This is a genomic window from Pseudomonas sp. PSE14, from assembly GCF_029203285.1.
GTDB lineage: Bacteria > Pseudomonadota > Gammaproteobacteria > Pseudomonadales > Pseudomonadaceae > Pseudomonas.
Genome location: NZ_CP115669.1, coordinates 3,910,532 through 3,967,215, shown reverse-complemented (window position 1 = coordinate 3,967,215; position 56,684 = coordinate 3,910,532). Strand labels below are relative to the sequence as shown.

The following is a 56,684-nucleotide window of genomic DNA, read 5'->3' as shown; positions in this document are numbered from 1 at the left end:
TTCCTTGTGCATGCGAGCACGAGGCGCCTGGCCGGTGATGCAGAGAATCGGGATGGAGTCGGCAGAGGCCGAGTACAGGCCGGTGACCATGTCGGTGCCGGCAGGGCCGGAGGTGCCGATGCACACGCCGATGTTGCCGGCGGTGGTGCGGGTGTAACCCTCGGCCATGTGCGACGCGCCTTCGACGTGGCGAGCCAGGACGTGATCGATGCCGCCGAGTTTCTTCATGGCCGCATACATGGGGTTGATGGCGGCGCCTGGCACGCCGAAGGCGGTATCGACGCCTTCGCGACGCATTACCAGTACGGCAGCCTCGATTGCTCTCATTCTGGCCATAATTTGTTCCTCGGTTCTTATACTGATTGTGTACAAAAGTTGAGGCGATTCTATGCAGGCTCTGGTGAGAAGGTCAAGACGGGTTGTATACGTCGGACTGACGGGTCATTTTTTATAAAAATACATATAAATCATGTACTTGCATTAAAAGCTGATCTTTGGGTCAAACTATCGTTTGAAAAAATGTATACAAAAATAGGTGCTCATTGTCCTTTTGTGTTGCTTTGATCGGGGCGTTCGGCTACTAGATTGCGTACAGATTTCTGATGCGGATGTGTGCAGGCGAATTGCCGGTGCCGTTCGTGCCCCTGACTTATCAACCTTGAAGAGGAAAACCTCATGAGCACCATCAGTCTGGAAACCGCACTGGACATCACCCGCCAGGCCCTGGTCGCCAGCCGCGAGCTGTCCACCGCGCCGCTGACCATTGCCGTACTGGATGCCGGCGGACACCTGGTGACCCTGCAGCGCGAAGACGGCGCGAGCATGCTTCGCCCGCAGATCGCCATCGGCAAGGCCTGGGGCGCCGTGGCGCTGGGCAAGTCGTCGCGCGTGCTGGCGGCGGACGCGCAGCAGCGCCCGTCCTTCATTGCGGCGGTGAATACCCTGGCGCAAGGCAATGTGGTCCCTGCGCCGGGCGGCGTGCTGATCCGTAACTCGGCCAATGAAGTGATCGGTGCCATCGGCATCAGCGGCGATGCCTCCGATATCGACGAGCAATGCGCGATCCGTGGCGTACAGGCACTGGGCCTGGTCGCCGACGCGGGCTGACAGGCGCGAAGGGCGCGCGGTATTCCGCGCGCCAGATGTTTTACCTGTAGGAGCGAGCTTGCTCGCGAACCTTCGATTACGCCGGAAGTGTCAGGCGTGAAGCGGGTTCGCGAGCAAGCTCGCTCCTACGCGTTTGTGGGGTATGCGTTTCGCAGGGCCGGGCGGACGAAGCGTTTTGACAGGCGAAAGGGCGCGCGGCACTCCGCACGCCAGATGCTTTACCTGGACGTTATGGCCGCGCTGCGCTCAGATCGACAACGGCCGCAGGCGCCCCTGGGGCTTGTGCTCGTTATCGTTGTCCGGGGCGGTGCCGCGTAGCACCAGGCGGGTGATGGTTTCGGTGGCGGCCTCGAAGTCGGCATCGCTGAGGCTGGTCTTGCCGGTGACCATGGAGATCTGCCAGTCGAAATCGGCGTAGGTCTGGGTCGCCGCCCAGATGGTGAACAGCAGGTGGTGCGGGTCCACCGGGGCGAGCAGGCCGCGGTCGATCCAGCTCTGCAGGCAGGCGATGTTGCGCTGGGCCTGGGCGTTCAGCTCGTCGAGGTACTCCCTGGGCAGGTGCGGCGCGCCGTGCATCAGTTCGCTGGCGAACACCTTGGAGGCGTGGGGCAGCTCCTGGGAAATCCTGACCTTGGAACGAATGTAGGCCTTGAGCGCCTCGCCCGGCTCGTCGTCCTCGCGGAACGGCGCGGAGGCCTGTAGCAGGGGTTCGACGACGCTTTCCAGAACGCAGCGGTAGAGGTTTTCCTTGGTCTGGAAGTAGTAATAGACGTTAGGCTTGGGCAGGCCGGCGCGAGCGGCGATGTCGCTGGTCTTGGTCGCCGCGAATCCCTTTTCGGCAAATTCCTCACTGGCTGCGCGCAGGATGAGGCGCCGGTTACGCTCGCGAATGCTGGTCATGGATGCTGGTCTTCTTGTGCTGCTGTTGTTGCCCAACCGAGCCGGGCATGGTAGCACCGGCCTTGTAACCCTCTCAAGGCGAGGGTTTGAGGCAAATTCCTGACTTGTGGGTCGAATTCGTGTATACATCGGCCCACAACTACTGTATTCCTAGCGCACTTTCGTCTGGCCAGCCTGCCAACCGGAACCTCACTGCCCATGCCTGACTCCCAACTGGTCGACCCCTTCGGCCGACGCATCACCTACCTGCGCCTGTCGGTCACTGACCGCTGCGACTTCCGTTGCACCTACTGCATGAGTGAAGACATGCAGTTCCTGCCGCGTGATCAGGTGCTGAGCCTGGAAGAGCTGGAAGCGGTGGCGGATGCCTTCATCGGCCTGGGCGTGCGCCGTATCCGCATCACCGGCGGCGAGCCGCTGGTGCGCAAGGGGCTGACCGGCCTGCTGGCCAAGCTGGGCGCGCGCCAGGAACTGGACGATCTGGCGATTACCACCAATGGTTCCCAACTGCGCGAGCGCGCTGCCGAGTTGCGAGCCGTGGGCGTGCGCCGCCTGAACATCAGCCTCGACTCCCTGCGCCGCGAGCGCTTCGCCGCCTTCACCCGCGCCGACAAGCTGGAGCAGGTGCTCGACGGCATCGATGCCGCGCGCGAGGCCGGCTTCGAGCGGATCAAGCTGAACACGGTGGTGCAGAAGGGGCGCAATGACGATGAAGTCTGCGACCTGGTGGCGTTCGCCCTGAGCAAGGGCATCGACATCAGCTTCATCGAAGAGATGCCGCTGGGCACCGTCAGCAGCCACGAACGCAAACTCACGCTGTGCAGCAGCGACGAGGTGCGCGCGCACCTGGCCGAACGCTGGCAGCTGTTGCCGACGCCCGAGCGCAGCGGCGGACCTTCTCGCTATTACCGCATCGATGGCTACGACAGCCGCATCGGCTTCATCTCCCCGCACAGCAACAATTTCTGCGGCGACTGCAATCGCGTGCGGGTGACCGCCGAAGGCAAGCTGGTGCTGTGCCTGGGGCATGAAGGTGCCCTGGACCTGCGCCGCCTGCTGCGCGAACACCCCGGTGACGTCGCGCGCCTGCGCGCCGCGCTGATGGAAGCACTGCGCCTGAAGCCCGAGCGTCACCACTTCGAAGCCGATCAGCAGGTGCAGGTGCTGCGGTTCATGAGCATGACCGGCGGCTGAGCCCGCCACGGCGGGCTGCCCGGCTCGCCCGACAGAACAACAATGTCACCAGGAGGGTACTTTGAAGCTCAAGGCTTTCTGCTGGGCGCTCGCCAGCATCGTTTCCACCGGGGCCATGGCGCAGACCTATGTGGTCGGCGTCGAGAACCTGCCATTCGCACCGCACTACGTGACCGACGCGCAGGGGCGCTACCAGGGATTCGCCCGCGACCTGCTCGACCTCTTCGCCACCTCCAGTGGCATCACCCTGGAATACCGTCCGCTGCCGGTGGATGCGCTGCTGCCGGCGTTGCTCAATGGCGAAGTCGATCTCAAGTACCCGGACAATTCCAACTGGGCGCCGGAACAGAAGGCCGCCAAGTCTCTGCGCTACAGCCAGCCGGTGACCCAGTACGTCGACGGTGTGCTGGTGGCACCGGATCGCCTCGGGCAGGGCGTGGGCGCGTTGAAGCGCCTGGCGCTGGTGGAGGGCTGGACCCCGCGCGGTTACGAGCAACAGGTGCAGTCCGGGCAGGTCAGCATCACGCCCAGTGCCGATCTGCGCCAGATGATCCATACCGCGCTGAAGAAGCAGGCCGACGGCGCCTACTTCAACGTGGTGGTCGCCACCTACTACCTGGACAATATCCGCGCCCGCCCTGGCGCCCTGGTGTTCGATCCCTCGCTGCCGCACACGCGCAGCACCTTCCATCTCTCCACGGTGAAGCACGGCGAACTGATCGACCGCTTCGACCGCTTCCTTGCTGACCATGCCAAGGAGGTCGCCGCGCTCAAGGCGAAGTACGGGGTCGAGGCGAGCCTGGACTCCGAGCACCTGGGCGTCGAGCAGTGGAAGGTGGACTTCCTCGAACGGCAAAAGGCCAAGCAGAAAGCGGCGGCCTCGCCCTGAGCGCCGTTCTTCCCTAGAATCGCCGCTGCCGTTCGCGCGCCAGCCGTAGGGAGGATGAAGTGCGCCGCGCTTTGTTCATCTGCAGTCGCAACCGCTTGCGCAGCCCCACCGCTGAAACCGTCTTCGCCAACTGGCCGGAGGTCGAGACCGACTCCGCCGGATTGGCGCCGGACGCGGATGTATTGCTGAGTGCCGAGCAGCTTGAGTGGGCCGACCTGGTTTTCGTCATGGAGCGCCGCCAGCGGCAGTCACTGCTGCGTCGTTTCCCGCAGGCGATGCGCGGCAAGCGGCTGGTGTGCCTGGATATCACTGACGATTACGCCTACCTGCAGCCGGAGCTGGTGCTTCTGTTGGAGCGCAAGGCCGGTCCCTTCCTGCGGCAGGAGGGGGCGTGAGCGAGATTCGCATTCCGCTGCGCGAGGGCATCCTGATCTGCCCCGGCTTCCGTATTCAGGCGCAGCCCGAACCCTCGCTGCAAATCGACGGCGACCTGCTCTGGGCGCTGGAGCAGCCGCAGTGGTGCGACCTGGCCGTAGAGCTGGAAGAGCGTGACGGCGCCTGGTGGATTGCGCCGCTGCCACTGAAGCGACAGGCCGGCTTCGATCCGCTGCGGGTGATCAACTGGCGCGACGAGCCAGTGCGCATCGAGCAGCCTGAAGGTATCGACAATGCCGAGGGTGCGATCCACTGGTGGCGCGGCGGTGTTGCCGATGTGCGCGGGCGCATCAGTCATCATCCGTGGGGGCGGCTGCTGCGGGTGGAAGGTGGTGGCTTCGGGCCGGAGCATATTCTCTTTCCCCGTGGCCACGCTTGCGTCTATCTGGGGCATCTAAACGCCAACTGGCGCACATTACGCTTCGAACTCTTTTCCTGACCTAGCATCTTAATAGTTAGCGGCCCAGCGGTTGGCGCCGACATGGCGGGAACGTTGCGGCTTGCCGGCTTTTGCGCCGGGCGGCAGCACGTCGTGCCTTCGTGCAAGTAGTCAGAGATGAGGAAACCCAGAATGACCATAACAAAGCGGGTGAAGAGCCTTGCAGCCATGCTGGTGCTGGCGCAGTTGGGCGTGGTGGCGGAGGTGCCGCTCGCGCAGGCGAGCATGGTTGCCACCGGTGAGGTGCTGCAGGCGCAGCAACAACAGGTCGACCGTGAGCAATTGCTGAAGATGCTCGATGACCAGGGTGTGCAGAAGAAGCTGCAGTCCATGGGCGTTGAGCGAAGCAAGGTCGAGCAACGCATCAAGAGCCTCTCCAATGAGGAGCTGGCGCAGTTCAACCAGCAGCTGGACCAGGCTCCCGCCGGTGGCATCATCGGCATCATCCTGCTGTTCCTGCTGATCTTCGTCATCACTGACATGCTCTGCATCACCCACATCTTCACCTTCGTCAGGTGCCAGCGTTGAGTCGCACGGTCATGGCTGCCGCGTTGGCGGCGGCCATGGCGCTTAGTGGCTGTGCACAGGCACCGAAGTTGCCTTCCAGTGTGGAGGCGCTGCCCGAACGCGTGGAGTTGAGCGATGTGCAGTTCTTCCCGCAACAGGAGTTCCAGTGCGGCCCTGCCGCCCTGGCAACCATGCTCAACCAGCGCGGCGTGCGGGTTACGCCGCGGCAACTGAAGGATCGTGTGTTCCTTCCGGAGCGCCAGGGCAGCTTGCAGGTGGAGCTGGTCGCGGCGGCGCGGGAGAAGGGCATGCTGGTCTATCCGCTGAAGCCGCGCCTGGAGGATGTCTTGAGCGAGGTGGCGGCGGGCAATCCGGTGCTGATTCTGCAGAACCAGGGGCTGGATTGGTTGCCGGTGTGGCATTTCGCGGTGGTGGTGGGCTTCGATCGGCAACGCCACGAGCTGATCCTGCGTTCGGGGATCACCGAGCGGTTGGTGATCGACTTCACCGCCTTCGATGTCACCTGGGCTCGCAGCAAGCGCTGGGCGGTCGTGACCGTGCCGGCGGATCGTCTGCCGGCCACGGCAGAGCCCACTGCCTGGCTGCGCGCCGGGCATGATCTGGAGGAAACCGGCCAGCCGGCCTTGGCTGAGCGGGCATACCTCAAGGCAACGCAGGCGTGGCCGCAGGATGCGTTGGGCTGGTTCGCCCTGGCCAACGCGCAGTACGCGGGTGGGCATCTGCCCGAGGCGGAGTCGGCCTTGCGGCATAGCGTGGGCGCACGCCCCGATTTCGCCGCAGGCTGGTTCAACCTGGGCAATGTGCTGGGTGAGCGCGGCTGCCCGCAACAGGCGCGTGCAGCGGTTAGCTGTGCGGCTCGCTTGGCGCCGGCAGATTCGCGCTTCTCGGTGGTACCCGCTGGCGCTGCGAATTCCGCGGCACGCTGTGAAGCTTTGCCGGCTTGCCCGGGGAGCTGACTGGCTATCCCGGAAAAAGAAAACGGCGCCGTGAGGCGCCGTTTTTCTTCGTGCGGAGCGGAGCGTCAGACGCCCAGCTTGTCGCGCAGGTTGTAGTACCAGGCGCCGATCGCGGAGAACGGAACCTGGAACATGCGACCGCCCGGGAACGGGTAGTGCGGCAGGTCGGCGAAAGCGTCGAAGCGCTCGGCCTGGCCACGCAGCGCCTCGGCCAGCACCTTGCCGGCGAGGTGGGTGTAGGTCACGCCGTGGCCGGAGCAGCCTTGCGAGTAGTAAATGTTGTCGCCGATACGGCCAACCTGCGGCAGGCGGGACAGGGTCAGCAGGAAGTTGCCGGTCCAGGCGAAGTCGATCTTCACGTTCTTCAGCTGCGGGAACACCTTCAGCATCTTCGGACGAATGATCGCCTCGATGTTCGACGGATCGCGCGCACCGTAAACCACGCCGCCGCCAAAGATCAGGCGGTTGTCACTGGTCAGGCGGTAGTAGTCGAGCAGGTAGTTGCAGTCCTCGACGCAGTAGTCCTGCGGCAGCAGGGTCTTGGCCATCTCGGCGCTCAGCGGTTCGGTGGTGATCACCTGGGTGCCGCACGGCATCGACTTGGACGCCAGCTCCGGCACCAGGCCGCCCAGGTAGGCGTTACCGGCAACCACGATGAACTTGGCCTTCACGCGGCCCTTCGGGGTATGCACGACCGGGTTGGCGCCACGGTCGATCTTCACGGCAGGGGACTGCTCGTGAATCACGCCGCCCAGGGATTCCACGGCCGCGGCTTCGCCCAGGGCGAGGTTCAGCGGGTGGATGTGGCCGCCGCTCATGTCGAGCATGCCGCCGACGTAGCTGTCGGTCGCCACGACTTCACGGATGCGCTTGGCGTCCATCAGTTCCAGCTGGGTGTGGCCGAAGCGCTCCCACAGTTTCTTCTGGGATTCCAGGTGGCCCATCTGCTTGGCGCTGAGGGCTGCGAACACGCCGCCGTCCTTCAGGTCGCACTGGATGTTGTACTTGGCGATGCGCTCGCGAATGATGCGGCCGCCTTCGAAGGCCATCTGGCCCAGCAGTTGAGCCTGCTTGGCGCCGACGGTGCGTTCGATGACGTCGATGTCGCGGCTATAGCTGTTGACGATCTGTCCGCCGTTACGGCCCGAAGCGCCGAAGCCGACCTTGGCGGCTTCCAGTACGGTGACCTTGAAGCCGTTTTCCAGCAGGAACAGCGCGGTGGACAGGCCGGTATAGCCTGCACCGATCACGCAGACGTCGGTTTCCACCTCGCCCTGCAGTTCAGGGCGGGCCGGGACCGGGTTGGCCGAGGCTGCGTAATAGGAAGAGGGGTAGGGAGTGTGCGGCATAATGCACCTGTGTTTGTTATTTTTTACGAGATGGGTGGATGCTACCTGAGTCGAATCTGGCCGGCTAGTGCCCGTGCAAAATAATTTACGGACGGTCGAACATAAAAAAATTCACTTTTTCAGTGAGTTAGAGAAAAAAGTGCTTGACGCTCCAAAACCATCGCGTAGAATGCGCCCCACACGACAGGCACATAGCTCAGTTGGTTAGAGCACCACCTTGACATGGTGGGGGTCGTTGGTTCGAGTCCAATTGTGCCTACCAAACATAGCCGCTCCGGCGGCTGCAAAAAGGGTGATCCGAAAGGGTCGCCCTTTTTGTTTGTCCGCAGAAAAGTCGGTGCGCCTGTTATGGTGTCCTCTGGGGTGTGGTCGGAGGTGGTAATGAGCGGTCTACGATCCTGGTTGGTGCTCGGCATGCTGCTGGCGCCGGTGCCGGCGTTGGCGGATATGCGGGTGGTCTGGCCGGAGGGCTGGAGCGTCTCGCGCTTGCCGGAAGATGCGGTGGCTGATGCGCCGCTGATTCGCCAGCGTGGCGTGCGCCTGGCGGAGGATGGCTCCCAGGAATTGATCATGGAGGTGACGCGCAGCCGCCTGGGTGCCGATGCCTCTGTTAATGTGGAGAACGTCATCCTCGAGATGCGCAAGGCGCTGCAGAAGGACTTTCTCCGCCAGGGCTTCCAGGCTGCCTGTAGCAAGCCTCGGGCGGCGAGGCTGGGCGGCCTGGATGGGTTGGAGGTGCGTTGCGGCATCAGTCGGAACGGCACCGAAGTATTGAAGCAGACCCTGCAAGTGGCTCTGGGTGACGGTGCGGCTTACTCGCTGACCTATGCGGCACAGGCGGAGCGCTATGCGGCGCTGGCGGGAGAAATCGAATCGGTGAAGGCGGGGATCAGCCTGCGCTGACGTTCATGCAGGTTGCCGCCTTTATATGGGGGCAGGAAGCAGAAAGCCCCGCTTTGGCGGGGCTTTTCATTTTTCAGATTCAGGCGGCGAGGGTGGCTTGTACGCGCTCGATGACCGCTTGCAGTGGTGCTTCGGCCTGATACTGCTGGGGGTAGAGGCGCTCGGTGTGCTTGGCGATGCCATGCTCGTTCACCAGCGTGAAGCTGAAGCCGTGCTTGCGCTTGGCCTGGATGACGCAGTTCAGAGGGGCGAAGGCTACCGAAAGGGTGCGAATCGCCTCCTGGATATGCGGGGAGGTTTTCATTGTCTTGTCTTTCCAAATAGGTAACGGTCTTATGACCGTTGAAATCGTAAAAAGCTCCGGGTGCAATCTGAGGATGCAGAAAGCGTGTGACCGGAATATGGCAGCGAATGGAAACTTGAGGGTCGGTTCGCGTCAGTCTGCGGTGCTGGGTAAAGGCAGTTGAACTGACGTAGGCGCTATCGCTCGGGCAAACTTTCCTGGCGCGGCTTGACGTGCTCTGGAATCGATGCGGAGGGGCGCTGGCCGTGGCCCTGTAGTGCCCAGCTTCAACCCTGGATCATGGTAGGGGAGTGCTGGGAGGGGCGACCTTGGGTTTGGTACTCGCGTTCGGAATTATATGGATTTCTGTCGGCAATAGCCAGTTGATGCTGTGCCGCTGGTCAGAATCGTTGCGAGTCGGTAAAGAAAGCCGCAGGGCGGGAGCGCGCTGCGGCTTTTTTCTTACTTCTGCAGCCAGGATTCGACGGTTTCAGCGCCGAACTGTTGTTTCCAGGCTTTCAGGGTTTTGTGATTGCCACCCTTGGTCTCGATGACTTCGCCGGAGTTGGGGTTTTTGTAGACTTTCAGCTGGCGGCTGCGGCGCTGCTGGGTCGGTGCCGGTTCGCCGGTAGTCTGCGGGTCGAGAATGTTGATCACATTCCGCAGGTTCATGCCGTACTGGTCCATCAGGGCTTGCAGTTGGTCCTTGAACTCCAGTTCCTTTTTCAGGCTGCTGTCATTCTTGAGTTTTTCCAGCAGGGCGAGTTGTTCTTTGAGCTGGCGTTCGGCTTCACGGAACTCCGCAAGTTTGGACATCATATGCTCCCGTCGGCAGGGGTGAATTGTGGCGGCGATTTTCTGTTCTTGTCGTTATCGGCGTCAACTGTAGATATGAATTGTTGCGATTCGGAAAGTACAGCTTAAATCCATCGAGTGGTTATCCGGGGCGCGGATTAGTTGTTTCTTGAGGGATAATGCACGGAGTAAAGGGGGCGGCTCCTGCCAAGTCCCTCTGAATATTGTGTGCTTTATTGTGGTGCGTTGAGTGTGAGTGCTGGATGAATAGTGAGATTGTGCGGTATCGGGTCAATGATTATGAGCTTGCGTGCCAGGCGGCGGGGCAGGGGGTGCCGCTTGTGCTGGTTCATGGATCGCTCTGCGATTATCGCTATTGGCAGGGGCAGTTCGCCGCCTTGTCGGCTCACTACCATGTGGTGGCGCCCAGCCTGCGCCACTATTTTCCTGAGCAATGGGATGGCGAGGGTGCGGGATTCACGACGGAGCAACATGTGAGCGATCTGCTTGCGTTGCTGGATCAATTGCCCGGCCCTGCGCATCTGCTCGGTCATTCGCGTGGTGGCAATCTCTGTCTGCGAGTGGCATTGGCTGCGCCGCAGAAGTTGCGTTCCCTGATACTGGCCGATCCTGGCGGGGATTTTACGGAGGATGTATTCCGTATGGCGGGGTTGGTCTCGCCAGTATCCCCAGTTGAGCGCAATCAGTTTCGCCAGCAGGCACTGGCCATGATTCGTGCGGGACAGGTCGGCGAGGGATTGCAACTCTTCGTCGATACTGTGAGTGGTGTGGGGGTGTGGGAGCGTTCTTCCCGGCAATTCCGAGAAATGGCCACGGCCAATGCCATGACATTGGTGGGGCAGGTGGCGGATCATCCGCAGCCGATTTCCCATGCTCAACTCGAGCAACTACATTTGCCGGTTATGTTGATCGGTGGGGCGAAGAGTCCGGAGCCTTTCCCACGCATTATCCAGGCGCTGCAGGCGGCGTTGGCGGATGTGCGAACTTCGATGATCCCTGGTGCATCCCACGGCATGAATGTGATCCGTCCGGCGTCCTTCAATCGCACTGTGCTGGAATTTGTCGAGCAATACTGAGCGCAGTCAGGGTGGTCGCTCGTCAGTTAGCCAAAGTTGCAGTAACATCGCACGCCTTGCCCGCTATCGATTGCGGGCGGGTTTTATCCGATTTCTTCCAGTGATCTCCGTCCGCGCGCGAAAGCGCAGGGTGCCGACAAGGCGCCTGCCACTGTGAGGCAGGCAGACCCGGCGGGCGACGCTTACTGGCACATCCCAACCCATGTGGCCTTTCGTAGGGGTCACCACTAGGAGAGGAGGCGCCATGCCCATCATTACTCTTCCCGACGGTAGTCAGCGTTCCTTCGATCATCCGGTCAGCGTGACCGAGGTGGCGCAATCCATTGGCGCGGGCCTGGCGAAAGCCACCCTGGCCGGCAAGGTCAACGGCCGCCTGGTCGATGCCTGCGACATAATCGACAGCGACGCGACCCTGCAGATCATTACCCCGAAGGACGAGGACGGGCTGGAAATCATCCGCCACTCCTGCGCTCACCTGGTGGGCCATGCGGTCAAGCAGCTGTACCCGACCGCCAAGATGGTCATCGGCCCGGTGATCGACGAAGGCTTCTATTACGACATCGCCTTCGAGCGCCCCTTCACCCCTGAAGATATGGCTGCCATCGAAAAGCGCATGGCCGAACTGATCGACAAGGACTACGACGTTATCAAGAAGATGACGCCGCGTGCCGAAGTCATCGAGACCTTCAAGGCTCGTGGTGAGGAGTACAAGCTGCGCCTCATCGACGACATGCCGGACGAGAAGGCCATGGGCTTGTACTTCCACGAGGAGTACGTGGACATGTGCCGCGGCCCGCACGTGCCGAACACTCGCTTCCTGAAGGCCTTCAAGCTGACCAAGATCTCCGGCGCCTACTGGCGCGGCGACTCGAAGAACGAGCAGCTGCAGCGCGTCTACGGCACCGCCTGGGCGGACAAGAAGCAGCTGGCGGCCTACGTCCAGCGCATCGAGGAAGCCGAGAAGCGCGACCACCGCCGCATCGGCAAGCAGCTCGACCTCTTCCACCTCCAGGAGGAAGCGCCGGGCATGGTCTTCTGGCACCCGAACGGCTGGACCGTCTACCAGGTGCTCGAGCAGTACATGCGCAAGGTGCAGCGCGACCACGGCTACGTGGAAGTGCGTACCCCGCAGGTCGTCGACCGCATCCTCTGGGAGCGTTCCGGTCACTGGACCAACTACGCCGAGAACATGTTCACCACTTCGTCGGAAAGCCGCGATTTCGCGGTCAAGCCGATGAACTGCCCGTGCCACGTGCAGATATTCAACCAGGGTCTGAAGTCCTACCGCGACCTGCCGCTGCGCCTCGCCGAGTTCGGCGCCTGCCACCGCAACGAGCCGTCCGGCGCGCTGCACGGCATCATGCGCGTGCGTGGCTTCACCCAGGACGACGCCCACATCTTCTGCACCGAAGAACAGGTGAAGAAGGAAGCGGCCGACTTCATCAAGCTGACCCTGCAGGTCTATTCGGACTTCGGCTTCACTGACGTTTCCATGAAGCTGTCCACTCGTCCGGCCAAGCGCGTCGGTTCCGAAGAACTGTGGGATCGCGCCGAAAGTGCGCTGGCCGATGCTCTGAACGAGTCCGGCCTGGAGTGGGAATACCAGCCGGGTGAGGGCGCCTTCTACGGTCCGAAGATCGAGTTTACCCTCAAGGACTGCCTCGGCCGTAACTGGCAGTGCGGCACCCTGCAGTACGATCCGAACCTTCCGGAGCGTCTGGATGCCAGCTATATCGCCGAAGATAACAGCCGTACCCGTCCGGTCATGCTGCACCGCGCCATCCTCGGCTCCTTCGAGCGCTTCATCGGCATGCTGATCGAGCATTACGCCGGCTTGTTCCCGGCCTGGCTCGCGCCGACCCAGGCCGTGGTGATGAATATCACTGACAAGCAGGCCGAATGGGCTGAAGAAGTGGTGCGTCAGCTCGAGCAAAGCGGATTCCGTGCCAAGTCTGACTTGAGAAACGAGAAAATTGGCTTTAAAATCCGCGAGCATACTTTGCTCAAGGTTCCCTATCTGTTGGTTATCGGTGATAGGGAAGTTGAATCGCAGGCCGTCGCCGTACGTACGCGCGAAGGGGCAGATCTCGGCTCGATGCCGATCGCCCAGTTCGCTGAGCTGCTGGCTCAGGCGGTTTCCCGGCGTGGTCGCCAAGACTCGGAGTAATCATTATTAAGCGTGAAATGAGACAGGATAAGCGGGCTCTCCCGAAACCGCCGATCAACGAGAACATCACCGCCCGTGAGGTTCGTCTGATTGGTGCTGACGGTCAGCAGATTGGTGTGGTCTCCCTCGACGAGGCCCTCCGTCAAGCCGACGAGGCCAAGCTGGACCTGGTAGAAATTTCTGCTGATGCGGTGCCCCCTGTCTGCCGCATCATGGACTACGGCAAGCACCTCTTCGAGAAGAAGAAGCAGGCCGCTGCTGCGAAGAAAAACCAGCACCAGCAACAGATCAAAGAAATCAAGTTTCGTCCAGGGACGGAAGAAGGGGATTACCAGGTAAAACTACGCAACCTGGTACGTTTCCTTAATGAAGGGGACAAGGCCAAGGTATCGCTTCGATTCCGTGGTCGTGAGATGGCCCACCAGGAACTGGGCATGGAGCTGTTGAAGCGGGTCGAAAATGACCTCGCCGAATTCGGCACCGTGGAACAGCATCCCAAGCTGGAAGGACGCCAGCTGATGATGGTCATCGCTCCCAAGAAGCGTAAATAACCTCCCGGGCACTGGCAGGCCTGATGGTTATCAGTTGTTAACGAATGCGGAGTACTAAACATGCCAAAGATGAAAACCAAGAGTGGCGCCAAGAAGCGCTTCAAAGTGACTGCTGGTGGCATCAAGCACAAGCACGCTTTCAAGAGCCACATCCTGACCAAAATGACCACCAAGCGTAAGCGTCAGCTGCGCGGCACTTCGCTGCTCGCTGCTTCCGACGTTCGCCGTGTAGAACGCTCCCTGCGTCTGCGTTGATTTCTGGTAGAGGATAGATAAATGGCTCGTGTTAAGCGTGGCGTGATTGCCCGTCGTCGTCACAAGAAGATCCTGAAGCTCGCAAAAGGCTACTACGGCGCGCGTTCGCGCGTGTTCCGCGTTGCCAAGCAGGCGGTAATCAAGGCTGGCCAATACGCCTACCGTGACCGTCGTCAGCGCAAGCGTCAGTTCCGCGCCCTGTGGATCGCCCGTATCAACGCTGGTGCTCGTCAGAACGGTCTGTCCTACAGCCGTCTGATCGCTGGCCTGAAGAAGGCGGCCATCGAGATCGACCGTAAGGTACTGGCCGATCTGGCTGTGAACGAAAAAGCGGCGTTTACCGCGATTGTCGAGAAAGCGAAGGCCAGCCTGGCTTAAGCCCCACGACAGTTACCGGATCTCGGTCCGGACGTAACGTCACCGATAGGGGAAGAGCCTTACCGCTCTTCCCCTATTTTGTATCTGGAGTTGGTACATGGAAAACCTGGACGCGCTGGTTTCGCAGGCCCTGGACGCCGTGCGAAACACCGAAGACGTCAACGCCCTGGAGCAGATCCGGGTTCACTACCTCGGCAAGAAAGGCGAGCTGACCCAGGTCATGAAGACCCTGGGCGACCTGCCGGCCGAAGAGCGCCCCAAGGTCGGCGCGCTGATCAACGTCGCCAAGGAAAAGGTTCAGGATGTGCTGAACGCCCGCAAGGCCGAGCTGGAGGGCGCCGCCCTCGCCGCCAAGCTGGCTGCCGAGCGCATCGACGTGACCCTGCCGGGCCGTGGCCAGTCTTCCGGCGGCCTGCATCCGGTTACCCGCACCAAGGAACGCATCGAGCAGTGCTTCACCCGCATCGGCTATGAAGTTGCCGAGGGGCCTGAAGTCGAAGACGACTACCACAACTTCGAAGCGCTCAACATTCCGGGGCACCACCCGGCTCGTGCCATGCACGACACCTTCTACTTCAATGCGAACATGCTGCTGCGCACCCATACCTCTCCGGTACAGGTCCGCACCATGGAAAGCCAGAAGCCGCCGATTCGCATTGTCTGCCCGGGCCGCGTCTATCGCTGCGACTCCGACCTGACCCATTCGCCCATGTTCCACCAGGTCGAAGGTCTGCTGGTCGATGAAGATGTCAGCTTCGCCGACCTCAAGGGCACCATCGAAGAATTCCTCCGCGCCTTCTTCGAGAAAGAATTCTCCGTCCGCTTCCGTCCGTCCTTCTTCCCCTTCACCGAGCCTTCGGCGGAAGTCGACATCCAGTGCGTGCTCTGCAGCGGCAAGGGTTGCCGCGTCTGCAAGCAGACCGGCTGGCTGGAAGTCATGGGTTGCGGCATGGTCCACCCCGACGTGCTGCGCATGTCCGGCATCGACCCCGAGAAGTACCAGGGCTTCGCCTTCGGCATGGGTATCGAGCGTCTGGCCATGCTGCGCTACGGCGTGAACGACTTGCGCCTGTTCTTCGACAACGATCTGCGGTTCCTCGGCCAGTTCCGCTAGCCCGCACGACCGTCAACGTATTTAGGAGAGCAGGATGAAATTCAGTGAACAATGGCTGCGGAGCTGGGTAAATCCGCAGGTATCCCGTGACGAGCTGGTGGCTCGTCTGTCCATGGCGGGCCTCGAGGTCGACGCCGTGATCCCGGTCGCCGGCCAGTTCAGCGGTGTGGTCGTGGGCGAAGTGCTGTCGACCGAGCAGCACCCGGACGCCGACAAGCTGCGCGTCTGCCAGGTCAGCAACGGTTCGGAGACCTTCCAGGTCGTCTGCGGCGCGCCCAACGTGCGCCCGGGTCTGAAGATCCCCTTCGCCATGATCGGCGCCGAACTGCCGGGCGACTTCAAGATCAAGAAGGCCAAGCTGCGTGGCGTTGAATCCAACGGCATGCTCTGCTCGGCCAAAGAGCTGGAAATCAGCGAAGAGAACGCCGGCCTGATGGAGCTCGCCGCGGACGCGCCGGTGGGCGCCAGCATCCGCGACTACCTCGAGCTGGATGACGCCTCCATCGAAATCGGCCTGACCCCGAACCGTGGCGACTGTCTGTCCCTGACCGGCCTCGCTCGCGAAGTCGGCGCGCTGTACAGCGCCGAGGTCAAGCCGGTGGTGGTCAACGCCGTTGCCCCGCAGATCGACGAAGTGCGCAGCGTTGAGCTGCTGGCGCCCAAGTCTTGCCCGCGCTACCTCGGTCGCGTCGTTCGCAACGTCGACCTGAGCAAGCCGACTCCCCTGTGGATGGTCGAGCGCCTGCGCCGTTCCGACATCCGCAGCATCGACGCCGCCGTCGACATCACCAACTACGTGATGATCGAACTGGGTCAGCCGATGCACGCCTTCGATCTCGACGAGATCAAGGGCGGCGTACGCGTGCGCATGGCGGAGGAGGGCGAGAAGCTCGTCCTGCTCGACGGCCAGGAAGTCACCCTGCGTGCCGACACCCTGGTGATCGCCGACCACGAACGCGCCCTGGCCATTGCCGGCGTGATGGGCGGCGAGCACAGCGGCGTCAGCGCCAAGACCCGCGACCTGTTCCTCGAAAGCGCCTTCTTCGACAATATTGCCGTCGCCGGCAAGGCCCGCTCCTACGGCCTGCACACCGATGCCTCGCACCGCTTCGAGCGTGGCGTGGACTCGCAGTTGGCCCGTCGCGCCATGGAGCGCGCCACCGAACTGCTGCTGCAGATCGTTGGCGGCGAAGCTGGCCCGATCATGGAAGCAGTCAACGAAGCCGATCTGCCCAAGGTCGCTCCAGTCACCCTGCGCGCTGAGCGCGTCACCCAGATGCTGGGCATGACGCTGGAAAACGCCGAAATCGAGCGTCTGCTCACCGCCCTGGAATTCGATGTCCAGAAAGCCGGTGCCGATGCCTGGACCGTGGGGGTGCCGAGCCATCGCTTCGACGTGTCCATCGAAGTCGACCTGATCGAAGAGCTGGGCCGCCTGTACGGCTACAACCGTCTGCCGGTCCGCTACCCGCAGGCACGCCTGGCGCCGAACACCAAGTCCGAGTCCCAGGCCGAGCTGCCGGCGCTGCGCCGCCTGCTGGTCGCCCGCGACTACCAGGAAGCCATCACCTATAGCTTCATCGATCCCAAGCTGTTCCAGCTGTTCCACCCCGGTGTCGAGCCGCTGATGCTGGCCAACCCGATCTCCGCCGACATGGCCGCCATGCGCGCCTCGCTCTGGCCGGGTCTGGTCAAGTCCCTGCAGCACAACCTCAACCGCCAGCAGACCCGCGTGCGCCTGTTCGAAAGCGGCCTGCGCTTCGTCGGTCAGCTGGATGGGCTGGTGCAGGAAAACATGCTGGCCGGCGTTGTCTGCGGTGCCCGTCAGCCGGAAGGTTGGGCCAATGGCCGCGAGAGTGTCGACTTCTTCGACGTGAAAGCCGACGTCGAAGCGCTGCTGGGTAACGCCGGCGCCATAGATGCCTTCACCTTCTCCCCGGCAGAGCACCCGGCGCTGCACCCAGGCCAGACCGCCAAGATCGAGCGCGACGGCGTGCTGGTCGGCTACCTGGGCGCCCTGCACCCGGAGCTGGCCAAGGCGCTGGACCTGGACCGCCCGGTCTACGTCTTCGAGCTGGTACTGGCCGAAGTGGCCAAGGGGCGCCTGCCGAAATTCAGCGAACTGTCGCGCTTCCCCGAAGTGCGTCGTGACCTGGCCCTGATCGTCGATCTGGATACTCCGGCCGAATTCGTGCTGGCAAATATCCGTGAAACGGCGGGCGAATGGCTGACGGATCTCAGGTTGTTTGACGTCTACCACGGTAAAGGCATTGATCCGCTTAGAAAAAGCTTGGCCGTTGGCTTGACCTGGCAGCATCCATCACGCACTCTTAACGATGACGAGGTGAACGCGACTACGCAGAATATCGTCGCCTCGCTGGAACAAAGGTTCAACGCCACGTTAAGGAAGTAGCGTATGGGGGCTCTGACGAAAGCTGAAATTGCTGAACGTCTGTACGAAGAGCTGGGCCTGAATAAGCGGGAAGCCAAGGAACTGGTGGAGCTCTTCTTCGAAGAGATCCGCCAGGCGCTGGAGCATAACGAACAGGTGAAGTTGTCGGGTTTCGGCAACTTCGACCTGCGCGACAAGCGCCAGCGTCCCGGACGCAACCCGAAGACGGGAGAGGAAATCCCGATCACAGCCCGGCGCGTCGTCACCTTTCGTCCAGGGCAGAAACTGAAGGCCAGGGTTGAGGCTTATGCTGGAACCAAGTCATAACGACGAGCTGCCCCCCATTCCGGGCAAGCGCTACTTCACCATCGGTGAAGTGAGTGATCTCTGCGCGGTGAAGCCGCACGTGCTGCGGTACTGGGAACAGGAGTTCCCGCAACTCAACCCGGTCAAGCGAAGGGGCAACCGGCGCTACTACCAGCGCCAGGACGTGCTCATGATTCGCCAGATCCGCGCGCTGCTCTACGACCAAGGCTTCACCATCGGCGGCGCGCGCCAGCGCCTCACCGGCGACGAAGCACGCGAGGACGCCACTCAGTACAAGCAACTGATCCGGCAAATGATCGCCGAATTGGAGGACGTGCTGCACGTCCTGCGCAAGTAACTGAAAAAAATGAAAAAAGTACTTCTCCGAAGCAATCGCTTGGGGTATAGTGCGATCCGCTTCCAGGGCAACCTGGTCGCAACGTCGGGGCGTAGCGCAGCCTGGTAGCGCACTTGCATGGGGTGCAAGGGGTCGAGTGTTCGAATCACTCCGTCCCGACCAAATTTGAAAAGGCCGGTTCAGCAATGAATCGGCCTTTTTGCATTTCTCTTCCCGAAAAAAATACCTATATAGACCGCCAGCTCGGCGTATCCCTTGGTTCCCGGTCGTCCTGCGTCGTCAGAAATATCGGCAGGTCCCGTCAATCCAGATTTTGCCTTGCTATTTGATGACGCTGATGCATCGGTTGGCTCAGATCATGAAGGCGTGGTGGGGATTGGTGGTTGGGATGTGCTGGGAGTCTTGGTGGGAGGGGGCTTCGTCGCTGAGCCATTGGGTGATGCTGTGGTGTTCGGGGTGCCGGAAGCGGTAGAGGGCTTTGTAGGCGCCAGATTTGCTGATGACTTCCCCTTCCTCGCCTGGCCACGGGATTGATCGCGACGATCGGAGGGTGGTGGGCGGCTTTCCGAGGCGGCAACCTGCAAAGCTCGTAGAAATCTAGGGCGCGCATTGAGGTGCGAGGTCCTGGTGGGTCGTCTCTATATAGAAGAGGTAACTGAGAGGGACGCCGGCTTGGGGCTGTCCGCTGACGATGCTCGTGGCGGCGTGCGGTCGCAGGAAGGGTTTTCTTCTATATAGGAGAGGGAAGGGGGCAGGTATTTGTCATCTTTCTGCAAAAAGTCGTTGACGGGTCTTTTTAAGTCCCTATAATGCGCACCACTCCCAGCGATGAAGCGCTGAAAGGGCTTGAAAATCAAGAACTTACAAAGATTCGAAGCTGAGAGTGGTGGTCCGGCAGGTGAATCACTTGCCACTGTTCATTCGCTGCTCCGGCAGTGAGTCGAAAAGAAGATCATCGAGGTGCTTGACAGTGAGTTTGATCGCTGTAGAATGCGCCTCCCGCTGGTGAGAAGGCTTCCTTCTCCGAAGCGCAAGCGGTTGAGTAGAAAAGAAAATTTTCGAAAACAACGCTTGACAAGATGAGGTGCTGCTGTAGAATGCGCGCCTCGGTTGAGACGAAAGCCTTGACCAACTGCTCTTTAACAAGTCGAATCAAGCAATTCGTGTGGGTGCTTGTGATGTAAGACTGATGATCGACTGATTATCAGCAGCGCAAGTAACACTCGTGAATTCGAGAGTTTTAGCTCTTTAAATAGAGCATGCGATTGCTGAGCCAAGTTTAGGGTTTTCGCAAAACCCAAGCAGTATTGAACTGAAGAGTTTGATCATGGCTCAGATTGAACGCTGGCGGCAGGCCTAACACATGCAAGTCGAGCGGATGAGTGGAGCTTGCTCCATGATTCAGCGGCGGACGGGTGAGTAATGCCTAGGAATCTGCCTGGTAGTGGGGGACAACGTTTCGAAAGGAACGCTAATACCGCATACGTCCTACGGGAGAAAGCAGGGGACCTTCGGGCCTTGCGCTATCAGATGAGCCTAGGTCGGATTAGCTAGTTGGTGGGGTAAAGGCCTACCAAGGCGACGATCCGTAACTGGTCTGAGAGGATGATCAGTCACACTGGAACTGAGACACGGTCCAGACTCCTACGGGAGGCAGCAGTGGGGAATATTGGACAATGGGCGAAAGCCTGATCCAGCCATGCCGCGTGTGTGAAGAAGGTCTTCGGATTGTAAAGCACTTTAAGTTGGGAGGAAGGGCAGTAAGTTAATACCTTGCTGTTTTGACGTTACCAACAGAATAAGCACCGGCTAACTTCGTGCCAGCAGCCGCGGTAATACGAAGGGTGCAAGCGTTAATCGGAATTACTGGGCGTAAAGCGCGCGTAGGTGGTTTGGTAAGATGGATGTGAAATCCCCGGGCTCAACCTGGGAACTGCATCCATAACTGCCTGACTAGAGTACGGTAGAGGGTGGTGGAATTTCCTGTGTAGCGGTGAAATGCGTAGATATAGGAAGGAACACCAGTGGCGAAGGCGACCACCTGGACTGATACTGACACTGAGGTGCGAAAGCGTGGGGAGCAAACAGGATTAGATACCCTGGTAGTCCACGCCGTAAACGATGTCGACTAGCCGTTGGAATCCTTGAGATTTTAGTGGCGCAGCTAACGCGATAAGTCGACCGCCTGGGGAGTACGGCCGCAAGGTTAAAACTCAAATGAATTGACGGGGGCCCGCACAAGCGGTGGAGCATGTGGTTTAATTCGAAGCAACGCGAAGAACCTTACCTGGCCTTGACATGTCCGGAACCTTGCAGAGATGCGAGGGTGCCTTCGGGAATCGGAACACAGGTGCTGCATGGCTGTCGTCAGCTCGTGTCGTGAGATGTTGGGTTAAGTCCCGTAACGAGCGCAACCCTTGTCCTTAGTTACCAGCACCTCGGGTGGGCACTCTAAGGAGACTGCCGGTGACAAACCGGAGGAAGGTGGGGATGACGTCAAGTCATCATGGCCCTTACGGCCAGGGCTACACACGTGCTACAATGGTCGGTACAGAGGGTTGCCAAGCCGCGAGGTGGAGCTAATCCCACAAAACCGATCGTAGTCCGGATCGCAGTCTGCAACTCGACTGCGTGAAGTCGGAATCGCTAGTAATCGTGAATCAGAATGTCACGGTGAATACGTTCCCGGGCCTTGTACACACCGCCCGTCACACCATGGGAGTGGGTTGCTCCAGAAGTAGCTAGTCTAACCGCAAGGGGGACGGTTACCACGGAGTGATTCATGACTGGGGTGAAGTCGTAACAAGGTAGCCGTAGGGGAACCTGCGGCTGGATCACCTCCTTAATCGAAGATCGCAGCTTCTTCATAAGCTCCCACACGAATTGCTTGATTCACTGGTTAGACGATAGGTTTGCTGCTCGGTTGGTTTGAGCGCGCCCCCGGCTCTTGGATAGAGAGCGGGTGAGGTCGACAAGCTGCCAAAGCCCGAACGATTGGGTCTGTAGCTCAGTTGGTTAGAGCGCACCCCTGATAAGGGTGAGGTCGGCAGTTCGAATCTGCCCAGACCCACCAATTGTTGTGGTGTGCTGCTGATCCGATGGGGCCATAGCTCAGCTGGGAGAGCGCCTGCTTTGCACGCAGGAGGTCAGGAGTTCGATCCTCCTTGGCTCCACCATCTCTAAATCGTCGAAAGCTCAGACAGGAATGTTCGGTGTAACGAACCTTGCTGTCTGGACTTTGTGCCAGAACTGTTCTTTAAAAATTTGGGTATGTGATAGAAGTAGACTGAATGATCTCTTTCACTGGTGATCATTCAAGTCAAGGTAAAATTTGCGAGTTCAAGCGCGAATTTTCGGCGAATGTCGTCTTCACGTTCGAGACTGTAACCAGATTGCTTGGGGTTATATGGTCAAGTGAAGAAGCGCATACGGTGGATGCCTTGGCAGTCAGAGGCGATGAAAGACGTGGTAGCCTGCGATAAGCTTCGGGGAGTCGGCAAACAGACTTTGATCCGGAGATCTCTGAATGGGGGAACCCACCTAGGATAACCTAGGTATCTTGTACTGAATCCATAGGTGCAAGAGGCGAACCAGGGGAACTGAAACATCTAAGTACCCTGAGGAAAAGAAATCAACCGAGATTCCCTTAGTAGTGGCGAGCGAACGGGGACTAGCCCTTAAGCTTCTTTGAATCTAACAGAACGCTCTGGAAAGTGCGGCCATAGTGGGTGATAGCCCCGTATGTGAAAGGTTCTTTGAAGTGAAATCGAGTAGGACGGAGCACGAGAAACTTTGTCTGAATATGGGGGGACCATCCTCCAAGGCTAAATACTACTGACTGACCGATAGTGAACCAGTACCGTGAGGGAAAGGCGAAAAGAACCCCGGAGAGGGGAGTGAAATAGAACCTGAAACCGTATGCGTACAAGCAGTGGGAGCCTACTTGTTAGGTGACTGCGTACCTTTTGTATAATGGGTCAGCGACTTATATTCAGTGGCGAGCTTAACCGTATAGGGAAGGCGTAGCGAAAGCGAGTCTTAATAGGGCGATTTAGTCGCTGGGTATAGACCCGAAACCGGGCGATCTATCCATGAGCAGGTTGAAGGTTAGGTAACACTGACTGGAGGACCGAACCCACTCCCGTTGAAAAGGTAGGGGATGACTTGTGGATCGGAGTGAAAGGCTAATCAAGCTCGGAGATAGCTGGTTCTCCTCGAAAGCTATTTAGGTAGCGCCTCACGTATCACTCCAGGGGGTAGAGCACTGTTTCGGCTAGGGGGTCATCCCGACTTACCAAACCGATGCAAACTCCGAATACCTGGAAGTGTCAGCGTGGGAGACACACGGCGGGTGCTAACGTCCGTCGTGAAAAGGGAAACAACCCAGACCGTCAGCTAAGGTCCCAAAGTTGTGGTTAAGTGGTAAACGATGTGGGAAGGCTTAGACAGCTAGGAGGTTGGCTTAGAAGCAGCCACCCTTTAAAGAAAGCGTAATAGCTCACTAGTCGAGTCGGCCTGCGCGGAAGATGTAACGGGGCTCAAACCACACACCGAAGCTACGGGTGCATCGTAAGATGCGCGGTAGAGGAGCGTTCTGTAAGCCTGTGAAGGTGAGTTGAGAAGCTTGCTGGAGGTATCAGAAGTGCGAATGCTGACATGAGTAACGACAATGGGTGTGAAAAACATCCACGCCGAAAGACCAAGGGTTCCTGCGCAACGTTAATCGACGCAGGGTTAGTCGGTCCCTAAGGCGAGGCTGAAGAGCGTAGTCGATGGGAAACAGGTTAATATTCCTGTACTTCTAGTTACTGCGATGGAGGGACGGAGAAGGCTAGGCCAGCTTGGCGTTGGTTGTCCAAGTTTAAGGTGGTAGGCCGAACACTTAGGCAAATCCGGGTGTTCAAGGCCGAGAGCTGATGACGAGTCGTCTTTTAGATGATGAAGTGGTTGATGCCATGCTTCCAGGAAAAGCTTCTAAGCTTCAGGTAACTAGGAACCGTACCCCAAACCGACACAGGTGGTCGGGTAGAGAATACCAAGGCGCTTGAGAGAACTCGGGTGAAGGAACTAGGCAAAATGGCACCGTAACTTCGGGAGAAGGTGCGCCGATGAGGGTGAAGCATTTACTGCGTAAGCCCATGTCGGTCGAAGATACCAGGCCGCTGCGACTGTTTATTAAAAACACAGCACTCTGCAAACACGAAAGTGGACGTATAGGGTGTGACGCCTGCCCGGTGCCGGAAGGTTAATTGATGGGGTTAGCGAAAGCGAAGCTCTTGATCGAAGCCCCGGTAAACGGCGGCCGTAACTATAACGGTCCTAAGGTAGCGAAATTCCTTGTCGGGTAAGTTCCGACCTGCACGAATGGCGTAACGATGGCGGCGCTGTCTCCACCCGAGACTCAGTGAAATTGAAATCGCTGTGAAGATGCAGTGTATCCGCGGCTAGACGGAAAGACCCCGTGAACCTTTACTGTAGCTTTGCACTGGACTTTGAGCCTGCTTGTGTAGGATAGGTGGGAGGCTTTGAAGCGTGGACGCCAGTCTGCGTGGAGCCAACCTTGAAATACCACCCTGGCATGCTTGAGGTTCTAACTCTGGTCCGTCATCCGGATCGAGGACAGTGTATGGTGGGCAGTTTGACTGGGGCGGTCTCCTCCTAAAGAGTAACGGAGGAGTACGAAGGTGCGCTCAGACCGGTCGGAAATCGGTCGCAGAGTATAAAGGCAAAAGCGCGCTTGACTGCGAGACAGACACGTCGAGCAGGTACGAAAGTAGGTCTTAGTGATCCGGTGGTTCTGTATGGAAGGGCCATCGCTCAACGGATAAAAGGTACTCCGGGGATAACAGGCTGATACCGCCCAAGAGTTCATATCGACGGCGGTGTTTGGCACCTCGATGTCGGCTCATCACATCCTGGGGCTGAAGCCGGTCCCAAGGGTATGGCTGTTCGCCATTTAAAGTGGTACGCGAGCTGGGTTTAGAACGTCGTGAGACAGTTCGGTCCCTATCTGCCGTGGACGTTTGAGATTTGAGAGGGGCTGCTCCTAGTACGAGAGGACCGGAGTGGACGAACCTCTGGTGTTCCGGTTGTCACGCCAGTGGCATTGCCGGGTAGCTATGTTCGGAATAGATAACCGCTGAAAGCATCTAAGCGGGAAACTAGCCTCAAGATGAGATCTCACTGGGAACTTGATTCCCCTGAAGGGCCGTCGAAGACTACGACGTTGATAGGTCGGGTGTGTAAGCGCTGTGAGGCGTTGAGCTAACCGATACTAATTGCCCGTGAGGCTTGACCATATAACACCCAAACAATTTGTGTGTTCGATGGTGAAGTCGACGAACCGAAAGTTCGTGTGAACCGCAAATGACTGTCACATACCCGAATCTGGATGAGCGTGTGCGAATGCCACGAGCGTCCTAAAGAATTGCTTGACGACCATAGAGCGTTGGAACCACCTGATCCCATCCCGAACTCAGCAGTGAAACGACGCATCGCCGATGGTAGTGTGGGGTTTCCCCATGTGAGAGTAGGTCATCGTCAAGCTCCTATCCCAAAGCCCCTGGTTAGCGAAAGCTGGCCGGGGGCTTTGCTTATTAGTGTAAGCAACCCGATTTCGGATGAGCGCCACGGCGATCATCCAGCCGAATTGCTTGACGACCATAGAGCATTGGAACCACCTGATCCCATCCCGAACTCAGCAGTGAAACGATGCATCGCCGATGGTAGTGTGGGGTTTCCCCATGTGAGAGTAGGTCATCGTCAAGCTTCTAATTCCAAAGCCCCTGATCAGCGAGAGCTGGTCGGGGGCTTTGTTTTTTGGGGAGCAAAAAAGCTGCTGCACGGGCATTGGTGGTAACCGGAGATCCTGGCGTGCGCCGTGTGCAAGGCTTTCGCGGACAAGGTCCGCTCCTACGAGAGCTGTAAGCGGTCATGGCGGAGCGACGCGGTTCGCGAGCAAGCTCGCTCCTACAAGAGCATGAGTGACTTGGTCATGATGATCGTGCGTTCTTCTCCGTAGAGCTGTTCGCGTACGACGCTGTAGCCCAGGCGGGCGTAGAAGGATTGGGCGGTGAGGGAGGAGGGGATCAGCAAGGCCTCCACGCCACGCTCCAGTGCGGTTTCTTCGATTTGGGCCATCAGGGCCTGGCCGATGCCTTTGTTCTGCTGTCGCGGCGCTATGAAGAGGCTGCGCACGACGTTGCCGTCCAGGGCGCCTGTGCCGACGATCTCGTCGCCCAGCAGGGCGACGAAGACCAGACGCTGCTCCAGCAGCTCGATCAAACGTTCGGGCGAGAAGTTCGCCGCTACTGACTCGATGACATTCGCCGGGTAGTCCTGGCCATTGCTCTCCCTGACAGTCGTCACAATCACCTGGCTGATGGCTGCAGCATCTTCGCTGCGGGCCTTTCGAATCATCAGCGCCATCTGCATGCTCCCTGTTATCCAGCTTTCCCAATCCTGACCTGATTGGGGATGCGAGGCAAAGCTGAAGGGCAGGTGGCCAGGAACTGCAGGCAACAAAAAAGGCGCCCTGGGGCGCCTTTCTTGTTTGGATCACTGATCAGCCATTGTGGCGTTTCAGGACCAGGGTGGCGTTGGTGCCGCCGAAGCCGAAGCTGTTGCTCATGACGGTGTCGAGCTTCGCGTTCTCGCGAGTCTCGCGCAGGATCGGCATGTCGGCGACTTCCGGGTCCAGCTCGTCGATGTTGGCCGAGCCGGCGATGAAGTTGCCTTCCATCATCAGCAGGCAGTAGATGGCCTCGTGAACGCCGGCGGCGCCCAGGGAGTGGCCGGACAGGCTCTTGGTGGAGCTGATGGCCGGGGCGTTGGTGCCGAACACTTCGCGGATACCACGGATTTCAGCAACGTCGCCGACCGGGGTGGAGGTGCCGTGAGTGTTCAGGTAGTCGATCGGGGTGTTCACGGTCGACAGGGCCTGCTGCATGCAGCGGATGGCGCCTTCGCCACTCGGGGCGACCATGTCGTAACCATCGGAGGTCGCGCCGTAGCCGACGATTTCGGCGTAGATCTTGGCGCCGCGCTTCAGGGCGTGTTCCAGCTCTTCGACAACGACCATGCCGCCGCCGCCGGCGATGACGAAACCGTCACGCTTGGCGTCGTAGGCGCGGGAGGCCTTTTCCGGGGTCTCGTTGTACTGGGTGGAGAGGGCGCCCATGGCGTCGAACAGGCAGCTCTGGCTCCAGTGCTCTTCTTCACCGCCACCGGCGAAGACGACGTCCTGCTTGCCCATCTGGATCTGTTCCATGGCCTGGCCGATGCAATGCGCGCTGGTGGCGCAGGCCGAGGAGATGGAGTAGTTCACGCCCTTGATCTGGAAGGGAGTGGCCAGGCAGGCGGAAACGGTGCTGCCCATGGTGCGGGTGACGCGGTATGGGCCGATGCGCTTGACGCCTTTCTCGCGCAGGGTGTCGATGGCTTCCATCTGGTTCAGGGTGGAAGCGCCACCGGAACCGGCGATCAGGCCGGTGCGCGGGTTGGAGATCTGCTCGGGGCTGAGGCCGGAGTCCTTGATCGCCTGTTCCATCGCGAGGTACGCGTAGGCAGCGGCGTCGCCCATGAAGCGGAAGACCTTGCGGTCGATCAGCTCTTCCAGGTTCAGGTTGACCGAACCGGAAACGTGGCTGCGCAGGCCCATCTCGGCGTAGCTGGGGTTGTGGCGGATGCCAGCACGGCCTGCACGCAGGTTGGCGGAGACGGTGTCTTTGTCATTGCCCAGGCAGGAAACGATGCCCAGACCGGTGATCACGACGCGACGCATGCGGATACCCTTAGAAGCTGTCAGTGGAAGTGAACAGGCCGACGCGGAGGCCTTCGGCGCTGTAGATTTCGCGGCCATCGACGCTGACGCTGCCGTCGGCGATAGCCAGAACGAGCGATCGATTGATCGTACGCTTGATGTGGATGTTGTAGGTGACTTTCTTGGCGGTCGGCAGGACCTGGCCGAAGAACTTCACTTCACCCGAACCCAGGGCGCGGCCACGGCCGGGGTTGCCCTGCCAGCCGAGGTAGAAGCCGACCAGCTGCCACATGGCGTCGAGGCCCAGGCAGCCCGGCATGACCGGATCGCCTTCGAAGTGGCAGGCGAAGAACCACAGGTCGGGGTTGATATCCAGCTCGGCGACCAGTTCGCCCTTGCCATACTTGCCGCCGGTTTCGCTGATGTGAGTGATGCGGTCGATCATCAGCATGTTGGGGGCGGGCAGTTGCGCATTACCCGGGCCGAAGAGCTCGCCGCGGCTGCAACGCAGCAGGTCTTCTCGGGTGAAGGCGTGTTGTTTGGTCATGCGAGCTCCTCAAAAATCTTGGATGGCAGGCGGTGTTGGCTTCTGCCTGCGGCGCCGCGTTCCGTTGTTATTGTCACGGTACTCACGCGGCAGCCTAGTCATAGACTATTGCCTTTAAGTGAAAGTCACAGCGTCCGGCGAACGCTTGTTCACTTTTCGTCGGCGCCGGTTTTTTGTCAGGGGCAGATGCCCGTGGTCGGTCCGCAGTTTGGTGCATGCCAGCGCGCGGATCAACGGCCTGGAGCAACCCAACGCTGCAGAATCCGCTGCAGTTCGGCCCGCTTGAACGGCTTGGCCAGGTAGTCGTTCATCCCTGCCTCCAGGCAGGTTTCCCGGTCGCCCTGCAGGGCGTTGGCGGTCAGCGCGATGATTGGCACCTGTTCGCCGCCGGGTCTTGAGCGGATCTGCCGGGTGGCCTCGTAGCCGTTGAGCACCGGCAGCCGGCAATCCATGAGGATGACCGCGAACTCGCCGCGCTCGGAGGTACGGACCGCCTGGACGCCGTCACCCACCAGCGTGACGCGATACCCCAGGCTGCGCAACATAGCTTCTATGACCGTTTGATTCACCGGGTTGTCCTCGACGAGCAGAACGGACTGACCAGCGGCAAGCAAATCGGTACCCGCTTCGTCTTCCTCCGAGGCGGCTTGGCGCTCGCGGAAGGGCAGGGGGATTTCCAGGGTGAAGGTCGAGCCGCAGCCTTCCTCGCTGCTGGCTCGGAGGGTGCCGCCCATGCGCTCGGCCAGCGTCCGGGCGATGGTCAGGCCCAGGCCGGTGCCGCCGTAGCGGCGCGAGGTGGAGGAGTCGGCCTGTTGGAAGGCATCGAACATGTGTTCCAGGCGCTCGCGGGAGATACCGATGCCGCTGTCCTGTACCGAGCAGCTGAGCCACAGGACTTCATCGTCCAGCGCCTGCCAGGTGGCTTCTAGGCGCACGCCGCCTTCTTCGGTGAACTTCAGGGCATTGCCCAGCAGGTTCACGAGAATCTGTCGGATCCGGGTCGGATCGCCCTGTACTTCGAGCGCATTCAGGCCGTCCTGCACCGCCAGGTCCAGCGTCAGGCCGCGCTGGTGCGCGCTGTGCTGGAAGACCTGCACGGAGCTCTGGATCAGCTCCAGCAGGTTGAACGGGATGCGCTCCAGCTCCAGCGCGCCGCGCTCGATGCGGGAGAAATCGAGGATGTCGTTGATCACCTTGAGCAGGTGCTCGGTGGATTCGGTCGCCAGCGCGCTGTACTCCGCCTGCTCCTGGTTCAGCTCGGTGGTTTCCAACAGCTGGAGCATGCCCAGTACGCCATTCATCGGCGTCCGCAGTTCGTGGCTCATCATTGCCAGGAAGTCGGACTTCGCGCGGTTTGCCTCTTCGGCCTCTTCGCGGGCGGCCACCAGTTGGGCGATGCTGCGTTCCTGCTCCAGGGCTGCCTGCTGCAGGCCGCGGGCCAGGTTGTTGATGTGCCGGGCGAGGTCGCCGACTTCGCCGTCATCGGGGACCGGCAGGGTGGTGTGGTAGTCGCCGCTCTGGATCGCCTGGACTGCGCGGCCCATGGTGCTGATCGGCGCGGCCAGTCGTTGCGCCAGGCGCCGGGCGAGAAGATAGGTCAGTACCAGCGCGAAGAGCGCCAGCAGGCTGGCCTTGAAGAGAATTTCCTGTTGGCGTTCGCTGAAGGCGTCGCTGGCCATGCCGACGACTACCCGGCCCAGGTAGTCGTTGCTGGAGACAGAGGTTGCGGCGTTATCGAGGGCAACGCCTAGGTTGCCGTCGTTGAGCTGGATGTTCTCGCGCTGGATCGCGGCGTGGAAGATTTCCACCTTGGTGCTTGCCTGGGCTGGATCGGCGGGATGTTCGACGTAGACCAGGATGTTGTCGCTGCGGTCGCGTACTTCGATGAAGCGCACGTGGGCGGTGCCCAGGGTGGCCCGCAGCAGGCTTTGCAGCACCGGCAGGTTGCCGGAGATGACGCCGTACTCGGCGGCCGGCGCCAGCTGGTTGGCGATCAACTGGCCGGTGTGGTTGGACTCCTGCCGCAGGTCCTGCAGGCGCGAGTAGGTGAAATAGCCGGTGAGCAGCAGTGTCAGCAATAACGCCGGACCGAGGCTGATGGCCAGCATGCGCGTCTGGATATTCCAGCTCTTGCGGGCGCTCATGGGGATTCTCCTTCGGCAAGACGATGCGCGAGCGAGGCGTCGTCCGGCAGATCGATGCCCAGCGAACGCGCCACCTGGCGGTTGCTTTGCACCTTGAAGCGTTCAGGGTAGAGGCTCTGCGGCCATTGCGACGGCGGTTGGTCGAGCAGCGGATCGAGAGTGTCCAGCCAATCGCTCTGGTCGCTGTAAGTGCTGGCCAGGCTGCCGGCCCTGACGAACGCCACGGTGGGGCCGATCAGGGCGTGATTCTCGGCGTAGGCGCTGAGCAGGATGCCTTTGACGGTACGCGGGTTGTAAAGCAGTTTGTCGTCCAACCCGAGCAGCAGGTCACTGCTGTCGAGCAATTCACGCAGTGGGCGGGGATCGTCGCTGCGGTCCTGCTCTTGGGGGACCAGCTCGACGCCGAGCCGCTGTGCGTGTTCCGACAACTCGCTCAGAAGGAATTGGCTCGCGGGGCTGAAGAGTACGCCGATGCGCTGTGGCTTGGGGCGCAGTTGCAGAGCCAGTTGCAGTTGCCGGGCGGGCGGTGGATCGCTCCAGAGCAGGCTGATGCCGTCGGGATGGCGACCGTCGAGTAGCTGCTGTGCTTCCACACGGCTGACCAGCAGCGTCAGCGCCGGCGGGCCTTGGTCGCTGGCCAGGCGCCAGTTCAGCGCAGCGGTCCCCAGCAGCAACAAATGGGTTTCAGGGGAGAGCGCCGAGGCAGGAGGCAGTTGCGCGGGCGATTCCAGGCGGATCTGGTCTTCCGGACGGCGTTCGGCGAGCGCCTGGCTGAATGCCTGCACGGCCGCGCCCTGTTCACTGCTGACCAGCAGCAGCTCGCGTGCCTGTGCTGGTAGCGCCAGCAGGCAGATCAGGCTGAGCAGCAAGGACCTGACCTGATGTCCGAGGCTCATCCCTGAGCGGCGGGCCACCATGCTAGAAATCCACCTCGGCGCTGAAATACAGCAGATGACGGTCGTCGTAGCGGTTTTCCGGCCAGGTCAGCGGTTCGTCGTCCAGGCGCTGCTGCAGCACGCCCGCCAGTTCCAATGCGGCGGTGCCCAGGGGAATGCGCTTGGCTACGCGCAGGTCCACGCGTTCGAAGCGGTGTTCGTTCAGCGCGTCATCGCCGTAATAGAACACCGCGCTCGACCAGCCTCGTCCCCAGTCGCGCATCCAGCCCGCCGAGCCGCTGTTGCGGGCGGTAAGGCGCTGGTCATAGCGGCTGCTGGCGTCATAGTCGACATAGGCGTAGGTGAAGCGCAGGCGATCCCGGAGGCTGACGCGCCAGTCCAGTTGGGTCTCGGCGCCGCTGAAGCGGATTTCGTTGTCGTTGGTGGGCTCGAAGTCGGTCAGCTTCAGCGGATCGCTGATCAGGTCGTGGATCTCGTCGTGGTACGCCTTCACGTCCAGCGCCAGGCCGATCTCGTCGAACTGCCCGTTGTAGCCGACTTCCCGCGAGCGCATGCGCTCCTGATCCAGGTCCCCGGGCCCATGGGCGCGGGCGAAATAGTAGCCTGTGCTCTGGCCATAGGGGGCCGGGGTGAGGCGGCGCGCGCGATAGCTCCAGTTCACGTCGTTCTCGTACATATCCGGCGAGCGTACGGCTTCGGAGTACACCGCTCGCAGGCTGTGTCGTGGCGTGATCAGGTAGTTCAGGGCGATACGCGGGCTGACGGAGCTGCCGGAAGTCTGGTCGTCTTCCAGCATGGCGCCGCCCTGCAGCAGCCAGTGGGGCGTCAGGTGCCATTCCAGCTGGCTGAACAGCCGCCAGATTTCGTTGTTCACCGTGCCGTTGAAGTAGGTCTCGGAGGTCGCTTGATCGTGGCGGTAGCTCATGCCGGTGAGCAGCCGCACGCCGTCGGTCAGGCTGAGCGTGTCCTGTATTTCCAGATCGTAGCGGGTCTCCCGGATGTTCTGGTTCACCCAGCCGCAGGCCGGTGCACCGGCTCCGCCGACGATCTGCTGCAGCACCTGGTTCGCCAGGGCCTGCTCCTGGGCGGTGCCCTTGGGGATACGCGGCAACGCATCGCCCAGCTTGTTCACATATCTCGGGTTGAGTGCCCAGAGTTGCGCCAACTGCGGGCTGAACACGATCTGTGCCTCGCAGGCGCGGAAGTCCTGAAGGCGCTCCCAGTGCTCGGCATAACCCTGGACGTAGAAGCTGTGCTGCGGATTGGCGTCGAAGGTCCAGCGCAAGGAGCCTGCGTAGTCACGGGCGGTCAGGTCGGAGTCGCTGTCGCCGGCGGGGATGCCGTCGAACACCGGGCGGTAGTTGTAGGGGCGCTGGTTGCTGCCTTCCTTCGCGGCGATCTGCCAATCCAGGCTGTTGCGCAGGTCGAGGCTGTGGTTGGCCACCAGGTTGAAACGGGACAGGCGGCGGCCGTCGCGGTAGTCGCGGCCGAACTGGTCGTGGTCGAAGCCATCGTCCGCCTGGCCGGAGAGCGACAGGCGATAGTCGCTGGACTCGCCCCGCAGCCCCTGGCTGGCGTACCAGTCGCGGATGCCGTTCTGCCCGGCGGTGTACTTCAGGCGTGTGCCTTGGCTGTCGGCGGGGTGGCGGGTGAGGATGTTGATCACGCCCATCAGCGCGTTGGCGCCGTAGCTCACGGCGTTCGGCCCACGGAAGACCTCGATGCGGTCGATGTCCTCGATGGCCACCGGTATGTCGCTCCAGTCCACCGTGGCCAGGCCCGGGCGGTACACCGAGCGGCCATCCACCAGTACCTGCAGGCGGCGCGCCTCGGTGACGTTGGTGCCGTGGTAGTTGACCGTGGCCTGGTTGCCGGACAGGTAGCCGACCATCATGCCCGGCACCAGGCGCATCAGCTCGGGGATGTCGCGGGCGCCGGAGGCGCGGATCAGGTCGCGGTCGAGCACCGTCATGCTGCCCGGCACCTCGGCGGGCGACTGCTTCAGCCGGCTGGCGGTGAGTACGTCCGGCACTTCCACGCGGTCGACGAAGAGATCGCCGGCGACTGCCTGACCTGCCAGTAGCGCGGCAAGCAGAGAGAGCGGCAGGGGAGCGCGGGGGGAAATCTGCACGGAACGGCCTTGTTCTCGATTTCTACTTCAATAGACGGATGTTAAACGAGGCGCCGTTGTTTGCCAGTCCTGCGATCCGGACTGGCCGCAGGGCGACAGGGCCTTATAATGCCTCAATCGCCGCCCCGAGGCGGCCCGTGATGGAAAAGACATGACTGAGCAGCAACCGATCGCCGTTCTCGGCGGTGGCAGTTTCGGTACCGCGTTCGCCAATCTGCTGGCGGAGAACGGCCAGCGCGTTCGCCAGTGGATGCGCGATGAGGAACAGGCCGAAGCGATCCGCACCCTGCGGGAGAACCCCCGTTATCTGAAGGGCGTGAAGATTCACGCGGGTGTCGAACCCACCACCGACCTGCCGGCGACTCTGGCCGCGTGCGAAATGATCTTCGTCGCCGTGCCGTCCAGCGCGCTGCGCAAGGTGCTGGAAGGGCGCAGCGAGGAGCTGGCGGGCAAGATGCTGGTCAGCCTGACCAAGGGCATCGAGGCGCAGACCTTCAAGCTGATGAGCCAGATCCTCGAGGAGATCGCGCCGAAATCCCGTATCGCGGTGATCTCCGGCCCGAACCTGGCGCGCGAGATCGCCGAGCATGAACTGACCGCCACCGTGGTCGCCAGCGAGGACGAGGAGGTCTGCGAGCGCGTGCAGGAGGCGCTGCACGGCCGCACCTTCCGTGTCTACGCCAGTAGCGACCGCTTCGGCGTCGAGCTGGGCGGCGCGCTGAAGAACGTCTACGCCATCATTGCCGGCATGGCCGCCGCGCTGGGCATGGGCGAGAACACCAAGGGCATGCTGATCACCCGCGCCCTGGCGGAGATGACTCGTTTCGCCGTCAAGCTGGGCGCCAACCCCATGACCTTCCTCGGCCTGGCCGGGGTGGGCGACCTGATCGTCACCTGTTCGTCACCCAAGAGCCGTAACTATCAGGTGGGCTTCGCCCTGGGCGAAGGCCTCAGCCTGGAGGACGCAGTGGCGCGCATGGGCGAGACTGCCGAGGGCGTGAACACGCTGCGGGTACTCAAGGCCAAGGCCGACGAGCTGCAGGTCTACATGCCGCTGGTGGCGGGCCTGAACGCCATCCTGTTCGGCGGCCGCACCCTGGCGCAGGTCATCGAGGCGCTGATGAATGGCGAACCGAAGACCGACGTCGACTTCATTCCCACCACCGGTTTCTGAGAGAGGCAACCCATGTCCGCTGAACGTATGGAAAAAGAGTCCCTCGTCCTGCGAGTCGTCTGGATGCTGGTGTTCGCCCTGGTCTGGTTCGTCGCTGAGATCATTCTCGGCGTCGTGGTCGTGGTCCAGCTGATCTATCGGATCATCTACGGCGCCCCGAGCGGCAGCCTGATGGCCTTTGGCGACAGCCTGAGTCAGTACTTCGCGCAGATCGGCCGCTTCGGCACCTTCCAGACCGAGGAAAAGCCCTGGCCGTTCGCCGACTGGCCGGCCGCCCGCGGGCCCGAGGGCGAGCAGCCGCACAGCGTGCCGCCAGCCGAGCATCCGGCGCGCGACGAAGAGCCGAAGCTGTGAAGCTCTGGCTGTTGCGCCACGGTGAGGCCGAACCGCAAGCCCGCCGCGACTCGGAACGACGCCTGACCGCCCACGGCCGCAAGGAAGTGCTCAAGAGTGCAGCCCAGCTCGCCGGCCAGCCGATCGACGGCATCCTCGCCAGCCCCTATGTGCGGGCCCAGGAAACCGCCGAGCTGATTCGCGAGGCGCTGGGCTTCGATGGCTCTGTCGGGACCGCGCCCTGGCTGACCCCGGACGACGACCCCAAGGACGTCCTGCGTTTCCTGGACGGCCGCACCGAGCGCAATCTGCTGCTGGTCAGCCACCAGCCGCTGATTGGTTCCCTGGCCGGTCTGCTGGTCCACGGCAGCCGCAACGACGCGGTGCCCTTCAGCACCGCCTCGCTGGCGGAACTTGAGGGCGAGTGCCCGGTGGCGGGGTTGATGGAACTGGTGTCGCTGCACCATCCACGGCACAACTGAACGCACTGACTGCTCCGTGAACAAGGCCCCGAAAGGGGCCTCGTTCATTTCTGCGGATCATCGTCGTCGGTCAGGGTGGGTGGCGGTTTGCGGAAGCGGGCGTCGATATGGTGCTCCAGCCAGCTGCCGAGGCTGAGGACCACCAGCGTCAGTACCACGCCGAAAGCGGCGGTGAGGGCATGGCCGCTGCCGCAGGCGATGCCGATCATGGACGATACCCAGATGGTGGCGGCGGTGGTCAGGCCTTCCACGCGGTAGCGGTGTTCGTGGTGGACGATGACACCGGCGCCGATGAAACCGATACCGGTCAGCACGCCCTGGACCACCCGGCTGGCGGCATCGGGACTGGTCGGGTGCAGCTGCAGGATGACGCCCACCGCCAGCGCGGCGGCCAGAGAGGTCAGGGCGTGGGTGCGCAGGCCGGCGGGGCGGTTGTGCAGTTCGCGGTTGAGGCCGACCAGGCCGCCGCAGATGGTGGCGATCAGCAGGTTCAGCAGTAGGTCGAGCTGGCCTGGGTGGATCTGGAAGGCTTCCGGCATGGCGGATATCCGTCGGGGTGTTCCCGAAAGGGTAGTGCGCCTTCGCTCGCCAGGTACTGTCGCCGGGCAAATCGTCGCCGGATGTTTCGCCGCAAACCACCGTGATAGAGCGACTGCGCGCAGTCTGAAGGGTGCCCCCTACAAAAGTTCACACGATCAGCCTTGTCTGACGTGTCCGTGCATGGAATATTCGACCAAGCAAGTGCTTGGTTGATCTATCGCTATACCCCTGAGCTACACCTCTGAAAAAGAACAACAAAGGAGGGGCACGTGGTTAAAGCAGTCCGATTACCGCTTGATCTGTTCTATCAGCGCGAGGCCAGTCACCCGAACAAGCCTTATCTCGTCCAGCCGCTGGGCAGCGGCGAGGTGGAAACCCTCACCTGGGGCGAAGTGGGCGATCAGGCGCGCCGCGCCGCCGCCTGGTTGCGCAGTCTGCAGCTACCCGCAGGGAGCCGGGTGGCGATCATTTCCAAGAACTGCGCGCACTGGGTCGTCGCCGATATCGCTATCTGGATGGCCGGCCACGTGTCCGTGCCGCTGTATCCCAACCTTACCGCCGACTCCGTGCGCCAGGTGATGACCCATTCCGAGGCGGCGGTGGCCTTCGTCGGCAAGCTGGACGACTGGCCGTCGATGGTCGATGGCATTCCGCCGAGCGTGCCGACCGTGGCACTGCCGCTGCATCCGCCAGGGCGCTTCGACCATCAGTGGGCCGACCTTCTGAAGCAGCCGCCGCTGCGCGACGATTCGCGTCCGGACGCCGCCACTCTGGCGACCCTCATCTACACCTCCGGCACCACGGGCACGCCCAAGGGTGTGATGCACACCTTCGGCAACTTTGCCTTCGCCGCCAGCCACGCCATCGAGCTGTTCGGCGTGGGGGAGCAGGACCGCCTGCTGTCTTACCTGCCGCTGTGCCACGTGGCCGAGCGCATGTTCGTGGAAATGGCGTCGATCTACGCCGGCCAGACGATCTTCTTCGCCGAGAGCCTGGACACCTTCGTCGCCGACATGCGCCGTGCGCGGCCCACGGTGTTCTTCGGCGTACCGCGTATCTGGACCAAGTTCCAGATGGGCGTTTATGCGCAGATGCCGGCGCAGAAGCTGGACCGCCTGCTGCGCCTGCCCATCGTCGGTCGTCTGGTCGGCCGTAAGGTGCTCGCCGGCCTTGGCCTGGATGCCGTGCGCTACGCCCTGTGCGGTGCCGCGCCGGTGCCTGAAGCCCTGCTCGACTGGTACAAGCGCCTTGGCCTGAACGTGCTGGAGGTCTATGGCATGACCGAGAACTGCGGTTATTCCCACGTCTGCCGCCCCGGCGAGCAGAAGAAGGGCTGGATCGGCCGTAACAGCCCCGGCGTGGAAGTCCGCATCAGCGATGAGGGCGAGGTGCAGGTGCGCAGCGGCGCGACCATGCTCGGCTACTACAAGGACCCGGAACGCACTGACGAGGCGATCACCCGGGACGGCTTCCTGCGCACCGGTGACAAGGGCGAACAGGACGCTGAGGGCAACCTGCGCCTGACCGGGCGGATCAAGGAAATCTTCAAGACCGCCAAGGGCAAGTACGTGGCGCCGGCGCCCATCGAGAATCGTCTGGCGGTGCACTCGCGCATCGAGCAGATCTGCGTGGTCGGTGATGGCCTGATCGCGCCCCTGGGGCTCTGCGTGCTGTCGGAGATCGGCCGGCAGGAGGCGGCCAATGGCGCCCGTGGCGAGCTGGAGCAGAGCCTGAAGGCGCTGTTGGATGAGGTGAACGACGCCTTGGACAAGCACGAGCGGTTGGCCGGGCTGGTGCTGGTCAAGGATGTCTGGACGGTGGACAACGGCTTCCTCACGCCAACCCTGAAGATCAAGCGCAATGTGGTGGAAGGCACCTACGGCCAGCGCTTCAATGAATGGGCGGAGCGCCGCGAGGCGGTGCAGTGGCATGACTGAACAAGGGGGACAGCAATGATCTGGCGTAACACGCCCAATCTGGAAAAGCTCAATGCGAACCTGAAGAACACCATCGGTGAAGTGCTCGACATCCGTTTCGAGGCCTTCGACGACGACTCGATCACCGCCAGCATGGTGGTGGATTCGCGCACCCATCAGCCCTACGGCCTGCTGCATGGCGGCGCTTCGGTGGTGCTGGCGGAGACCGTCGGCTCCACTGCCAGCTACCAGTGCCTGGATACCAGCCAGTACTACTGCGTTGGCCTGGAGGTGAACGCCAACCATCTGCGCGGCCTGCGCAGCGGGCGGGTGACGGCGGTGGCGAAGGCAGTGCACATCGGTCGCTCGACCCATGTCTGGGAAATCCGCCTGCACGGGGATGACGGCAAGCCGAGCTGCATTTCGCGATTGACCATGGCCATCGTGCCGCTGGAGCGCTGAGTGGTTTGCTTTTTGTAGGAGCGAGCTTGCTCGCGAACAATGCCGGGCACCAAGGCATCAGGCGGTTCGCGAGCAAGCTCGCTCCTACAGGTCCGGCGCCGCTTGGCACCCCTCGCAATTTTGTCCAAGACCCAGGGTTCCCGCGTCGGTAAAGTGGGCCCATGGAACGCATCGAACATCACAGCAGCGGCTTGCCCGGCGTCCGCTTCATCGACGCCGAGTACCGCCGTTTTGCCTTTCCCCGGCATTTTCATCTCGACTATCACGTCGGGCTGATGCTGGACGGTTGCCAGCGCTACACCCATCGCGGTGAGCGCTCGCTGGCCGGGAACGGCGACATCCTGTTGATGACTCCCGAGAGCATTCATGACGGCGCCAGCGAGGGTGACGACGGCTATCGCATCCGCGTGCTCTCCATCGACCCGCAATGGCTGGATGACGCCTGCCGCGCCTTCAGCGATGGCCGCCAGGGCGCGCCGCGCCTGACCGCCGCGCAGCTGCGTGATCCGTCGTTGCAGGCCGAACTGCAGCGCGCCCACTCCCTGATGCTGGGCGGCGAGCGCCTGGCGCAGGAAGGACAGCTCTGGCAGGCGCTCGCCGCGCTGCTGGAGCGTGCTTCCAGTTTGCGCATCCGCGAGCCGGGGCAGGGCTTCGATGCCCTGACCTGGGCGCGCATTCGCGAATGGCTGGAGTCGCGTCTGGAGACGCCGCCGACGCTGGAGGAGATTGCCGGGTTCTGCGACCTCAGCCCCTGGCAGGTGCTGCGTCGCTTCCGCCACCAGTGCGGATTGCCGCCGCACCAGTGGCTGACCCAACTGCGCCTTGAGCGCGCCTTGCCACGGGTGATCAAGGGCCAGCCGTTATCGGAAATCGCCTTGGACCTGGGCTTCTACGACCAGGCCCACTTCAGCCGCTTGTTCCGCCGCACCTACGGATTGCCGCCCGCGCGACTACGCCAGCGCTGATCGATTCCACTCCCGCTTCCTTTCCCACTGGAGAATCCCGCCATGCAGGAGGTTCACGTCTTGCTCATGCTCACCGCCGTGTTCGCCGTCGCCCTCGTCAGCCCCGGGCCGGACGTCGCGCTGGTGGTACGCACTGCCCTCCACCAGGGCCGCCGCGCCGGCGTGCTCAGCGCGTTGGGGCTGGCCTGCGGCATCCTGGTTCACGGCACGCTGGTGTTGACCGGCGTGTCACTGCTGCTCAGCCGTTCGCCGCTGCTGTTCAGTGCGCTGCAACTGGTGGGCGCGGCCTATCTCGGTTGGTTGGGGATCGGCGCGCTGCGCGCCTTGCGCCAACCCGGCGGGGCAGGGCGGATCGATGGCGAACTGGCGGATTCGAAACTCGGGCCCTGGCTGCGCGGGCTGGCTACCAACCTGTTCAATCCCAAGGCGCTGGTGTTCTTCCTGGCGCTGCTCAGCAGTCTGATCCCGGCGGATATGTCGGCAGCGGGCAAGGTTGCGGTGGCGGTGATGCTGTTCGGCACCGGTTTCGCCTGGTTCAGCCTGCTCAGTGTGCTCCTCACCCAGCCGCTGTGGCAGCAGCGACTGCTGCGCGCCGTGCCGGTGATCGATGGCGCCTGCGCGCTGGTGTTCCTGTTGGTGGCAGGAGGGATTCTGTTCAGCGTGGTCAATCACGCGGTGCAGTGGGTTTGAGGTGGAACGGCGGATAACGTGTTCCGCGTTATGCGCCCTGCGAAAAGCTCCATGTAGGGCGGATAACCGTTGACAGTTATCCGCCGAAGTCGTGCTGCACGAGGCGCAGAGCAGGGCAAATCCGCCGGAGCGCCATGGACTTTGGCCGTAGTGCCGTCATTCGCGGCAGCGCGGGTCATTGCCGCGCTTTCTGTGCTGTCGGAAAATTCAGACTGTTATTCGCCAGAGTTCGCCGGCATGTCGCAATCGGTCTTCTTCGCCCACGCCAACGGGTTTCCATCGGGCACCTACAGCAAGCTGTTCGACGCCTTGGAGCCGGACTACCGGGTTCATCGGCTGGACATGCACGGCCACGACCCGCGCTTCCCGGTGAACGCCAACTGGGAAAACCTGGTGGAGGAGTTGCTGCATCACCTGGACACTCTGGACGAGCCGGTCTGGGGCGTTGGCCACTCCCTGGGCGGCGTGCTGCATTACCATGCCGCGCTGCGCCGTCCGGAGCTGTACCGGGGCGTGGTGATGCTCGATTCGCCGTTGCTGACCGTCGCCGATCAACTGGTGATCCGCGTCGCCAAGCGTTTCGGCTTCATCGACCGACTGACACCCGCCGGGCGCACCCTGGGCCGGCGCGAGGACTTCAACGATTTCGCCGAGGCCCTGGAGTATTTCGCCGGCAAGCCACTGTTCAAGCGCTTCGACCGCGACTGCCTGGAAGCCTACGTGCGCCACGGGTTGGCGCAGTCGGCGGCGCAAGGGCTGCGGCTGAAGTTCGACCCGGCCACCGAGATCAGTATTTACCGCAACGTCCCGCACACCAGCCCCGGCCGGCCGAAGCAACTGGCCGTGCCGCTGACCCTGGTGCGCGGCCGCCACAGCCGCGTGGTGCTTCCGCATCATGCACGGTTGGTGAGCCACATTCCGCAGGGGGAGAGCCTGTCGCTGCCGGGCGGGCACATGTTCCCGCTGGAGCGCCCACAGGACACCGCCGCATTGCTCAAGACTGTATTCGCCCGCTGGCAACAGCGCGAAAATCATAAGGAATCGCCATGACCGCCCACGTCCAGGAAATCCGCCTGAACCTGCCGCACATCGAACTGGCGGCGCACCTGTTCGGCCCGGAAGACGGCCGCCCGGTGATCGCGCTGCACGGCTGGCTGGACAACGCCATGAGCTTCGCCCGCCTGGCGCCGAAACTGCCCGGCCTGCGCATCCTCGCCCTGGACTTTGCCGGCCATGGACTCTCGGCGCACCGCGCGCCGGGCGCCAGCTACCTGTTGTGGGACTACGCCTTGGACGTGCTGATGGTGGCCGACCAGATGGGCTGGGAGCGCTTCACCCTGCTCGGGCACTCCATGGGCGCCATCGTCTCGGTGCTGTTGGCCGGCGCCATGCCCGAGCGCATCGAGCGTCTGGCGCTGATCGACGGCCTGGTGCCCTACACCGGCGAGGCGGAAACCTCGCCGCAGAAACTGGGCGAGGCGCTGCGCGCGCAAATCGCGTTGTCGAACAAGCGCAAGCCGGTGTACGAGGCGATCGACCGCGCCGTGGAAGCGCGCATGAAGGGGGTTGGCGCGGTCAGCCGCGAGGCGGCGGAATTGCTGGCCTCCCGTGGCCTGATGCCTGTGCCCGGTGGTTACACCTGGCGCAGCGATGCGCGCCTGACCCTGCCATCGCCGCTGCGCCTGACGCGTGCCCATGCACGGCAGTTCGTCCAGGCTATCCAGTGCCCGACCAGCCTGGTGCTGGCGCAACAGGGGTTGCTGATGGCGGAGCCGGCGACCCACGAGCTGCTCAAGGATCGCCCCATCGAGGTCCACGCACTGCCCGGTCAGCACCACCTGCACCTGGACGACGAGGCCGGCGCGGAGGCGGTGGCGGCTCTGTTCCGGCCGTTCCTGCTGGGGTAAGCGTCTGCTCAAGGTCTTGCCGTGCGCAGCGCAGGCATTGAGCCGATGCTGAGGGAAACACCCCGTAGTGCCCTTTGGCTTGACTAAACCGGGGCCTGCCGCGAGTCTGCACGGATCGCTTCAGGGAGATTGTGCATGCTCGACATCCAAACCGCCGCGCGCCCGTGCTGCAAAGGGACTTTCCAGGCCGACGCGCAGAGCACCCGGATGCCACGGCTGTTGTACTCCCTGTTGTTTGGCGGTCTGCTCGCCGCCAGCACTGGCGGTTTCGCCGCCGACCTGCCTGACAGCCATGACCTTGAAATCCTGCCGCGCTTCCCGCGCTCGGAAATCGTCGATTTCAACCAGGCGGCCAGCCAGGAACGGACCTACCCACAGGGTTCGATCAGCCGCATCAGCGGACGCCTGCGCATGGAAGGGGAGGTGCGCGCCATCGGCAGCCTGACCTCCGTGACCTATCGCCTGCCCGACGAGGACTCTAGCCAGAGCGCTTTCGCCGCCGCGCGCAAGGACCTGCTCAAGGCCGACGCCACGCCGCTGTTCTGGTGCGAAAGCCGTGACTGCGGCTCCAGCAACCTGCTGGCCAACGCGGTATTCGGCAACTCCAAGCTCTACGGCCCGGACGACCAGCAGGCCTACCTGCTGGTGCGCCTCGCGGCGCCCCACGAGAACAGCCTGCTGGCCGTCTACACCATTACCCGCGGCAACCGCCGCGCCTACCTGCACGCCGAACAGCTGGACAGCGGCGTCGCCCTCGGCGAACTGCTGCCCAGCCCGTCCACCTTGATGCGCCTGCTCAAGGCCAACGGCGAGCTGACCCTGAGCCATGTCCCCGAGCAACCCGGCGGCGCCTGGCTCGACCTGCTGGTGCGCACCTTGCGCCTGGACACCGGCGTGCGCGTCGAGCTGGCCGGCAAGCACGCCGGCGACTGGCGCACCGCGCTGACCGCCCAGGGCGTGCTCGATGCGCGCCTGGAGCAGGGCAAGGACGACAGCGACGGCCTGCACCTGACCTGGCTGCGCTGATTCGCCTACGCTGAATTCTGGCGCTCTGGAAAGGGCGTCTCACCGTTCCCGATATCCCGGAGTCTCGATGTTCGACAATGATCGCCTGCTGCTGCGCCTGCTGCTCCTGGTCCTGCTCGCCGCCAGCGTCTGGGTGCTGCTGCCGTTCTGGTCGGCGCTGGTCTGGGCGGCCGTGCTGGCCTTCGCCAGTTGGCCGCTGATGCGTCTGCTCACCCAGTTGCTGCGCGGCCGGGAAGCCGCCGCCGCCGGCCTGCTCACCTTCTGCTGGATCGTGCTGGTGGCGCTGCCGCTGGTGTGGCTGGGCTTCGGCCTGGTGGACCGGGTGCGCGAGGGCGTCGAACTGGTGAAGAACCTACAGGTTTCCGGCCTGCCGCCGCCGCCGGCCTGGATGGCGCGCGTTCCCCTGGTCGGCGATCGCCTGATCGGCTGGTGGTACCAGGCCGACCAGCAGGGCGTGGCGATGTTCTCCGCGCTCAAGCCGTACATGGGCGAGGTGGGCAACTGGGTGCTGGCGCGCAGCGCCAAGCTCGGCACGGGGATCTTCGAGCTGGTGCTGAGCCTGGTGCTGATCTTCTTCTTCTACCGCGACGGCCTGCGCCTGCAAGCCTTTGCCCACGCCATGCTGCAACGCCTGATCGGCAATACGGCTTCGCAGTACATGGAGATCATCGCCGGCACAGTGCAGCGCGTGGTCAACGGCGTCATCGGTACCGCCGCCGCGCAGGCGGTGCTGGCTACCATCGGCTTCCTTATCGCCGGCGTGCCGGGGGCCTTCGTACTGGGGCTGTTGACCTTCGTCTGCAGCCTGCTGATGGTCCCGCCGCTGATCTGGGGGCCGGCGACGATCTGGCTGTTCTACCAGGAGAGCTACGGCTACGCCCTGTTCATGGCGATCTGGGGGTTCTTCGTGATCAGCGGGGTGGACAACATTCTCAAGCCGTACCTCATCAGCCGTGGCGGCAACCTGCCGCTGGTGGTGGTGCTGCTGGGGGTGCTGGGTGGGTTGCTCAGCTTCGGCTTCATCGGACTGTTCCTCGGGCCGGTGCTGTTGGCGGTGATGTACAACCTGATCAGTGCCTGGATCGACAGTTCGAGTCGGTTGCCGCCGGCGGCTTGAGGGGCGGTGCGGCGCCCTGTGCGGGGCGCTGTCTTGCAGTGCTACCTCGGAGGGGCGGACAAAGCCCGCTCCTCCAGGGAAACTCCGCGCGTATGAGCAGACTCCGGCGCGATCAGCCAAGGTTCACGAGCGAAGCGCCAGCCACCTCAGACATGCTCGCTCTTCACCCGCACCAACCGATCCCGCCCGGCCCCGAGGCCGAAGGCGATCGCCCCGACCGAGACCACCACGAAGATCACCCCGGACGCACTCCAGCCGCCGGTGACGTCATGCACCACGCCGACCAGGAAGGGCCCGCAGGCCGCCAGGGTGTAGCCCACGCCCTGGGCCATGCCCGAGAGGTTGGAGGCGACGTGGGAGTCCGGCGAGCGCAGTACGATCAGCGCCAGGGCGATGGCGAAGGTGGCGCCCTGGCCGAGGCCGAGCACCACCGCCCAGCCCCAGATGCCCGACAGCGGCGCGTAGAGCAGGCCGAGCAGGCCCGCCAGGGTCAGGCTCATGACGATCACCACCGCCAGGCGCTGGTCCTTGCCACGGGTGGCAAGCCAGGGGCCGGCCAGGGCGCTGAACAGTTGCACCATCACCGAGCCGGACAGCACCAGACCGGCTTCCGTGGGGCTCAGGCCGCGGTCGATGAGGATCGACGGCACCCAGCCGAAGACGATGTAGGCCAGGGACGACTGCAGCCCCATGTACAGGGTGACTTGCCAGGCCAGCGGATCGCGCCACAGGCCTTTCACCTTGTACACCGCACGGTGGGCGTGGTGGTTCTGCCGGGTCTGCGGCAGCCACACCAACGCGGCAAGGATCGCCGGCAGCGCCCAGAAGGCCAGCGCCAGTTGCCAGCTGTCGCCCATCAGTCCGGCCAGCGGAACGGTGGCGCCGGCGGCGGTGGCGGCGCCCAGGCACAGCGCCATGGTGTAGACGCCGGTCATGGTCCCGGCGATGTGTGGGAAGTCGCGTTTGACGATGCCCGGCAACAGCACGCCGATGATGCCGATGCTGGCGCCGGCCACCAGGCTGCCGAGGAACAGCCCGGCCACCGGAAACAGGCTGCGCAGCACGATGCCGGCGGCCAGGCTGAGCAGGATCAGCAGCACCGTACGCTCGGCGCCGAGGCGGCGGGCGAGCATTGGCGCCAGCGGCGCGAACAGGCCCAGGCAGAGCACCGGCAGGGTGGTCAGCAGGCCGGCGGAGGCCGCCGACAGGCCGGTGCCGTCGCGTACGGTGTTGAGCAGCGGGGCGAGGCTGGACAGCGCCGGACGCAGGTTCAGCGCCACCAGCACCAGGCCCAGGAGCAGCAGCCAGGGGCGCGCTGGGTGTGCCGGGGGCGTCGGTTCGTCATTGGCTTCGGCGTCGACCAGCAACTCCTCCGGGGGGCAGGAGCGCTTGTGTTCGGCGTCGCGTGGATCGTGGGGCAGGGACATGGTGGGCATTCCGGCAAAAGACAAAAAGTCAGATCAGCAGGGCGCGATTGGCGCGGGCGGCGGCCTCGGCATCGCCGCGCTCGATGGCGTCGAGCAGCTCGCGGTGCAGTTCGAAGCTCGGCTGCGGTCGGCTGGGGTCGCTGATGGTGCGTTCCAGGCCGGCGCGGATCACCTGTGAGAAGTAGCGGTACAGCTCGCTGAGCACCGGGTTGTGGGCGCTGTCCACCACGCGCTGGTGGAAGATCAGGTCATGGGCGATGTAGTCGTCCAGGGCGCCGCCATGGCGAATGGCGGAGGCCTCCAGGGCCTCGCGCAGGGCCAGGATGTCCGTCTCGGTGCGGCGCTCGGCGGCCAGCCGGCTGGCTTCCACCTCGATGATGCCGCGTGCTTCCAGGGCCTGCTCCACCGAGCTGCGTGCCAGCACCAGCATGGTGTCCAGCGGATTGGCGCAGGCGCGCACGTAGGTGCCGTCGCCCTGGCGCACTTCCAGCACGCCGGAGAAGGTCAGCACCCGCACCGCTTCGCGCACGGTGTTGCGGCTGATGCCGAGGGATTCGGCCAGTTCGGGTTCCGGCGGCAGGCGCTGGCCCAGGGGCCAGGTGCCGTCATCGATACGCAGGCGGATCTGCTCGAGGGCGATATCCACCAGCGAGCGCTTCTGAATGGGGCTGGGCACGGAAACATCCAATCATCGGATGAATTTACAAGTGCCAAGCCTAGGGCATGAGCGGGGCGGCTTGCAAACCTGGGGAGACCGCTGGGATGTGTGCCCCGGCGGCCGGTTTCGCCGCGCGGATCAGGCGGCGATGTTCACCACAAAGGGCCTCTCCAGCAGTTTTTACGGTTTCTTTATGCCCCGCCGGCACCTCGGGAATCGCTCCTTTACGCCTTCCGTGCGGAAAATTTCCGTCAAGCGGCAAAAGCCGCGCAAAGCGATGGAGTCGCCCGCGTGAGGAGAGAGAAATCATGAGCGTGCTCGACGGTGTGTCCCTGGTCCTGGCCACGGCACTGTTCATTTATCTGCTGGTGGCGCTGTTGCGCGCCGACCGTTCCTAGGAGACGTCATGAACAGTCATGACATTCTGCTGATTGTCGCCTTCCTGGCGCTGGTGCTGGTGCCGGCACCCTTCCTCGGGCGTTTCTACTACACGGTGATGGAAGGGCAGCGTACCTTCCTGAGCCCCGTCTTCCTGCCGGTGGAGCGGGCTATTTATCGCGCTTGCGGCATCCATCCCGAGGACGAGCAGGACTGGAAGAGCTACACCGTCGCGCTGCTGGCGTTCAACCTGGCCGGGCTGGCGCTGCTATTCGCCATCCTCATGCTGCAGGGCACGCTGCCGCTCAATCCGCAGCACCTGCCGGGCCTGGAGTGGACCCTGGCGTTCAACACCGCCGTGAGCTTCGTTACCAACACCAACTGGCAGGCCTACAGCGGCGAAGCGTCGCTCAGCTACCTGAGCCAGATGCTCGGCCTGACCGTGCAGAACTTCGTCAGCGCCGCCGTCGGTCTGGCCGTGCTGGTGGCGTTGGCCCGTGGCATCGCGCGCAAGTCGACGAACAACCTGGGCAACTTCTGGGTCGACCTCACCCGCGCCACCCTCTACGGGCTGATCCCGCTGTGCCTGCTGCTGGCGCTGCTGCTGGTCTGGCAGGGCGTGCCGCAGACTTTCCTGGATTACGCCCACGCCCTGACCCTGCAGGGCAGCGACCAGTCCATCCCTCTGGGCCCGGCGGCCAGCCAGATCGCCATCAAGCAGCTGGGCACCAACGGCGGCGGCTTTTTCGGCGTGAACTCGGCGCACCCGTTCGAGAACCCGACCATCTGGAGCAACCTGTTCGAGGTCGCCTCGATCATCCTGATCCCGGCGGCGCTGGTGTTCACCTTCGGCCACTACGTGAAGGACCTGCGCCAGAGCCGCGCCATCCTCGCCTGCATGCTGGTGCTGTTCACCCTGAGCCTGGGGGTGTCGCTGTGGGCCGAGTACCAGCCCAACCCGGCGCTCAGCGCGCTGCCGGTGGAGCAGGTTGCTCCGCTGGAAGGCAAGGAAAGCCGCTTCGGCACCACCGCCAGCGTGCTCTGGGCGGTCACCACCACCTCGGCCTCCAACGGCTCGGTGAACGCCATGCATGACAGCCTCAACCCGCTGTCGGGCATGATGGCGATGATCAACATGATGCTTGGCGAAGTGATCTTCGGCGGTGTCGGCGCGGGCCTCTACGGCATGCTGCTGTTCGTCCTGATCGCGGTGTTCCTTGCCGGGCTGATGGTCGGCCGCACGCCGGAATACCTGGGCAAGAAGCTCGAAGCCCGCGAAGTCCGCCTGCTGGTGGCAACTCTGCTGGTGATGCCGGTGGGCGTGCTGGTGCTCGGCGCCATCGCTGCCAGCCTGCCGGGGCCGGCTGCCGCGGTGACCAACCCGGGGCCGCACGGCTTCAGCCAGCTGCTCTACGCCTATACCTCGGGCACCGCGAACAACGGCTCGGCCTTCGCCGGCTTTGGCGCCAACACGCCGTTCCACAACCTGATGATTGCCCTGGCCATGCTGATCGGCCGCTTCGGCTACATCCTGCCGGTGCTGGCGATCGCCGGCAGCCTGGCGGCGAAGAAGGCCACCCCGGTCGGCCCCAACAGCTTCCCGACCCACGGCCTGCTGTTCGTCAGCCTGCTGACCGCGACCATCCTGCTGGTCGGCGGCCTGAACTTCCTGCCGACCCTGGTGCTTGGCCCGGTGGCCGATCACCTGACGCTCGGTTTCTGAGGAGCTTTCGCAATGAATGCGCAAACCCAGGATCTCGCCCTGAAGAACTCGTCGAGAGCCGCTGACAAACGCCCGACCACCACCTTCGCCGCGCTGTGGAAGCCGGCCCTGGTGCAGTCCTTCTTCAAGCTCGACCCGCGCCAGCTGCAACGCTCGCCGGTGATGCTGGTGGTGGCCCTGACGGCCGTGCTGACCACCGTGCTCTGCGTGGTCGGCGGCGAGGCGGTGCCGACCTTCGTGGCCGTGCAGATTGCCGTATGGCTGTGGTTCACCGTGCTCTTCGCCAACTTCGCCGAAGCCCTCGCCGAGGGCCGCGGCAAGGCCCGCGCCGACAGCCTCAAGGCCGGCACCCAGGGCCTGCAGGCGATGCGTCGCAGCGCCAGTGGCCACTTCGAGAAAGTGACCGCCAGCACCCTGCGCAAAGGTGACGTGGTACGCGTCGAAGCCGGCGAGCTGATCCCCGGCGATGGCGAGGTGATCGAAGGCGTGGCAGCGGTCAACGAGGCCGCCATCACCGGCGAATCCGCGCCGGTGATCCGCGAATCCGGCGGCGATCGCTCGGCGGTGACCGGCAACACCCGGCTGGTGTCCGACTGGCTGCTGGTGAAGATCACCGCCAACCCCGGCGAATCCACCCTTGACCGCATGATCGCCCTGGTGGAAGGCGCCAAGCGCCAGAAGACCCCCAACGAAGTGGCGCTGGACATCCTGCTGATCGGCCTGACCCTGATCTTCCTGCTGGTGGTCGTGACCCTGAAACCCTTCGCCCTGTTCGCCGGCGGCAACCTGCCGCTGGTGTTCCTGGTGGCGCTGCTGGTGACCCTGATCCCCACCACCATCGGCGGCCTGCTCTCGGCCATCGGCATCGCCGGCATGGATCGCCTGGTGCGCCTGAACGTCATCGCCAAGTCCGGCCGCGCCGTGGAAGCCGCCGGTGACGTGCATGTGCTGATGCTCGACAAGACCGGCACCATCACCTTCGGCAACCGTCGCTGCAGCGCCCTGCATGCCGCGCCTGGCGTACAGCAGCTGGAGCTGGCCGAGGGCGCGTTCCTCGCCTCGCTGGCGGATGACACGCCCGAGGGCAAGTCCATCATCGAGTTCCTCCGCGCGCAGGTCATCCTGCCGGAGCCCGAGCGCAGCCGCGTGACGCCGATTGCTTTTAGCGCCGAGACGCGCCTGTCGGGCATCGACTTCGACGGCCACGTGTACCGCAAGGGCGCGGTGGACGCCGCGCTGGCCTTCATCGGCCTGGACCGAGCGCAGATGCCGGAAAGCCTGGCCAAGGAAATCGAGCGCATTGCCCAGAGCGGCGGCACGCCCCTGCTGGTGGTGGCCGACGGCAAGCTGCTGGGGGCGATCCACCTGAAGGACGTGGTCAAGCCGGGCATCCGCGAGCGCTTCGCCGAGCTGCGTCGCATGGGCATCCGCACCGTGATGGTAACCGGCGACAACCCGCTGACCGCCGCCGCCATCGCCGCCGAGGCGGGGGTGGACGACGTGATCGCCGAAGCCACGCCGGAGAAGAAGCTGGCGCGCATCCGCCAGGAGCAGGGCGAGGGCCGCATGGTCGCCATGTGCGGCGACGGCGCCAACGACGCCCCCGCGCTGGCCCAGGCGGACGTCGGCATGGCCATGAACGACGGCACCCAGGCCGCTCGCGAAGCCGCCAACCTGGTGGACCTGGACAGCGACCCGACCAAGCTGCTGGATGTGGTGCAGGTGGGCAAGGAACTGCTGGTGACCCGCGGCGCGCTGACCACCTTCTCGGTGGCCAACGACGTGGCCAAGTACTTCGCCATCCTCCCAGCGCTGTTCGCCGGCATCTACCCGCAACTGGGCGTGCTTAATGTGATGAAGCTGGCCAGCCCGCAAAGCGCCATCCTCTCGGCCATCGTGTTCAACGCGCTGATCATCGTCGCGCTGATTCCCCTGGCCCTGCGCGGCGTGCGCGTACAGGCCAGCGACGCCTCGCACCTGCTGCGGCGCAACCTGCTGATCTACGGCGTGGGCGGGCTGGTCGCGCCGTTCGTGGGAATCAAGGTGATCGATATGGTTTTGGTCGCCGTGGGCCTGGCTTGACGGGCTTCTTTGATCGACTGACGGGAGGCGTTGGTGCCGTGCGCCCTCTCCCTAACCCTCTCCCTGAAGGGAGAGGGGACCGTCCGGTGGTATCGGGAAATGTGGAGCTCGCCGGATGCTCCGAACAACTCCCTCTCCCTTCAGGGAGAGGGCGGGGGAGAGGGTAGACAGCCCCGCTCCTAACCCAACAGAGGAACACGAACATGCTCAACCAACTCCGCCCCGCCATCGCCTCGCTGGCCCTGCTCAGCGTCGTCACCGGCGTTGCCTATCCGCTGGCCGTCACCGCCGTCGCCCAGGTCGCGTTCCACGACCAGGCCAACGGCAGCCTGGTGCGTGACGACCAGGGCAATGTGCGCGGCTCTGCCCTGATCGCGCAGAAGTTCGACGGCGCCCAGTGGTTCCAGTCGCGCCCTTCGGCCGGTGACTTCGCTACCGTCTCCAGCAGCGCCAGCAACCTCGCGCCCGGCAACCCGGCGTTGGCCGAACGCATCGCCAAGGACGCTGCCGCCCAGCAGGTTGGCGGCCAGCCGGTGCCGCTGGCGCTGGTCACCACCTCCGGCAGCGGCCTCGACCCGCAACTGCCGCCGGCCGCCGCGCTATACCAGGTGCCGCGCATCGCTCTGGAACGCGGTGTGCCGACGGCCAGCCTGGAACGACTGGTGGAGGCCAACACCGAGCGCCCGCTGATCGGCCCCGCGGTGGTCAACGTACTGGCGCTGAACATGGCCCTGGCCAGTCTGCCTCGTTAGACTCCAGCGCCAGTACCGGGGTCTGCCACGGTATGAGGAAAAGATGCCGTGTCGTCCATTGGCAGAGGACGGCTCCCTCTCCCTTCAGGGAGAGGGCTGGGGAGAGGGGCCTTTGGCCTCGCTCTCGTGTTGAAACGAGCGCCGCGAGCGCTCCGAGGATAACGCCATGACCGACTCCAACCGCGCCGACGCCCTGCTTGCCGAATTGCCACGCATGGGCCGTGGCCGCCTGAAGGTCTTCCTCGGTGCCGCGCCGGGGGTCGGCAAGACCTACGCCATGCTGCTGGCCGCGCAGAGCCAGCTGCGTCAGGGCGTGAACCTGCGCGTGGGCATCGTCGAGACTCACGGCCGCGCCGAAACCGAAGCGCTGCTCGCGGGCCTGCCGCAGCAGGCACTCAAGCGCACCGAATACCGTGGCATCAAGCTGGTGGAAATGGATCTCGACGGCCTGCTGGCCGATCCGCCGCAGCTCGCCCTGGTGGATGAACTGGCCCACAGCAACGCCCCCGGCAGCCGCCACGCCAAGCGCTGGCAGGACATCGAGGAGCTGCTGTCGGCCGGCATCGACGTCTACACCACGGTCAACGTGCAGCACCTGGAAAGCCTCAATGACCAGGTGCGCGACATCACCGGCGTGCAGGTGCGCGAAACCGTGCCCGACTGGGTGCTGCAGGAAGCCTATGAACTGCTGCTGGTGGACCTGCCGCCGCGCGAACTGCTGGAGCGCCTGCGCGAAGGCAAGGTCTACGTGCCCGAGCAGGCGCGGGCCGCCATCGACGCCTTCTTCAGCCAGACCAACCTGACCGCCTTGCGCGAGCTGGCCATGCAGACGGCAGCGGCGCGGGTCGACGCCGACCTGGCCCATCGCTACCGGCAGCAGGGCAGCGAAGCGCCGGCGTTGCGCGGGCGCCTGCTGGTCGGGGTGGACGGCGAGCGGAACGCTGAACGCCTGGTGCGCCACGCCAGCCGCGTGGCCGAGCGGCGTCATCTGCCCTGGAGCCTGGTGCACGTCGATACGGCGGAGCCGCGCAGTGAAGAGTCGCGCATGCAACTGCAGAGTGCCCAGCAACTGGCCGAGCGCCTGGGCGGCGACGTGGTCGAGCTGCGCGGCGGTGAAGTGGCGATGACCCTGATCGAGCACGCCAAGGAGCGCCGCGCCAGCCTCGTGCTGGTGGGCCGCTCGCGGCAGCGCTGGTATCGCCGGCTGTTCGGCGGCGGCCTGGCGGCGCGCCTGCTGCGCCTGGGCGACGGGCTGGAGATCAGCGTACTCGACAGCGAGGCTGACCTGGCGCCGCCGAAGGGGCGTCCGCAAAGCCCTTGGCCGTGGGGCGACTACCTGCTGTCGGCAGTCGCGGCGGCAGTGGCCAGCGCTGTGGCCTGGGGGGTCGCCAGCGTGCTGGAGCTGCCCAACATCTCCCTGGTGTTCCTCGCCGCCGTATTGCTGGTCGCGGTGCGCAGCAGCCTGGGGCCGGCGCTGGCCTGCGCGGTGCTGTCGTTCCTGGCCTACGACTTCCTGTTCATTCCGCCGCATTTCTCCTTCGCCATCCAGCGCGAAGAGGACGTGCTGACCCTGCTGTTCTTCCTGCTCATGGCCGGCCTCACCGGTAACCTCGCCGCGCGCCAGCGCCGGCAATTGCAGGCCCTGAGCGACACCCAGGAGGAAACCAGCCAGATGCTCGACCTGTCGCGCAAGCTCACCGCCGCCACCGACCGCCAGGCGGTGATGGCCGCCGCCGCGCAGCAGCTGGGTGGCTGGGAGGGGCTGGATATCTGCCTGCTCGGCCAGCGGAACCGCGAGTGGAAGGTCGAAGGCGGCCTGAACCGTCCCTTCGACGATCAGGAGCGCGCCGCCGCCGATTGGGCCTGGCAACACGACCAGCCCGCCGGCCTGGGCACCGGCACCTTGCCGGGGGGGCGCTGGTGGTGGTGGCCGCTGTCCGGCGAGGACGGCCCGCTGGCGCTGCTGGGCGTCAGCCCGCGCGATGGCCAGCCGTTGCCGGGTTCGCGCCGCCGCCTGCTCGCCGCCCTCGGCCAGCCGCTGGGCCAGGCGCTGGCCCGCGCGCGTCTGGCCGAAGACCTGGAAGCCGCGCGCCTGCACGGCGAAACCGAACAGCTGCGCAGTGCGCTGCTGGCCTCGGTCAGCCACGATTTGCGTACGCCGCTGACCTCCATGCGCGGCGCCATCGACAGCCTGCTGGCCCTCGGCGATGCGATTCCACCCGACGACCGTCGCGAACTGCTGGAAAGTACCCGCGACGAGGCCGAGCGCCTGGACCGCTACATCCAGAACCTGCTGGACATGACCCGTCTGGGTCACGGCGGCCTGAAGCTGTCGCGCGACTGGGTCTCGCCTGGCGACATCGTCGGCAGCACGCTCAACCGCCTGCGTGCGGTGGTCGCCCCGTATCGTGTGGAAACCCGCGTGCCGCCCGAGTTGCCGCTGCTTTACGTGCACGCCGCGCTGATCGAGCAGGCGCTGGTCAACGTGCTGGAGAACGCCGCGCGCTTCTCGCCGCCGCAAGGCCGCCTGCGCGTGGCGGTGGAGCAGGGTGAAGAGGAGCTGCGCTTCCTGGTCAGCGACGAAGGGCCGGGCATTCCGCAAGCCGAGCGGGAGAAGATTTTCGACATGTTCTACACCGCCGCTCGTGGCGATCGCGGAGGGCAGGGTACCGGGCTGGGGCTGGCGATCTGCCAGGGCATGGTCGGCGCCCATGGCGGACGGATCACCGTCGAGGACGGCATCGATGGGCGCGGCACGACCCTGGTATTGCACCTGCCGTTGCAGCAGCAGCCGGACATGGAGCAGCTTGATGCCGCTGTCTGAAAGGCTCAAGCTGGACGGCCCCGCCAGCCAGCCCAGTTCCCCGATGAACGCCAGCGCCGCCACCATCCTGGTCGTCGACGACGAACCGCAGATCCGCAAGTTCCTCCGCATCAGCCTCAGCGCTGGTGGCTACAAGGTGCTGGAGGCCGGTACCGGCGAGGAAGGCCTGGCCCAGGCCGCGCTGGGCCGCCCGGACCTGGTGGTGCTCGACCTCGGCCTGCCGGACAAGGACGGCCAGGACGTGCTGCGGGAACTGCGCGAGTGGTCGCAGGTGCCGGTGCTGGTGCTGTCGGTGCGCGCCAGCGAGAGCGAAAAGGTGCTGGCGCTGGACGGCGGCGCCAACGACTACGTGACCAAGCCCTTCGGCATCCAGGAGTTCCTCGCCCGCATCCGTGTGCTGCTGCGTCAGGGCGCTGGCGGCGAGACGCAGGAAGCGGTGGTCGCGGTGGGGCCGCTGAGTGTGGATTTTTCCTACCGCCGGGTGCTGCTGGACGGCGCCGAAGTCTCGCTGACCCGCAAGGAATATGCGGTGCTCTCGACCCTGGCGCGGCACCTTGGGCGGGTGGTGACCCAGCAGCAGTTGCTCAAGGATATCTGGGGGCCGACGCATACCGAGGACACCCACTACCTGCGTGTCGTCGTAGGCCACCTGCGGCAGAAGCTCGCCGATGACCCGGCCAGCCCGCGCTTCATCGTTACCGAAGCGGGTGTTGGCTATCGCTTGCGCGAGAGTTGATGGCACGGCGCTCCTGCAGGCTGACTCCGGCACCGCGCCCTGCGTAGGAGCAACTGTCTTTTGGTCTCCCGCGTTCGCGGGAGTGACGGGGAGATTCGCATTCCTCTGCGTCATCCCCGCGAACGCGGGGACCCAGAAAACAACGTAGGAGCGGACTCCGTCCGCGATGCTGTTGCTTTGGAGTTGGGTGTTTCTGCGCCGCTACGGCATGTGCTGAGAGATTTTGTTTCGCCCCCTCGGGCGAGTTACTTTGCCAAGCGACGCAAAGTAACCAAAGGTCTTGCCCCATCATCCGGGTCCCGCTTCGCGGGACTCCCCTCGCTCCATCGAAGTTTCAGGGGCACGAACTAGGCGTCCCCCCACGAAGGGCCATCCTTGGCCCATCGCGGCTCTCGCGACATCCATGTCGCTCAACCCCTGAAACTCCGCTTCAACGAGGCCTCCTGAACGGGGCGGTTCGGAGTGTGCCGATATTTCTCTGGAAGTCTTTAAGAGCCAGAGCGGAGCACCCTTCCGTAGCGGACCTTGTCCGCGAAATCCATCGCGACGAAATCCGCGCTAACAGGGATACGCCTGGGTATGTCGCCGATCTGTAGGACCGAGGGGGACGCCCAGTCCTTGCTCGCGAACCACACAACACCGGCGGTCAATACCGATTCTCTTCCTCATACCGATCCAGCGTATCGCTGGCGATCTGCCGGCCGAGGGCGATGAGTTCCGGGGCCTTGTAGAACTCGAAGAAGCGGCACACGCGCTTGGGTACGTTGATCAGGATGTCCGGCGGGTAGCCGGCGATCTTGTACTGCGCCAGCGACGTCTGCATCACTTCGAAGCTCTGGTTCACCAGTTCCAGCAGGGACGCCGGGCTGCTGCTCTCGATCACCCGGCTGCCGGTGGCCGAGCGCGGCGAGCCCTTGCCCCGTGGGGCCGCGGCGGGCTGCTGCATCTCCGGTTCGGCGGGTTCCTCCGCGGTGGCCGGTATCGGGTTGAGCAGGGCGTCGGGCAGCAGTTCCGGTGGTGCCTCGCTGTCGCCGCGCCGGAAGAAACTCAGCTTGTTGGACAGGCCGGAAATCACCGCGTCGAAACGGCCCATGATGGCGGCCGGCCGCTCGATCACCGGCAGCGAATACTGGCGCTGGTTGGTGGCGTTGAGGTTGACTGCGACGATCAGGTCGGCGTGGGTCGAGACCACCGGGACGATCGGCAGCGGGTTGAGCAGGCCGCCGTCCACCAGCATGCGGCTGCCCTGCATGACCGGGGTGAACAGACTGGGGATCGCCGCCGAAGCGCGCATGGCTTGGTGCAGGCAACCTTCCTGGAACCAGATTTCCTGCTGGTTGGTGAGGTCGGTGGCCACGGCGGTGTAGGGAATCGGCAGGTCTTCGATGTCGATCTCGCCGAGCATTTCATGGATCTTGCCGAACACCCGTTCGCCACGGATGGCGCCGAGGCGGAAGCTCACGTCGAGCAGGCGCAGCACGTCCAGGTAATCCAGGCTTTCCACCCACTCGCGGTACTCTTCCAGCTTGCCGGCGGCGTAGATGCCGCCGATCACCGAGCCCATCGAGCAGCCGGCGATGCAGACGATCTCGTAGCCGCGCCGTTCGATCTCCTCGATCACGCCGATATGCGCGTAGCCGCGCGCGCCACCGGAACCGAGCACCAGCGCAATCTGTTTGGACATCGGGAATTCCCCCTTGCGAAACCTTTCGACGATACGCCCGGGGGCAAGCGCCGCCAAGGTCGGCTTTGCTAGAATCGTCGTCTGTTTTTCTTTCGCCGGAGTCCGCGATGAGCGAACCGATCCGCCTGACCCAGTACAGCCATGGTGCCGGCTGTGGTTGCAAGATTTCTCCCAAGGTCCTGGAGGTCATCCTCGCCGGCAGCGGCGCGCAGAACCTCGACCCGAACCTGTGGGTCGGCAACGCCTCGCGCGATGACGCCGCTGTCTATGCTATCGACGCCGAGCGTGGCGTGGTGTCCACCACCGACTTTTTCATGCCGATCGTCGACGATCCCTTCGACTTCGGTCGCATCGCCGCCACCAACGCCATCAGCGACATCTATGCGATGGGTGGCGACCCGCTGATGGCGATCGCCATCCTCGGCTGGCCGGTGAACGTGCTGGCGCCGGAAATCGCCCGCGAGGTGATCGCCGGCGGTCGCAAGGTCTGCGATGACGCGGGCATCCCGCTGGCCGGCGGCCACTCCATCGATGCGCCCGAGCCGATCTTCGGCCTGGCGGTCACCGGCATGGTCGAGAAGCGCTTCATGAAGCGCAACGACACCGCCACTGAAGGCTGCAAGCTTTACCTGACCAAGCCTCTGGGTATCGGCATCCTCACCACCGCCGAGAAGAAGGCCAAGCTGCGCGCCGAAGACGTCGGCGTCGCCCGCGACTGGATGTGCACCCTGAACAAGCCCGGTTCGCGCTTCGGCAAGCTGGAAGGCGTGAAGGCGATGACTGATGTCACCGGCTTCGGCCTGCTCGGCCACCTGGTGGAAATGGCCGACGGAAGCGGCCTGACCGCGCGCATCCGCTACGACGCCGTGCCGCGCCTTTCCAGTGTCGAGTACTACCTGGAGGCCGGCTGCGTGCCCGGCGGCACCCTGCGCA

Annotated in this window: 50 protein-coding genes, 4 tRNA genes and 4 rRNA genes (2 of these 58 running past the window's edge); 43 read left to right on the top strand and 15 right to left on the bottom strand. The window is 63.4% G+C overall.

The genetic code is table 11. From position 1 onward, the window contains the following. Window positions 1–336 carry the 5' portion of a glyoxylate carboligase gene (gcl, locus tag O6P39_RS18120; protein ID WP_275607848.1) on the bottom strand. The gene continues 1,440 nt to the left of window position 1, outside the view, so 336 of the gene's 1,776 nt are visible here — the first part of the coding sequence; its start codon is at window positions 334–336; the stop codon falls past the left edge of the window. 339 nt (window positions 337–675) lie between these two features. Between gcl and O6P39_RS18115 the strand changes: the two genes are divergently transcribed. Continuing rightward, the gene (locus O6P39_RS18115; RefSeq protein WP_275607847.1) at window positions 676–1,107 is read left to right on the top strand and encodes a heme-binding protein; all 432 of its coding nucleotides are present in this window, start codon (window positions 676–678) and stop codon (window positions 1,105–1,107) included. A gap of 246 nt (window positions 1,108–1,353) precedes the next feature. Here the strand turns inward: O6P39_RS18115 and O6P39_RS18110 are convergent, their stop codons facing one another. Further along, the gene (locus O6P39_RS18110) at window positions 1,354–2,007 is read right to left on the bottom strand and encodes a TetR/AcrR family transcriptional regulator (RefSeq protein ID WP_275607846.1); all 654 of its coding nucleotides are present in this window, start codon (window positions 2,005–2,007) and stop codon (window positions 1,354–1,356) included. Between the two features lie 198 nt (window positions 2,008–2,205). Between O6P39_RS18110 and moaA the strand changes: the two genes are divergently transcribed. The 6 genes from moaA to O6P39_RS18080 all read left to right on the top strand — a co-directional run bounded on the left by moaA (window position 2,206) and on the right by O6P39_RS18080 (window position 6,448). Continuing rightward, complete coding sequence (gene moaA, locus O6P39_RS18105) at window positions 2,206–3,201, top strand: GTP 3',8-cyclase MoaA (RefSeq protein ID WP_275607845.1); 996 nt, start codon at window positions 2,206–2,208, stop codon at window positions 3,199–3,201. Between the two features lie 61 nt (window positions 3,202–3,262). Beyond that, complete coding sequence (locus O6P39_RS18100) at window positions 3,263–4,090, top strand: transporter substrate-binding domain-containing protein (RefSeq protein WP_275607844.1); 828 nt, start codon at window positions 3,263–3,265, stop codon at window positions 4,088–4,090. Between the two features lie 59 nt (window positions 4,091–4,149). Next, the gene (locus tag O6P39_RS18095) at window positions 4,150–4,485 is read left to right on the top strand and encodes a low molecular weight protein tyrosine phosphatase family protein (protein ID WP_275607843.1); all 336 of its coding nucleotides are present in this window, start codon (window positions 4,150–4,152) and stop codon (window positions 4,483–4,485) included. Then, complete coding sequence (locus O6P39_RS18090) at window positions 4,482–4,964, top strand: hypothetical protein (protein ID WP_275607842.1); 483 nt, start codon at window positions 4,482–4,484, stop codon at window positions 4,962–4,964. The genes O6P39_RS18095 and O6P39_RS18090 overlap by 4 nt, the downstream gene beginning before the upstream one ends. A gap of 132 nt (window positions 4,965–5,096) precedes the next feature. After that, window positions 5,097–5,492 carry a PA2779 family protein gene (locus O6P39_RS18085; RefSeq protein WP_207886974.1) on the top strand — a complete coding sequence of 132 codons (396 nt, stop codon included), beginning with the start codon at window positions 5,097–5,099 and terminating at the stop codon, window positions 5,490–5,492. Window positions 5,493–5,527: 35 nt separating this feature from the next. After that, window positions 5,528–6,448: a PA2778 family cysteine peptidase gene (locus O6P39_RS18080; RefSeq protein WP_275611978.1), complete on the top strand. Its 921-nt coding sequence runs from the start codon at window positions 5,528–5,530 to the stop codon at window positions 6,446–6,448. A 65-nt stretch (window positions 6,449–6,513) separates the two neighbouring features. Here O6P39_RS18080 and O6P39_RS18075 read toward each other — a convergent pair whose 3' ends face one another. Beyond that, window positions 6,514–7,797, bottom strand: a complete 1,284-nt coding sequence (locus O6P39_RS18075; protein ID WP_275607841.1) for an FAD-binding oxidoreductase — start codon at window positions 7,795–7,797, stop codon at window positions 6,514–6,516. Window positions 7,798–7,982: 185 nt separating this feature from the next. Between O6P39_RS18075 and O6P39_RS18070 the strand changes: the two genes are divergently transcribed. Together O6P39_RS18070 and O6P39_RS18065 are read left to right on the top strand one after the other, a co-directional pair. Beyond that, a tRNA-Val gene (locus O6P39_RS18070) sits at window positions 7,983–8,059 on the top strand. 119 nt (window positions 8,060–8,178) lie between these two features. After that, window positions 8,179–8,700: a DUF4946 domain-containing protein gene (locus O6P39_RS18065; RefSeq protein ID WP_275607840.1), complete on the top strand. Its 522-nt coding sequence runs from the start codon at window positions 8,179–8,181 to the stop codon at window positions 8,698–8,700. 79 nt (window positions 8,701–8,779) lie between these two features. Here the strand turns inward: O6P39_RS18065 and O6P39_RS18060 are convergent, their stop codons facing one another. Then, window positions 8,780–9,004, bottom strand: coding sequence for a hypothetical protein (locus tag O6P39_RS18060; protein WP_275607839.1), 225 nt, complete (start codon window positions 9,002–9,004; stop codon window positions 8,780–8,782). A gap of 441 nt (window positions 9,005–9,445) precedes the next feature. Further along, window positions 9,446–9,799: a histone-like nucleoid-structuring protein, MvaT/MvaU family gene (locus tag O6P39_RS18055; protein WP_275607838.1), complete on the bottom strand. Its 354-nt coding sequence runs from the start codon at window positions 9,797–9,799 to the stop codon at window positions 9,446–9,448. A 242-nt stretch (window positions 9,800–10,041) separates the two neighbouring features. Here O6P39_RS18055 and O6P39_RS18050 point away from each other — a divergent pair, with 242 nt between their 5' ends. The 16 genes from O6P39_RS18050 (at window position 10,042) to rrf (O6P39_RS17975) (ending at window position 25,164) form a co-directional block, all read left to right on the top strand. Beyond that, entirely contained in the window at window positions 10,042–10,875 is an 834-nt protein-coding gene (locus tag O6P39_RS18050) for an alpha/beta hydrolase (protein WP_275607837.1), read from the top strand. A gap of 244 nt (window positions 10,876–11,119) precedes the next feature. Continuing rightward, the gene (thrS, locus tag O6P39_RS18045; protein WP_275607836.1) at window positions 11,120–13,042 is read left to right on the top strand and encodes a threonine--tRNA ligase; all 1,923 of its coding nucleotides are present in this window, start codon (window positions 11,120–11,122) and stop codon (window positions 13,040–13,042) included. Next, window positions 13,042–13,593, top strand: coding sequence for a translation initiation factor IF-3 (infC, locus tag O6P39_RS18040; RefSeq protein WP_275611977.1), 552 nt, complete (start codon window positions 13,042–13,044; stop codon window positions 13,591–13,593). The genes thrS and infC overlap by 1 nt, the downstream gene beginning before the upstream one ends. A gap of 60 nt (window positions 13,594–13,653) precedes the next feature. Next, window positions 13,654–13,848, top strand: coding sequence for a 50S ribosomal protein L35 (gene rpmI / locus O6P39_RS18035; RefSeq protein ID WP_205334978.1), 195 nt, complete (start codon window positions 13,654–13,656; stop codon window positions 13,846–13,848). A gap of 21 nt (window positions 13,849–13,869) precedes the next feature. Beyond that, window positions 13,870–14,226, top strand: coding sequence for a 50S ribosomal protein L20 (gene rplT / locus O6P39_RS18030; RefSeq protein WP_003099086.1), 357 nt, complete (start codon window positions 13,870–13,872; stop codon window positions 14,224–14,226). Window positions 14,227–14,323: 97 nt separating this feature from the next. Next, complete coding sequence (gene pheS, locus O6P39_RS18025; RefSeq protein ID WP_017516492.1) at window positions 14,324–15,340, top strand: phenylalanine--tRNA ligase subunit alpha; 1,017 nt, start codon at window positions 14,324–14,326, stop codon at window positions 15,338–15,340. A 34-nt stretch (window positions 15,341–15,374) separates the two neighbouring features. Then, complete coding sequence (gene pheT / locus O6P39_RS18020; RefSeq protein WP_275607835.1) at window positions 15,375–17,753, top strand: phenylalanine--tRNA ligase subunit beta; 2,379 nt, start codon at window positions 15,375–15,377, stop codon at window positions 17,751–17,753. A gap of 3 nt (window positions 17,754–17,756) precedes the next feature. Then, window positions 17,757–18,059, top strand: coding sequence for an integration host factor subunit alpha (gene ihfA, locus O6P39_RS18015; protein ID WP_003090661.1), 303 nt, complete (start codon window positions 17,757–17,759; stop codon window positions 18,057–18,059). Continuing rightward, complete coding sequence (locus O6P39_RS18010) at window positions 18,040–18,396, top strand: MerR family transcriptional regulator (RefSeq protein WP_015476661.1); 357 nt, start codon at window positions 18,040–18,042, stop codon at window positions 18,394–18,396. The genes ihfA and O6P39_RS18010 overlap by 20 nt, the downstream gene beginning before the upstream one ends. Window positions 18,397–18,481: 85 nt before the next feature. Next, window positions 18,482–18,558, top strand: a tRNA-Pro gene (locus tag O6P39_RS18005). Between the two features lie 1,147 nt (window positions 18,559–19,705). Continuing rightward, a 16S ribosomal RNA gene (locus O6P39_RS18000) occupies window positions 19,706–21,241 on the top strand. Between the two features lie 151 nt (window positions 21,242–21,392). Next, a tRNA-Ile gene (locus O6P39_RS17995) sits at window positions 21,393–21,469 on the top strand. Window positions 21,470–21,496: 27 nt separating this feature from the next. Beyond that, window positions 21,497–21,572, top strand: a tRNA-Ala gene (locus O6P39_RS17990). 232 nt (window positions 21,573–21,804) lie between these two features. Then, window positions 21,805–24,695: ribosomal RNA gene (locus O6P39_RS17985) — 23S ribosomal RNA — on the top strand. Between the two features lie 131 nt (window positions 24,696–24,826). Then, window positions 24,827–24,942, top strand: a 5S ribosomal RNA gene (gene rrf / locus O6P39_RS17980). Between the two features lie 106 nt (window positions 24,943–25,048). Continuing rightward, a 5S ribosomal RNA gene (gene rrf / locus O6P39_RS17975) occupies window positions 25,049–25,164 on the top strand. The 16S, 23S and 5S rRNA genes sit together here with 2 tRNA genes alongside, the layout of an rRNA operon. Before the next feature lie 201 nt (window positions 25,165–25,365). On the opposite strand, the gene O6P39_RS17970 is transcribed toward rrf (O6P39_RS17975), so the two are convergent. The 6 genes from O6P39_RS17970 to O6P39_RS17945 all read right to left on the bottom strand — a co-directional run bounded on the left by O6P39_RS17970 (window position 25,366) and on the right by O6P39_RS17945 (window position 32,875). Further along, on the bottom strand, window positions 25,366–25,824 hold the full coding sequence (locus O6P39_RS17970; RefSeq protein WP_275607834.1) for a GNAT family N-acetyltransferase: 459 nt from the start codon (window positions 25,822–25,824) through the stop codon (window positions 25,366–25,368). A 136-nt stretch (window positions 25,825–25,960) separates the two neighbouring features. After that, entirely contained in the window at window positions 25,961–27,178 is a 1,218-nt protein-coding gene (gene fabB / locus O6P39_RS17965; protein WP_275607833.1) for a beta-ketoacyl-ACP synthase I, read from the bottom strand. A gap of 10 nt (window positions 27,179–27,188) precedes the next feature. Then, on the bottom strand, window positions 27,189–27,704 hold the full coding sequence (fabA, locus tag O6P39_RS17960; protein ID WP_207888227.1) for a 3-hydroxyacyl-[acyl-carrier-protein] dehydratase FabA: 516 nt from the start codon (window positions 27,702–27,704) through the stop codon (window positions 27,189–27,191). A 230-nt stretch (window positions 27,705–27,934) separates the two neighbouring features. Continuing rightward, window positions 27,935–29,848 carry an ATP-binding protein gene (locus tag O6P39_RS17955; protein WP_275607832.1) on the bottom strand — a complete coding sequence of 638 codons (1,914 nt, stop codon included), beginning with the start codon at window positions 29,846–29,848 and terminating at the stop codon, window positions 27,935–27,937. Then, on the bottom strand, window positions 29,845–30,744 hold the full coding sequence (locus O6P39_RS17950) for an ABC transporter substrate-binding protein (protein ID WP_275607831.1): 900 nt from the start codon (window positions 30,742–30,744) through the stop codon (window positions 29,845–29,847). The genes O6P39_RS17955 and O6P39_RS17950 overlap by 4 nt, the downstream gene beginning before the upstream one ends. A gap of 22 nt (window positions 30,745–30,766) precedes the next feature. Then, window positions 30,767–32,875: a TonB-dependent receptor gene (locus O6P39_RS17945; RefSeq protein ID WP_275607830.1), complete on the bottom strand. Its 2,109-nt coding sequence runs from the start codon at window positions 32,873–32,875 to the stop codon at window positions 30,767–30,769. Between the two features lie 151 nt (window positions 32,876–33,026). Here O6P39_RS17945 and O6P39_RS17940 point away from each other — a divergent pair, with 151 nt between their 5' ends. The 3 genes from O6P39_RS17940 to sixA are packed head-to-tail and all read left to right on the top strand — an operon-like array spanning window position 33,027 to window position 34,864. Next, entirely contained in the window at window positions 33,027–34,049 is a 1,023-nt protein-coding gene (locus O6P39_RS17940; protein ID WP_275607829.1) for an NAD(P)H-dependent glycerol-3-phosphate dehydrogenase, read from the top strand. 12 nt (window positions 34,050–34,061) lie between these two features. After that, window positions 34,062–34,403 carry a DUF4389 domain-containing protein gene (locus tag O6P39_RS17935; protein WP_275607828.1) on the top strand — a complete coding sequence of 114 codons (342 nt, stop codon included), beginning with the start codon at window positions 34,062–34,064 and terminating at the stop codon, window positions 34,401–34,403. Then, window positions 34,400–34,864 carry a phosphohistidine phosphatase SixA gene (gene sixA / locus O6P39_RS17930; protein ID WP_275607827.1) on the top strand — a complete coding sequence of 155 codons (465 nt, stop codon included), beginning with the start codon at window positions 34,400–34,402 and terminating at the stop codon, window positions 34,862–34,864. The genes O6P39_RS17935 and sixA overlap by 4 nt, the downstream gene beginning before the upstream one ends. 44 nt (window positions 34,865–34,908) lie before the next feature. Here sixA and O6P39_RS17925 read toward each other — a convergent pair whose 3' ends face one another. Beyond that, window positions 34,909–35,403, bottom strand: coding sequence for an MgtC/SapB family protein (locus tag O6P39_RS17925; protein ID WP_275607826.1), 495 nt, complete (start codon window positions 35,401–35,403; stop codon window positions 34,909–34,911). Between the two features lie 270 nt (window positions 35,404–35,673). On the opposite strand from O6P39_RS17925, the gene O6P39_RS17920 reads away from it, so the two are divergent. From O6P39_RS17920 to O6P39_RS17885, 8 genes are all read left to right on the top strand, one after another. After that, a complete protein-coding gene (locus O6P39_RS17920) occupies window positions 35,674–37,341 on the top strand; it encodes an AMP-binding protein (RefSeq protein ID WP_275607825.1) in 1,668 nt (555 codons plus the stop codon). 15 nt (window positions 37,342–37,356) lie between these two features. Then, entirely contained in the window at window positions 37,357–37,782 is a 426-nt protein-coding gene (locus tag O6P39_RS17915; protein ID WP_275607824.1) for a hotdog fold thioesterase, read from the top strand. Between the two features lie 161 nt (window positions 37,783–37,943). Then, entirely contained in the window at window positions 37,944–38,747 is an 804-nt protein-coding gene (locus O6P39_RS17910; RefSeq protein WP_275607823.1) for an AraC family transcriptional regulator, read from the top strand. Between the two features lie 42 nt (window positions 38,748–38,789). Beyond that, entirely contained in the window at window positions 38,790–39,437 is a 648-nt protein-coding gene (locus O6P39_RS17905) for a LysE family translocator (RefSeq protein WP_275607822.1), read from the top strand. A gap of 237 nt (window positions 39,438–39,674) precedes the next feature. After that, window positions 39,675–40,487, top strand: coding sequence for an alpha/beta hydrolase (locus O6P39_RS17900; protein ID WP_275607821.1), 813 nt, complete (start codon window positions 39,675–39,677; stop codon window positions 40,485–40,487). Further along, entirely contained in the window at window positions 40,484–41,344 is an 861-nt protein-coding gene (locus O6P39_RS17895) for an alpha/beta hydrolase (RefSeq protein ID WP_275607820.1), read from the top strand. Before O6P39_RS17900 ends, O6P39_RS17895 begins: the two co-directional genes overlap by 4 nt. Window positions 41,345–41,479: 135 nt before the next feature. Further along, the gene (locus O6P39_RS17890; RefSeq protein ID WP_275607819.1) at window positions 41,480–42,370 is read left to right on the top strand and encodes a DUF4892 domain-containing protein; all 891 of its coding nucleotides are present in this window, start codon (window positions 41,480–41,482) and stop codon (window positions 42,368–42,370) included. 67 nt (window positions 42,371–42,437) lie between these two features. After that, complete coding sequence (locus O6P39_RS17885) at window positions 42,438–43,487, top strand: AI-2E family transporter (RefSeq protein WP_275607818.1); 1,050 nt, start codon at window positions 42,438–42,440, stop codon at window positions 43,485–43,487. Window positions 43,488–43,633: 146 nt separating this feature from the next. Here the strand turns inward: O6P39_RS17885 and O6P39_RS17880 are convergent, their stop codons facing one another. Next, window positions 43,634–44,914, bottom strand: coding sequence for a CynX/NimT family MFS transporter (locus O6P39_RS17880; RefSeq protein ID WP_275607817.1), 1,281 nt, complete (start codon window positions 44,912–44,914; stop codon window positions 43,634–43,636). 28 nt (window positions 44,915–44,942) lie between these two features. Next, complete coding sequence (locus O6P39_RS17875) at window positions 44,943–45,602, bottom strand: FadR/GntR family transcriptional regulator (RefSeq protein WP_275607816.1); 660 nt, start codon at window positions 45,600–45,602, stop codon at window positions 44,943–44,945. Window positions 45,603–45,880: 278 nt separating this feature from the next. On the opposite strand from O6P39_RS17875, the gene kdpF reads away from it, so the two are divergent. From kdpF to O6P39_RS17845, 6 genes are all read left to right on the top strand, one after another. Then, window positions 45,881–45,970 (top strand): K(+)-transporting ATPase subunit F, encoded by a 90-nt coding sequence (kdpF, locus tag O6P39_RS17870; protein WP_090262021.1) that lies wholly within the window; start codon window positions 45,881–45,883, stop codon window positions 45,968–45,970. Window positions 45,971–45,978: 8 nt separating this feature from the next. Then, window positions 45,979–47,673: a potassium-transporting ATPase subunit KdpA gene (kdpA, locus tag O6P39_RS17865; protein WP_275607815.1), complete on the top strand. Its 1,695-nt coding sequence runs from the start codon at window positions 45,979–45,981 to the stop codon at window positions 47,671–47,673. Between the two features lie 12 nt (window positions 47,674–47,685). After that, on the top strand, window positions 47,686–49,755 hold the full coding sequence (gene kdpB, locus O6P39_RS17860; protein ID WP_275607814.1) for a potassium-transporting ATPase subunit KdpB: 2,070 nt from the start codon (window positions 47,686–47,688) through the stop codon (window positions 49,753–49,755). A 203-nt stretch (window positions 49,756–49,958) separates the two neighbouring features. Next, window positions 49,959–50,507, top strand: a complete 549-nt coding sequence (gene kdpC / locus O6P39_RS17855) for a potassium-transporting ATPase subunit KdpC (RefSeq protein WP_275607813.1) — start codon at window positions 49,959–49,961, stop codon at window positions 50,505–50,507. Between the two features lie 166 nt (window positions 50,508–50,673). Further along, window positions 50,674–53,331, top strand: a complete 2,658-nt coding sequence (locus O6P39_RS17850; protein ID WP_275607812.1) for a sensor histidine kinase KdpD — start codon at window positions 50,674–50,676, stop codon at window positions 53,329–53,331. Between the two features lie 43 nt (window positions 53,332–53,374). Next, a complete protein-coding gene (locus tag O6P39_RS17845; protein ID WP_275611976.1) occupies window positions 53,375–54,067 on the top strand; it encodes a response regulator in 693 nt (230 codons plus the stop codon). A 646-nt stretch (window positions 54,068–54,713) separates the two neighbouring features. Here O6P39_RS17845 and O6P39_RS17840 read toward each other — a convergent pair. Then, window positions 54,714–55,751 carry a patatin-like phospholipase family protein gene (locus tag O6P39_RS17840; RefSeq protein ID WP_275607811.1) on the bottom strand — a complete coding sequence of 346 codons (1,038 nt, stop codon included), beginning with the start codon at window positions 55,749–55,751 and terminating at the stop codon, window positions 54,714–54,716. Between the two features lie 107 nt (window positions 55,752–55,858). Here O6P39_RS17840 and selD point away from each other — a divergent pair, with 107 nt between their 5' ends. Then, window positions 55,859–56,684 carry the 5' portion of a selenide, water dikinase SelD gene (gene selD / locus O6P39_RS17835; RefSeq protein ID WP_275607810.1) on the top strand. The gene runs 209 nt beyond the window's last position, so 826 of the gene's 1,035 nt are visible here — the first part of the coding sequence; it begins with the start codon at window positions 55,859–55,861; the stop codon falls past the right edge of the window.

Bases quoted from the DNA above. Each gene is read 5' to 3' on its own strand.
- O6P39_RS18115 (WP_275607847.1), top strand. From the start codon at position 676: ATGAGCACCATCAGTCTGGAAACCGCACTGGACATCACCCGCCAGGCC.
- O6P39_RS18110 (WP_275607846.1), bottom strand. From the start codon at position 2,007: ATGACCAGCATTCGCGAGCGTAACCGGCGCCTCATCCTGCGCGCAGCC.
- moaA (WP_275607845.1), top strand. From the start codon at position 2,206: ATGCCTGACTCCCAACTGGTCGACCCCTTCGGCCGACGCATCACCTAC.
- O6P39_RS18085 (WP_207886974.1), top strand. From the start codon at position 5,097: ATGACCATAACAAAGCGGGTGAAGAGCCTTGCAGCCATGCTGGTGCTG.
- O6P39_RS18080 (WP_275611978.1), top strand. From the start codon at position 5,528: ATGGCGCTTAGTGGCTGTGCACAGGCACCGAAGTTGCCTTCCAGTGTG.
- O6P39_RS18075 (WP_275607841.1), bottom strand. From the start codon at position 7,797: ATGCCGCACACTCCCTACCCCTCTTCCTATTACGCAGCCTCGGCCAAC.
- O6P39_RS18065 (WP_275607840.1), top strand. From the start codon at position 8,179: ATGAGCGGTCTACGATCCTGGTTGGTGCTCGGCATGCTGCTGGCGCCG.
- O6P39_RS18060 (WP_275607839.1), bottom strand. From the start codon at position 9,004: ATGAAAACCTCCCCGCATATCCAGGAGGCGATTCGCACCCTTTCGGTA.
- O6P39_RS18055 (WP_275607838.1), bottom strand. From the start codon at position 9,799: ATGTCCAAACTTGCGGAGTTCCGTGAAGCCGAACGCCAGCTCAAAGAA.
- O6P39_RS18050 (WP_275607837.1), top strand. From the start codon at position 10,042: ATGAATAGTGAGATTGTGCGGTATCGGGTCAATGATTATGAGCTTGCG.
- thrS (WP_275607836.1), top strand. From the start codon at position 11,120: ATGCCCATCATTACTCTTCCCGACGGTAGTCAGCGTTCCTTCGATCAT.
- rpmI (WP_205334978.1), top strand. From the start codon at position 13,654: ATGCCAAAGATGAAAACCAAGAGTGGCGCCAAGAAGCGCTTCAAAGTG.
- rplT (WP_003099086.1), top strand. From the start codon at position 13,870: ATGGCTCGTGTTAAGCGTGGCGTGATTGCCCGTCGTCGTCACAAGAAG.
- pheS (WP_017516492.1), top strand. From the start codon at position 14,324: ATGGAAAACCTGGACGCGCTGGTTTCGCAGGCCCTGGACGCCGTGCGA.
- pheT (WP_275607835.1), top strand. From the start codon at position 15,375: ATGAAATTCAGTGAACAATGGCTGCGGAGCTGGGTAAATCCGCAGGTA.
- ihfA (WP_003090661.1), top strand. From the start codon at position 17,757: ATGGGGGCTCTGACGAAAGCTGAAATTGCTGAACGTCTGTACGAAGAG.
- O6P39_RS18010 (WP_015476661.1), top strand. From the start codon at position 18,040: ATGCTGGAACCAAGTCATAACGACGAGCTGCCCCCCATTCCGGGCAAG.
- O6P39_RS17970 (WP_275607834.1), bottom strand. From the start codon at position 25,824: ATGGCGCTGATGATTCGAAAGGCCCGCAGCGAAGATGCTGCAGCCATC.
- fabB (WP_275607833.1), bottom strand. From the start codon at position 27,178: ATGCGTCGCGTCGTGATCACCGGTCTGGGCATCGTTTCCTGCCTGGGC.
- fabA (WP_207888227.1), bottom strand. From the start codon at position 27,704: ATGACCAAACAACACGCCTTCACCCGAGAAGACCTGCTGCGTTGCAGC.
- O6P39_RS17955 (WP_275607832.1), bottom strand. From the start codon at position 29,848: ATGAGCGCCCGCAAGAGCTGGAATATCCAGACGCGCATGCTGGCCATC.
- O6P39_RS17950 (WP_275607831.1), bottom strand. From the start codon at position 30,744: ATGAGCCTCGGACATCAGGTCAGGTCCTTGCTGCTCAGCCTGATCTGC.
- O6P39_RS17940 (WP_275607829.1), top strand. From the start codon at position 33,027: ATGACTGAGCAGCAACCGATCGCCGTTCTCGGCGGTGGCAGTTTCGGT.
- O6P39_RS17935 (WP_275607828.1), top strand. From the start codon at position 34,062: ATGTCCGCTGAACGTATGGAAAAAGAGTCCCTCGTCCTGCGAGTCGTC.
- O6P39_RS17925 (WP_275607826.1), bottom strand. From the start codon at position 35,403: ATGCCGGAAGCCTTCCAGATCCACCCAGGCCAGCTCGACCTACTGCTG.
- O6P39_RS17915 (WP_275607824.1), top strand. From the start codon at position 37,357: ATGATCTGGCGTAACACGCCCAATCTGGAAAAGCTCAATGCGAACCTG.
- O6P39_RS17910 (WP_275607823.1), top strand. From the start codon at position 37,944: ATGGAACGCATCGAACATCACAGCAGCGGCTTGCCCGGCGTCCGCTTC.
- O6P39_RS17905 (WP_275607822.1), top strand. From the start codon at position 38,790: ATGCAGGAGGTTCACGTCTTGCTCATGCTCACCGCCGTGTTCGCCGTC.
- O6P39_RS17900 (WP_275607821.1), top strand. From the start codon at position 39,675: ATGTCGCAATCGGTCTTCTTCGCCCACGCCAACGGGTTTCCATCGGGC.
- O6P39_RS17895 (WP_275607820.1), top strand. From the start codon at position 40,484: ATGACCGCCCACGTCCAGGAAATCCGCCTGAACCTGCCGCACATCGAA.
- O6P39_RS17890 (WP_275607819.1), top strand. From the start codon at position 41,480: ATGCTCGACATCCAAACCGCCGCGCGCCCGTGCTGCAAAGGGACTTTC.
- O6P39_RS17885 (WP_275607818.1), top strand. From the start codon at position 42,438: ATGTTCGACAATGATCGCCTGCTGCTGCGCCTGCTGCTCCTGGTCCTG.
- O6P39_RS17880 (WP_275607817.1), bottom strand. From the start codon at position 44,914: ATGTCCCTGCCCCACGATCCACGCGACGCCGAACACAAGCGCTCCTGC.
- kdpF (WP_090262021.1), top strand. From the start codon at position 45,881: ATGAGCGTGCTCGACGGTGTGTCCCTGGTCCTGGCCACGGCACTGTTC.
- kdpA (WP_275607815.1), top strand. From the start codon at position 45,979: ATGAACAGTCATGACATTCTGCTGATTGTCGCCTTCCTGGCGCTGGTG.
- kdpB (WP_275607814.1), top strand. From the start codon at position 47,686: ATGAATGCGCAAACCCAGGATCTCGCCCTGAAGAACTCGTCGAGAGCC.
- kdpC (WP_275607813.1), top strand. From the start codon at position 49,959: ATGCTCAACCAACTCCGCCCCGCCATCGCCTCGCTGGCCCTGCTCAGC.
- O6P39_RS17850 (WP_275607812.1), top strand. From the start codon at position 50,674: ATGACCGACTCCAACCGCGCCGACGCCCTGCTTGCCGAATTGCCACGC.
- O6P39_RS17845 (WP_275611976.1), top strand. From the start codon at position 53,375: ATGAACGCCAGCGCCGCCACCATCCTGGTCGTCGACGACGAACCGCAG.
- O6P39_RS17840 (WP_275607811.1), bottom strand. From the start codon at position 55,751: ATGTCCAAACAGATTGCGCTGGTGCTCGGTTCCGGTGGCGCGCGCGGC.